The organism is Pseudomonas sp. ANT_H4, assembly GCF_008369295.1.
Lineage (GTDB): Bacteria > Pseudomonadota > Gammaproteobacteria > Pseudomonadales > Pseudomonadaceae > Aquipseudomonas.
This window is the reverse complement of record NZ_VOBG01000013.1, coordinates 111,884-156,427: the sequence shown is the minus strand read 5'-3', so window position 1 is coordinate 156,427 and position 44,544 is coordinate 111,884. Positions and strand designations below refer to the sequence as shown.

39 protein-coding genes and 1 pseudogene (1 of these 40 running past the window's edge) are annotated in these 44,544 nt (G+C 55.9%); 11 read left to right on the top strand and 29 right to left on the bottom strand.

Going from position 1 to position 44,544, the window contains the following annotated elements; genetic code table 11:
* The 4 genes and pseudogenes from FQ182_RS18105 to FQ182_RS18090 all read left to right on the top strand — a co-directional run.
* A pseudogene (locus FQ182_RS18105) lies at positions 1–306 on the top strand (efflux RND transporter periplasmic adaptor subunit); the annotation flags it as partial.
* Between the two features lie 26 nt (positions 307–332).
* The gene (locus tag FQ182_RS18100) at positions 333–3,506 is read left to right on the top strand and encodes a CusA/CzcA family heavy metal efflux RND transporter (protein ID WP_149415260.1); all 3,174 of its coding nucleotides are present in this window, start codon (positions 333–335) and stop codon (positions 3,504–3,506) included.
* A 143-nt stretch (positions 3,507–3,649) separates the two neighbouring features.
* Positions 3,650–3,847, top strand: a complete 198-nt coding sequence (locus FQ182_RS18095; RefSeq protein WP_017341679.1) for a co-regulatory protein PtrA N-terminal domain-containing protein — start codon at positions 3,650–3,652, stop codon at positions 3,845–3,847.
* A 142-nt stretch (positions 3,848–3,989) separates the two neighbouring features.
* A complete protein-coding gene (locus FQ182_RS18090; protein ID WP_149494037.1) occupies positions 3,990–4,322 on the top strand; it encodes a DUF2790 domain-containing protein in 333 nt (110 codons plus the stop codon).
* Between the two features lie 377 nt (positions 4,323–4,699).
* On the opposite strand, the gene FQ182_RS18085 is transcribed toward FQ182_RS18090, so the two are convergent.
* From FQ182_RS18085 to rpmH, 24 genes are all read right to left on the bottom strand, one after another.
* On the bottom strand, positions 4,700–6,025 hold the full coding sequence (locus FQ182_RS18085) for an OprD family porin (RefSeq protein ID WP_149418969.1): 1,326 nt from the start codon (positions 6,023–6,025) through the stop codon (positions 4,700–4,702).
* Between the two features lie 712 nt (positions 6,026–6,737).
* Entirely contained in the window at positions 6,738–7,040 is a 303-nt protein-coding gene (locus FQ182_RS18080) for a hypothetical protein (protein ID WP_149415336.1), read from the bottom strand.
* A 375-nt stretch (positions 7,041–7,415) separates the two neighbouring features.
* Positions 7,416–8,195 carry a hypothetical protein gene (locus tag FQ182_RS29835; protein WP_232392672.1) on the bottom strand — a complete coding sequence of 260 codons (780 nt, stop codon included), beginning with the start codon at positions 8,193–8,195 and terminating at the stop codon, positions 7,416–7,418.
* Between the two features lie 327 nt (positions 8,196–8,522).
* Positions 8,523–10,370, bottom strand: a complete 1,848-nt coding sequence (glmS, locus tag FQ182_RS18070; RefSeq protein ID WP_149412839.1) for a glutamine--fructose-6-phosphate transaminase (isomerizing) — start codon at positions 10,368–10,370, stop codon at positions 8,523–8,525.
* A gap of 10 nt (positions 10,371–10,380) precedes the next feature.
* On the bottom strand, positions 10,381–11,148 hold the full coding sequence (locus FQ182_RS18065; RefSeq protein WP_133100651.1) for a DeoR/GlpR family DNA-binding transcription regulator: 768 nt from the start codon (positions 11,146–11,148) through the stop codon (positions 10,381–10,383).
* A gap of 135 nt (positions 11,149–11,283) precedes the next feature.
* Positions 11,284–12,651, bottom strand: a complete 1,368-nt coding sequence (gene glmU / locus FQ182_RS18060; protein ID WP_149412838.1) for a bifunctional UDP-N-acetylglucosamine diphosphorylase/glucosamine-1-phosphate N-acetyltransferase GlmU — start codon at positions 12,649–12,651, stop codon at positions 11,284–11,286.
* Positions 12,652–12,766: 115 nt separating this feature from the next.
* Positions 12,767–13,192 carry a F0F1 ATP synthase subunit epsilon gene (locus FQ182_RS18055; RefSeq protein WP_149412837.1) on the bottom strand — a complete coding sequence of 142 codons (426 nt, stop codon included), beginning with the start codon at positions 13,190–13,192 and terminating at the stop codon, positions 12,767–12,769.
* Between the two features lie 44 nt (positions 13,193–13,236).
* Positions 13,237–14,616, bottom strand: a complete 1,380-nt coding sequence (gene atpD / locus FQ182_RS18050) for a F0F1 ATP synthase subunit beta (RefSeq protein ID WP_149412836.1) — start codon at positions 14,614–14,616, stop codon at positions 13,237–13,239.
* A gap of 27 nt (positions 14,617–14,643) precedes the next feature.
* The gene (gene atpG / locus FQ182_RS18045) at positions 14,644–15,504 is read right to left on the bottom strand and encodes a F0F1 ATP synthase subunit gamma (protein ID WP_149412835.1); all 861 of its coding nucleotides are present in this window, start codon (positions 15,502–15,504) and stop codon (positions 14,644–14,646) included.
* 50 nt (positions 15,505–15,554) lie between these two features.
* Positions 15,555–17,099: a F0F1 ATP synthase subunit alpha gene (atpA, locus tag FQ182_RS18040; protein ID WP_133100646.1), complete on the bottom strand. Its 1,545-nt coding sequence runs from the start codon at positions 17,097–17,099 to the stop codon at positions 15,555–15,557.
* A gap of 21 nt (positions 17,100–17,120) precedes the next feature.
* The gene (locus FQ182_RS18035) at positions 17,121–17,657 is read right to left on the bottom strand and encodes a F0F1 ATP synthase subunit delta (protein WP_149412834.1); all 537 of its coding nucleotides are present in this window, start codon (positions 17,655–17,657) and stop codon (positions 17,121–17,123) included.
* A gap of 12 nt (positions 17,658–17,669) precedes the next feature.
* Complete coding sequence (locus FQ182_RS18030) at positions 17,670–18,140, bottom strand: F0F1 ATP synthase subunit B (RefSeq protein WP_149412833.1); 471 nt, start codon at positions 18,138–18,140, stop codon at positions 17,670–17,672.
* Positions 18,141–18,197: 57 nt separating this feature from the next.
* On the bottom strand, positions 18,198–18,455 hold the full coding sequence (gene atpE / locus FQ182_RS18025) for a F0F1 ATP synthase subunit C (RefSeq protein WP_002555987.1): 258 nt from the start codon (positions 18,453–18,455) through the stop codon (positions 18,198–18,200).
* Between the two features lie 133 nt (positions 18,456–18,588).
* Complete coding sequence (gene atpB / locus FQ182_RS18020; protein WP_149412832.1) at positions 18,589–19,458, bottom strand: F0F1 ATP synthase subunit A; 870 nt, start codon at positions 19,456–19,458, stop codon at positions 18,589–18,591.
* Between the two features lie 16 nt (positions 19,459–19,474).
* Positions 19,475–19,882, bottom strand: coding sequence for a F0F1 ATP synthase subunit I (locus tag FQ182_RS18015; protein WP_149412831.1), 408 nt, complete (start codon positions 19,880–19,882; stop codon positions 19,475–19,477).
* 147 nt (positions 19,883–20,029) lie between these two features.
* On the bottom strand, positions 20,030–20,902 hold the full coding sequence (locus tag FQ182_RS18010) for a ParB/RepB/Spo0J family partition protein (RefSeq protein WP_149412830.1): 873 nt from the start codon (positions 20,900–20,902) through the stop codon (positions 20,030–20,032).
* A gap of 9 nt (positions 20,903–20,911) precedes the next feature.
* On the bottom strand, positions 20,912–21,709 hold the full coding sequence (locus FQ182_RS18005) for a ParA family protein (RefSeq protein WP_133100640.1): 798 nt from the start codon (positions 21,707–21,709) through the stop codon (positions 20,912–20,914).
* An 18-nt stretch (positions 21,710–21,727) separates the two neighbouring features.
* Positions 21,728–22,372 carry a 16S rRNA (guanine(527)-N(7))-methyltransferase RsmG gene (gene rsmG, locus FQ182_RS18000; protein ID WP_149412829.1) on the bottom strand — a complete coding sequence of 215 codons (645 nt, stop codon included), beginning with the start codon at positions 22,370–22,372 and terminating at the stop codon, positions 21,728–21,730.
* Complete coding sequence (gene mnmG, locus FQ182_RS17995; RefSeq protein ID WP_149412828.1) at positions 22,369–24,261, bottom strand: tRNA uridine-5-carboxymethylaminomethyl(34) synthesis enzyme MnmG; 1,893 nt, start codon at positions 24,259–24,261, stop codon at positions 22,369–22,371. The genes rsmG and mnmG overlap by 4 nt, the downstream gene beginning before the upstream one ends.
* Positions 24,262–24,812: 551 nt before the next feature.
* Entirely contained in the window at positions 24,813–26,183 is a 1,371-nt protein-coding gene (gene mnmE / locus FQ182_RS17985) for a tRNA uridine-5-carboxymethylaminomethyl(34) synthesis GTPase MnmE (protein WP_149412827.1), read from the bottom strand.
* 79 nt (positions 26,184–26,262) lie between these two features.
* On the bottom strand, positions 26,263–27,945 hold the full coding sequence (gene yidC, locus FQ182_RS17980) for a membrane protein insertase YidC (protein WP_149412826.1): 1,683 nt from the start codon (positions 27,943–27,945) through the stop codon (positions 26,263–26,265).
* Between the two features lie 2 nt (positions 27,946–27,947).
* A complete protein-coding gene (yidD, locus tag FQ182_RS17975) occupies positions 27,948–28,193 on the bottom strand; it encodes a membrane protein insertion efficiency factor YidD (RefSeq protein ID WP_010465488.1) in 246 nt (81 codons plus the stop codon).
* A complete protein-coding gene (gene rnpA, locus FQ182_RS17970; RefSeq protein WP_371923895.1) occupies positions 28,186–28,593 on the bottom strand; it encodes a ribonuclease P protein component in 408 nt (135 codons plus the stop codon). The genes yidD and rnpA overlap by 8 nt, the downstream gene beginning before the upstream one ends.
* A gap of 13 nt (positions 28,594–28,606) precedes the next feature.
* The gene (gene rpmH / locus FQ182_RS17965) at positions 28,607–28,741 is read right to left on the bottom strand and encodes a 50S ribosomal protein L34 (protein ID WP_003213577.1); all 135 of its coding nucleotides are present in this window, start codon (positions 28,739–28,741) and stop codon (positions 28,607–28,609) included.
* A 585-nt stretch (positions 28,742–29,326) separates the two neighbouring features.
* Here rpmH and dnaA point away from each other — a divergent pair.
* The 4 genes from dnaA to gyrB are packed head-to-tail and all read left to right on the top strand — an operon-like array spanning position 29,327 to position 35,535.
* The gene (dnaA, locus tag FQ182_RS17960; RefSeq protein ID WP_149412824.1) at positions 29,327–30,847 is read left to right on the top strand and encodes a chromosomal replication initiator protein DnaA; all 1,521 of its coding nucleotides are present in this window, start codon (positions 29,327–29,329) and stop codon (positions 30,845–30,847) included.
* A gap of 39 nt (positions 30,848–30,886) precedes the next feature.
* Entirely contained in the window at positions 30,887–31,990 is a 1,104-nt protein-coding gene (dnaN, locus tag FQ182_RS17955) for a DNA polymerase III subunit beta (RefSeq protein ID WP_149412823.1), read from the top strand.
* Positions 31,991–32,010: 20 nt separating this feature from the next.
* Complete coding sequence (gene recF, locus FQ182_RS17950) at positions 32,011–33,114, top strand: DNA replication/repair protein RecF (RefSeq protein ID WP_133100632.1); 1,104 nt, start codon at positions 32,011–32,013, stop codon at positions 33,112–33,114.
* Positions 33,115–33,117: 3 nt separating this feature from the next.
* Positions 33,118–35,535 carry a DNA topoisomerase (ATP-hydrolyzing) subunit B gene (gene gyrB / locus FQ182_RS17945; protein WP_149412822.1) on the top strand — a complete coding sequence of 806 codons (2,418 nt, stop codon included), beginning with the start codon at positions 33,118–33,120 and terminating at the stop codon, positions 35,533–35,535.
* Positions 35,536–35,653: 118 nt separating this feature from the next.
* On the opposite strand, the gene FQ182_RS17940 is transcribed toward gyrB, so the two are convergent.
* Entirely contained in the window at positions 35,654–36,373 is a 720-nt protein-coding gene (locus FQ182_RS17940) for a response regulator transcription factor (RefSeq protein ID WP_149412821.1), read from the bottom strand.
* Between the two features lie 264 nt (positions 36,374–36,637).
* On the opposite strand from FQ182_RS17940, the gene FQ182_RS17935 reads away from it, so the two are divergent.
* The 3 genes from FQ182_RS17935 (at position 36,638) to FQ182_RS17925 (ending at position 40,581) form a co-directional block, all read left to right on the top strand.
* Positions 36,638–36,868: a hypothetical protein gene (locus tag FQ182_RS17935; protein ID WP_149412820.1), complete on the top strand. Its 231-nt coding sequence runs from the start codon at positions 36,638–36,640 to the stop codon at positions 36,866–36,868.
* A 404-nt stretch (positions 36,869–37,272) separates the two neighbouring features.
* Positions 37,273–38,259 carry a FecR domain-containing protein gene (locus FQ182_RS17930; protein ID WP_149412842.1) on the top strand — a complete coding sequence of 329 codons (987 nt, stop codon included), beginning with the start codon at positions 37,273–37,275 and terminating at the stop codon, positions 38,257–38,259.
* Between the two features lie 18 nt (positions 38,260–38,277).
* Entirely contained in the window at positions 38,278–40,581 is a 2,304-nt protein-coding gene (locus tag FQ182_RS17925) for a CHASE2 domain-containing protein (protein WP_149412819.1), read from the top strand.
* A 181-nt stretch (positions 40,582–40,762) separates the two neighbouring features.
* On the opposite strand, the gene FQ182_RS17920 is transcribed toward FQ182_RS17925, so the two are convergent.
* From FQ182_RS17920 to glyQ, 4 genes are all read right to left on the bottom strand, one after another.
* Complete coding sequence (locus FQ182_RS17920) at positions 40,763–41,533, bottom strand: 1-acyl-sn-glycerol-3-phosphate acyltransferase (RefSeq protein ID WP_149412818.1); 771 nt, start codon at positions 41,531–41,533, stop codon at positions 40,763–40,765.
* 84 nt (positions 41,534–41,617) lie between these two features.
* The gene (gene gmhB / locus FQ182_RS17915) at positions 41,618–42,157 is read right to left on the bottom strand and encodes a D-glycero-beta-D-manno-heptose 1,7-bisphosphate 7-phosphatase (protein ID WP_178114480.1); all 540 of its coding nucleotides are present in this window, start codon (positions 42,155–42,157) and stop codon (positions 41,618–41,620) included.
* Positions 42,157–44,211, bottom strand: a complete 2,055-nt coding sequence (gene glyS, locus FQ182_RS17910; RefSeq protein WP_149412817.1) for a glycine--tRNA ligase subunit beta — start codon at positions 44,209–44,211, stop codon at positions 42,157–42,159. Before glyS ends, gmhB begins: the two co-directional genes overlap by 1 nt.
* Positions 44,208–44,544, bottom strand: partial view of a glycine--tRNA ligase subunit alpha gene (glyQ, locus tag FQ182_RS17905; RefSeq protein WP_133100625.1) — the end only. Its footprint extends 617 nt past the window's final position; the window shows 337 of its 954 coding nt (coding positions 618–954); its start codon lies beyond the right edge, outside the window; the stop codon is at positions 44,208–44,210. The genes glyS and glyQ overlap by 4 nt, the downstream gene beginning before the upstream one ends.

The window sequence follows — 44,544 nt, the reverse complement described above, 5'->3', positions numbered from 1 at the left end:
GTGACCTTGGCCAATCCACAAGGTGCATGGCGTCCCGGGCTATTCGTGACCGTGCAGGTTGACACTGATACTCGGCAAACAAAGGTCGCAGTACCAGAAGCGGCTATCCAGACGGTCGAGGACAAGCAAACTGTTTTCGTTCGAACGGACGACGGGTTTAAAGCTCAGCCAGTGGAGACAGGTGGCCGTTCGGCGGGTCTGGTCGAGATCACGGAGGGCCTGGAGCCCGGTGTTCAAGTCGCCGCTGCCGGCAGTTTCATTCTGAAATCAGAACTGGGTAAAGCCTCGGCTGAACACGCCCACTGATCCGCCACTTCCACGAGAAGGTTCTCATGTTCGAACGCCTGATCCAATTTGCCATCGAGCAGCGCATCATCGTGCTGCTCGCGGTTCTCCTCATGGCCGGCCTCGGGATAGCCAGCTACCAGAAGCTGCCGATCGACGCCGTTCCCGATATCACCAACGTCCAGGTGCAAATCAACACAGGGGCAGCAGGTTTTTCACCACTGGAAACCGAGCAGCGCATCACGTTTCCCATCGAAACTGCAATGGCTGGTTTGCCGGCTCTAGAACAAACTCGCTCGCTGTCACGCTCGGGTTTGTCGCAAGTCACAGTGATCTTCAAGGAAGGCACTGACCTGTTCTTCGCCCGACAATTGGTCAACGAACGGTTGCAGGTGGCCAAGGAGCAACTACCCGAGGGGGTGGAAGCCGTCATGGGGCCGATCTCAACCGGTCTGGGTGAAATTTTCCTGTGGACGGTCGAGGCTGAAGAAGGTGCCGTCAAGGAGGACGGCAGTCCCTATACGCCGACCGACCTGAGGGTGATCCAAGACTGGATCATCAAGCCTCAGCTGCGCAATGTTCCCGGGGTCGCCGAAATCAATACCATTGGCGGGTTCGCCAAGGAGTACCAGATTGCGCCCGATCCAAAACGCTTGGCGGCTTACAAGCTTACGCTGACTGACCTTGTTACAGCGCTGGAGCGCAACAACGCCAACGTCGGTGCCGGTTACATCGAGCACAGTGGCGAACAGTTACTGATTCGCGCACCTGGCCAAGTAGCGACCACCGAAGATATCGCCAATATCGTCATGGCCAACGTCGACGGTACGCCCATCCGTGTCAAGAACGTCGCAACCGTGGACATCGGCCGTGAATTGCGCACGGGGGCAGCGACCGAAAACGGTCGTGAAGTGGTGCTCGGCACAGTGTTCATGCTGATCGGTGAGAATAGCCGCACCGTGGCCCAAGCCGTTGCTAGCAAGCTTGAGCAAATCAACCGCTCACTGCCAAAAGGGGTGGTGGCAGTCACCGTCTATGACCGTACCAATTTGGTGGACAAGGCAATTGCCACCGTTAAGAAGAACTTGATTGAAGGTGCGATCCTGGTGATCGCGATTCTGTTCCTGTTCCTTGGCAACATTCGCGCGGCTCTGATTACTGCCATGGTGATCCCGCTCGCGATGCTATTCACATTCACTGGCATGTTTACCAACAAGGTCAGCGCCAACCTGATGAGCCTCGGAGCGTTGGACTTTGGCATCATCGTTGATGGCGCGGTGGTCATTGTCGAAAACGCCATCCGTCGTCTGGCCCATGCACAGCAACACCACGGACGCATCCTCACCCGCTCCGAACGCTTTCACGAAGTGTTCGCGGCGGCCAAGGAAGCACGCCGACCGCTGATTTTCGGCCAGTTGATCATCATGGTCGTGTACCTACCGATTTTTGCCCTCACCGGCGTCGAAGGAAAAATGTTTCACCCGATGGCGTTTACTGTGGTGATTGCCTTGCTCGGCGCGATGCTGTTGTCGGTGACCTTTGTCCCGGCGGCGATTGCGATGTTCGTCACCGGTAAGGTCAAGGAAGAAGAGAACATCATCATGCGTGGCGCCCGTCGGGTGTATGCGCCAGCGCTAGAATGGGTCATGGGCCATCGATCAATGGCATTCGCCATAGCACTAGCCGTTATCGCGGTGTGCGGTGTGGTCGCCAGTCGAATGGGCAGCGAGTTTGTGCCGAGCCTCAGTGAAGGGGATTTCGCGTTGCAAGCACTGCGTGTACCAGGAACCAGCCTGACGCAATCGGTAGAAATGCAGCAACGTCTGGAAAGACTTGTGTTAGCAAAGGTACCGGAGGTCAAGCGGATGTTTGCTCGTACTGGTACAGCAGAAATTGCCTCAGACCCAATGCCACCAAACATCTCTGACAGCTACGTGATGCTCAAGCCGAAGAATCAATGGCCTGATCCGAATAAATCCAGAGAGGCGTTGGTAGCTGATATCCAAAAAGCTACAGCCGGAATGCCCGGAAGCAACTATGAGCTTTCTCAGCCTATTCAATTGCGTTTTAACGAGCTGATTTCAGGCGTGCGCAGTGATGTGGCGGTCAAGGTCTTCGGTGATGACATGGCGGTGCTTAACAGCACCGCTGCAAAAATTGCCGCGTCCATGCAGAAGATCAATGGTGCCTCCGAGGTCAAAGTCGAGCAAACGTCGGGACTGCCGGTACTGACCATCAACATCGACCGTGACAAAGCCGCCCGTTACGGACTGAACGTTGGCGACGTACAAGACACCATTGCGGTGGCGGTCGGTGGTCGTCAAGCCGGTACGATGTATGAGGGAGACCGCCGATTCGACATGGTGGTGCGTTTATCCGACGCCATGCGTAAGGATCTCGAGGGATTGTCCACACTGCTAATCCCGGTACCGGCGCTGCTTAACACCAATGCCGATCAGATCGGGTTTATTGCTCTTTCAGAGGTGGCTAGCCTCGATCTAGTGTTGGGACCTAACCAGGTCAGTCGTGAAAACGGCAAACGTCTGGTGATCGTCAGCGCCAACGTGCGTGGGCGTGATATCGGCTCATTTGTACAGGAGGCCAGTAGCGCCATTGATAAAGAAGTGCAGATCCCGGCCGGTTACTGGACCAACTGGGGAGGACAGTTCGAGCAGCTCCAATCCGCTGCCAAGCGACTACAGATTGTAGTCCCAGTGGCCCTGCTCTTGGTGTTCGCACTCTTGTTCATGATGTTCAACAACCTCAAGGATGGCCTATTGGTGTTCACCGGTATTCCATTCGCGTTGACGGGGGGAGTCATGGCTTTATGGCTCCGAGACATACCGCTGTCGATCTCGGCAGGTGTTGGTTTCATCGCGTTGTCGGGCGTGGCGGTGCTGAATGGTCTGGTGATGATTGCGTTCATCCGCAATCTTCGGGAGGAAGGACATTCGTTGAGTTCCGCAATCAATGAAGGGGCTCTTACCCGGTTGCGCCCAGTGTTGATGACAGCTCTGGTGGCCTCTCTTGGCTTTATTCCGATGGCACTGGCCACCGGAACGGGGGCAGAGGTCCAGAGACCCCTGGCTACCGTGGTGATCGGGGGCATCCTATCCTCAACTGCGTTGACCCTGCTGATATTGCCTGCGCTTTATCAATGGGCGCACCGCCGAGACGAGGAAGAAGCCGAAGACGAAGACGATAAAATAGAAGCCGTATAATTCTTTAGTTTTAAAAGCCCACTATCGAGATTCGATAGTGGGCTTTTTTATGTGAGCTACATAACGAATCTGTAATCTTGGCGCCACCGTGTTGATAGGTTCGAATTGATACCCTACTAGCGTTAACTATATGAGGTGTCAGTATGAAAATTGCTCAAATCTGCGCTCTTGCGGGTGCTTTAATCCTTTCTTCAGTTGCTTTAGCCGAAGGTGGGGGGGACAGAACCTTCGAAAAAATGATGGCGGCGCGAGATGTGGCAATGGAGGCATATGTTGCTAGAGAAGGGAAGAGCGTTCCCGTGGTGTCAAGTGATGCTAAAGATGAGACAGGTAAAATGTAGTAGTACTGCGTATAAAAAACCGCTTCCGGCTTCCGGCGGCGGTTTTTTTTACGGCTTTATTACACATTCGTAACCTAGCCGCCACGCCATCGCAATGTTCGAATTGATATCCTTGTAACAGTTAATATATGAGGTACTAAATATGAAGTTCATGAGTATTATTACTTTCGCTGGAGCTCTGACGTTATCCTCTCTCGTACTGGCGGAAGGGGGAGGAGACAAAGCCTTTGAAAAGATGATGGCGGCGAATGCTAAAGCCATGGAGCAGTATGCAATTAGCCAGGGGAAAAGCGCCCCTGTGTCGAAAGAATACGAGTACGGGATGAAGGTGGATGTTGTGAAGGTTATCAGTGTGGTGCGGCCTGCAAAAGTCTGCGCAGTGGTGCCCGCCGCAATGACCTATGAAGATTCAAAAGGACAGCTAAATACAATTAGGTACACTGTGGCTGGAGAGTGTCGTAAACGAGGCGGCTAGCAGCTATGCTGCTGTCAGAGGGATTTATAACGCTCGATTAACCTCAATACTTAGAGGTATCGGGCGTTTTTTATATGCTCGTGTTTTAACGGGCATAAAAAAGACGCCCCGAGGGACGTCTTAAAAATTCACCTTTTTCCAAAGGAGCTTCTAAAGGTGAGCTTGGAGCTTTTAACTGAACAGCGATGAGTTTCAGATTTTCACATACTAGCTACTTGTCTGTAGGACTCCAACCAGATGCGCTAGCTAGATTCCTATTAACTCCCACTCACTATAAGCAATTCAAGTTAACATGAAGATGATTGAAAAATTACATTTTTGAAATCTTTCTAGCGAAAACGGGATATTCGTGAGGAACGAATTATCCCGTTCAGGTATTACAGAATCGCTAGTGGGTACTCAACGATCACACGGACTTCATCCAAATCAGACTCAAACGCGGTTGCACGGGTGTTCATTTGTCGCAAGCGGAAGGACATATCTTTCAAGGAGCCTGTCTGAACGACGTATTTTACTTCGATGTCGCGCTCCCAACGTTTCTGATCGGTCAACGGGTTTCCATCCGCATCGCGCCGCATGTATGTGGCGTTGGCGTTGGAGTAGTCAGCGTCGGTGCCACGACCATAACGTGTCATAAACGACAAGCCAGGTACACCATACGAGCTCATGTCGAGGTCGTAACGCACCATCCATGAACGTTCTTTTGGCGAGTTGAAGTCGCTGTACTGGATTGAGTTGTCGAGAAAGATGGAATCCGACTGACGCAGGTAGTCGAAGTCGTCGTTACCATTATTTCGCTGGTGAGAAAGTGCAAGTGAGTGTGCGCCATACTTCACGCCAACCTTAGCGCTCCAAATATTGTTGTCGAACTCGCCCAGCAGTTTTTTCCCTTCGTCAACGGCCTTGTAGTAATTCACACCGCCGAATACGGAAAGCTCATCAGACAAGGAGTAGTTCAACCCGGTGCCAGCATAGTATTGATTCCAGGCGTCTTTGAGACGACTGGAGTAAAGACTAACGATAATATTCTTATTCACATTGTAGTCGCCACCAAAATAGCCGACCCAAGGTGAGTTAACTGGGCCTGCATAGAAGGTTGCGAAGTTGTCGCGCATATTGCTGGAGACTGGTTGACTCATAGCATGCAGGCGACCACCCTGAACTGTCAGCCCTTCGATGCTGGTATTGGTAGCGGTCACACCACGGAAACTTTCCGGTAAAAGCCTTGAGTCGCCAGAAGCCACGACAGGGTTGGCGGGAAATACATCACCTACTTTCACCACAGTGTCAAAAGCGCGAACTTTTGCCGCGCCACCGACTTTCGTGTATTCATCTCGTGCTTCGCCGTCGCCATTGACAGGTAGCACATCGAATGAACTACGACCGCCGTTACGACCGTCACCCGTATCAAGCTTCAAACCGATCATCGCGAAAGCGTCGACGCCCACGCCTACAGAGCCTTGGGTAAACCCGGATTCGAACTTACTGATAATCGCATGCGACCAAGCTTCGGAGTAGCCATTGCCCGTGGGGCTTGATTGACCGTTACGATGATCACGATTGAAGTAGAAATTTCGATTGAGCACGGTAAGGCTGCTGTCTTCGATAAACCCCCCAGTCTTTTCCTCCGCAAACACTATAGAAGGCCCAGAACTGACAACCAACGCCAAAGCGGCCATCGAAAATTTCGTATTGTTATCCATTAATCACTCCTTAGGTTCGGCAGAACTAGAAAGCTCTTCGGCTGGAATTATTGTTTACGGGAGCAGTTTCTGCTCCCGTATCGCCGCCGACTTGTATCGTTGCAATTTGAAGATAACGGGGAGATTTTTGAAAAATTACAATTCTGTAATGTTCGCCTGTTTTTTCAAAATTAACTTTTGCGGCATGCCCCCAACCGATGGGTGGCTCTACCTTTACTAGGGCTTTTCTCAGGAATTCTCTTAACCAGCAGCACGAATCCACACCTGAAAGTGCGCATGCTCAGGAGCTGAAATCAGTTCTCGATGCATCGTCACAGTGAAGTCGAACCGAGATCGTTTAGATTTTTGGCTCACCTGACCAATCTGACCATCACACAGCTTTATATGATTCAAGCAGTGACCGCGGTCAAGTTGGGATGCGGTAATAGCTGTACCCGGAAGGCGGTCGCCGCTAACCAAAATGGGATAGCGATAGCGGAAATATTCCGGATGTAGTGTTGTGGAGTTCCCCATCCGCTTGTTCAAAAAACCGAGTATTTTTTAATACTGCTGGAGTTGTTGCTTTTGGACTTTATCAGCCAGTCCCTATTACGGCGCATACTGGTCAAGTTACATGCAAACGAATGTCTGCAAGAAAACAACTGGCTGGTCAGTGGTATTGCATAGGGAGCAAGAGCAGTGCAATGAAGCACGCTCTTTAACGACACGATAGTTACTGGATGGGTTTGACCGAGACCACATCGAAATATTTGAATTTCTTTTTTTTAGCTTCTTTTTTAGCCTCTTGTTCCGCGATAAGAGTACTCAGCGTGTTCGCATCATAAATGAACACGCTCACGTCGCCTTCGAAGTCCTTGGTAACGTGCAGTGTCACCCTCAGCTTCGGTGATAGCGGTTTAGAGTTTAGTCGGGGCGTTGGACTCGGCTGCGGCTTTGCGAGTACTACGGGGTCGGATTGTTTTGGGGAGCCGAATAGCGCCAAGCGCATATCCTCCTCATTCAGTTCAACGCTCATCTGGGATTTCTCGTCGCTAATGGAAGACGCGGGACCTTCATTACGTAGACTACGTGGCAAGCTCCTGCTGACCGCCAACTGTGATGGCCTCAGGAGTTTCAAATGGTGGGTTTTCATCTCTTAACGTTTATCACTGAGCGATTGAAAACGACGTGGCCGAGGGATAAGCCAGATTTCCTGCAAAGCGCAGCCTTTATGAAAACCGCCGCACGCTCCAGCTCCGTTGAGGATGCTGCGTGCTCAGCTGCCATCTGTTTGTTGCGAGCATAAATTTTTTCCTCGATCAATTGTAGGCAGCGTGGATCATTATTCAACAGTTTGAACTTACTAATCCTATTTCACCTTAAAATTTGCCATAGAAATGAGGCAAAGCCTTTACGGGCTGAGAAAGTTCGGGGCTACGTTGAGCGCGGAAAACACGATCGACAGGATGGTCATCAATAGCCATACGAAACCATCCCAGTATTTTATCGCGGCCAGCAGCAATGCCCCGACGATTGGCAGCAAGGACAGCCCCTTCAGCAAGCGAAAGGTCCTGGTTAGCGTTCGGCCCTGCTTGTCGACCTGGTCGATGGTGATCCTGAGCAAGCCCTGAAGTTTTGGGGGATAGGTTTTTATCTTGTCCTTAAAATCATCGAAGATGACATTGAAACTGTGTAGCAGGCGCTCTGTTTGCAGCATTTGATTGTGCAGGATCGCAAGCAGAACCACAGAGACCACTGCCAGCCCAAGGACAAGAATAAAACCTTCGAATTTTGAGGTGGTTTTCTCCAGCACGACCAGACCCGCTAACGATATCGGCAGGGCAAGCATCTTGCCCGCAATATCGCCCAGTACCCCGCTAAGCTTAGTGCCATAGTCGATTTCAGCCTGGGCCACCTCGCGCCGGGCCCGCTCAAACGAGAAGCTATAGACGTAGGTTTGCAGATTCGCACGGTACGTGGCGAGGACCTCCCGCCACTCCCGCACGATCACCAAGAACAGATTCGGCTCGCTCTCAAACTTCTCGATGACGCTCGCCACCGCCATCCGAATCATCAATTTTCGTTCGGAGAGGTGCGCCTTGTTTTCGTTTTTTCGATTGAGTATTTCTTCCAACAAGCTCAGGTGGTTGAGCTCATAGTCAAGAACCTTGACGTCAACCTGGGTAGGCAACAGAAAAGTTCTCGGAGGCTTAGCCCCATCAGGAGGCAAGGAAAAAACAGGTTATTGCTTCCTCCTTCGTCCGCCGGGATCGCCTCTCCTCGCCCTGAAAAAATAGTTATAGGAAAAAATCGTTCACCATCTGCCGATGGCATAACGCTTTTTAGCCTACTCCCGGAGCGAAACGAAGCGGAAATTCTAGACCGATGGCTCAGCCCGAAAATGAAAACCCCCGTAGATACGGGGGTTTAGGCTTTGTGTCAATCTATGTTGTATCGTGTCAACCTTTATTGTTTTGTGTCAATCTTTATTGTCAGAAACCAGTAATCCCTGAATGGCTTACTCCACTGTCACCGATTTCGCCAGGTTGCGCGGTTGGTCAACGTCAGTGCCCTTGAGCACGGCGACGTAATACGACAGCAGTTGCAACGGGATGGTGTAGAGGATTGGCGACAGAGTGTCGTGGATGTGCGGCATGTTAATGACGTGGGTGCCTTCGCCATTGGTCATGCCCGCCTTCTCATCAGCAAAGACGATCAGTTGGCCGCCACGGGCGCGGACTTCCTGCAGGTTGGACTTGAGCTTCTCCAGCAGCTCGTTGTTTGGCGCAACGGTGACCACCGGCATATCGTCATCCACCAGTGCCAACGGGCCGTGCTTCAGCTCACCGGCCGGGTAGGCTTCGGCGTGGATATAGGAAATTTCCTTGAGCTTGAGGGCACCTTCCATCGCCACTGGGTATTGCGCGCCACGGCCAAGGAACAGGGTGTGGTTTTTGTCGGCGAATAGTTCAGCGACTTTCTCCACGGTGCTGTCCATGGCCAGGGCTTCACCCAGGCGGGTTGGCAAGCGACGCAACTCTTCCACCAGGGTGGCTTCGACGCCTTCGGCGAGTGTGCCGCGAACCTGGCCAAGGGACAGGGTCAACAGCAACAGACCGACCAGCTGGGTGGTGAAGGCTTTGGTGGACGCCACGCCGATTTCACGACCGGCCTGAGTCAGCAGGGTCAGGTCGGACTCGCGCACCAGGGAGCTGATGCTGACGTTGCAGATCGCCAGGCTGGCGAGGTAGCCCCCTTCTTTTGTAGAGAGCAACTTGGCGTTACGCAGGGCGGCCAGGGTGTCGGCGGTTTCGCCGGACTGGGAGATGGTGACGAACAGGGTGTCCGGTTGCACTACCACTTTGCGATAGCGGAACTCGCTGGCCACTTCCACCTGGCACGGGATGCCGGCCAGTTCTTCCAGCCAGTAACGGGCGACCATACCGGCGTGGTAGCTGGTGCCGCAGGCGACGATCTGCACATTGCGCACTTTGGCGAACAGTTCAGCGGCTTGCGGGCCGAAGGCCTGAACCAGTACCTGATTGTGGCTCAGGCGGCCTTCCAGGGTGCGTTGCACCACGGACGGTTGCTCGTGGATTTCCTTGAGCATGAAGTGGCGGAACTTACCCTTGTCGGCCGCTTCGGCACCGTCGCGGTACTGCACGGCTTCGCGTTCGACCGGCTGACCGTTAACGTCCCAGATCGCCACGCTTTCGCGGCGGATGTCAGCGATATCGCCTTCTTCCAGGTACATGAAGCGGTCAGTGACCTGACGCAGGGCCAATTGGTCAGAGGCCAGGAAGTTTTCGCCCAGGCCCAAGCCGATCACCAGCGGGCTGCCACTGCGGGCGGCGACCAGGCGATCCGGTTGGCTGGCGCTGATCGCGGCCAGGCCATAGGCGCCATGCAGTTCCTTGACGGTAGCCTTGAGGGCGGTGGCCAGGTCGCTGTGGTCCTTGAGTTTGTGGTTTAGCAGGTGGGCGATGACTTCGGTATCGGTGTCCGAAGTGAACACATAGCCCAGGCCTTTGAGCTGTTCGCGCAGCACTTCGTGGTTTTCAATAATGCCGTTGTGAACCACCGCCAGGTCACCGGAGAAGTGCGGGTGGGCGTTGCGTTCGCACGGTGCGCCGTGGGTTGCCCAACGGGTGTGGGCGATACCCAGACGACCTACCAGCGGCTCACCGGCCAGGGCTTGTTCCAGCTCAGCGACCTTGCCCGGGCGACGCATGCGCTCAAGCTTGCCAGCGTTGGAAAAAACCGCCACACCAGCGCTGTCATAGCCACGGTATTCAAGGCGTTTGAGGCCTTCAAGCAAAATGGCGGTGACGTTTCGTTCAGCGACTGCGCCAACAATTCCACACATGGTTTCTCTCCTAGATGACTGCCGCGCAAATCAGCGTAATGCCGCGGGCTTGAATCTGGTCGCGGGCCTCAAGCGGCAGGCGATCATCGGTAATAAGGGTATGGACGCTGCTCCAGGGCAGTTCCAGGTTGGGAATCTTGCGGCCAATCTTGTCGGACTCGACCATAACCACCACTTCGCGGGCGACTTCGGCCATGACCCGGCTCAGCCCCAGCAATTCATTGAACGTGGTGGTGCCGCGCTGTAGATCGATGCCGTCGGCGCCGATGAACAGTTGGTCGAAATCGTAGGAGCGCAATACCTGCTCGGCGACCTGGCCCTGGAACGAGTCCGAATGGGGGTCCCAGGTGCCGCCGGTCATTAATAGCACCGGCTCGTGTTCCAATTCGCTCAGGGCGCTGGCCACGTGCAGCGAGTTGGTCATTACCACCAGGCCGGGTTGATGGCCCAGTTCGGGGATCATGGCGGCGGTGGTGCTGCCACTGTCGATGATGATCCGCGCATGTTCGCGCAGCCGATTCACAGCCGCACGGGCGATGGCGCGTTTGTAGACCGAGATAGGCTGGGCGGGATCACCCACCAACTCCTGGGGCATGGTGATCGCACCGCCGTAGCGTCGCAGCAACAGGCCGTTGCTCTCCAGCGCAGCGAGATCCTTGCGGATGGTCACTTCCGAAGTTTCGAAACGCTTGGCCAGTTCGTCCACGCTGACTTCACCCTGCTCGGTGAGCAAGGCAAGAATGTTGTGACGTCGTTGGGGTGTATTTCGTTTCGACATGGTGATGATAAGTTTCGGTTCGAAAGATAACGAAGGCAATCAAAACCTATTGGCGGGAACTCGTCAAGCACAAGGCATAAAAAAACCTGTTGGACCGACGTACCGGACCAACAGGTTTGCGGGGTTGTGGATAACTCAGGTCTTCTTGGTCTTGACCGGGCGTTTCCAGCCGTCGATGTTGCGTTGACGGGCGCGGGCTACGGCCAGTTGGGACTTATCCACATCCTGATTGATGGTCGAACCCGCAGCGGTGTTGGCACCATCGCCAATGGTCACTGGGGCCACCAGAGAGTTGTTGGAGCCAATAAACACGTCTTCGCCGATGGTGGTCTGATGCTTGTTGGCGCCATCGTAGTTGCAGGTGATGGTGCCAGCGCCGATGTTGGTGCGAGCACCGATCACCGAGTCACCTAGGTAGGTCAGGTGACCTACCTTGGCGCCTTCACCCAGATTGGCGTTTTTCAGTTCGACGAAGTTACCCACATGGGCTTTGGCACCCAGCACGCTGCCTGGACGCAGACGGGCAAATGGGCCGGCATCGCTACCCTCACCCATCACTGCGCCTTCGATATGGCTGTTGGCCTTGATCACCACGCCTTTGCGCAGGGTGCTGTCCTTGATCACGCAGTTCGGGCCGATGACTACGTCATCTTCAATAACCACACGGCCTTCGAGGATCACGTTGATGTCGATGAGCACATCGCGGCCCACAGTGACATCGCCGCGCACATCGAAACGCGCCGGGTCACGCAAGGTGACACCAAGCGCCATCAGGCGCCGGCCTTCACGCTGCTGATAGTGACGCTCCAGTTCGGCCAGTTGCTTGCGGTCGTTGGCGCCCTGCACTTCCATGGGGTCGTGGGGCTGCTCGGTGGCAACCAGCAGACCATCGCTGACAGCCATTTCAATCACGTCGGTCAGGTAGTACTCACCCTGGACGTTGTTATTGGACAGGCGGCTCATCCAGTCCGCCAGGCAATCAGCCGGTACAGCGAGGATACCGGTGTTGCCTTCGGTGATGACGCGCTGGGCTTCGCTTGCGTCTTTATGCTCGACGATCGCGGTGACCTTGCCGTCGGCATTGCGCACGATCCGACCATAGCCAGTTGGGTCATCCAGCTCAACGGTCAGCAGGCCCATTTGACCGGGCGCCACGTGCTTGAGCAGGCGTTGTAGGGTTTCCACCTCGATCAACGGCACGTCGCCGTAAAGGATCAACACCGTGTCAGCCTTAATGAAAGGCACGGCTTGGGCGGTGGCGTGACCGGTACCCAGTTGCTTGTGCTGCAATACGAAATTCAAATCGTCCGCCGCCAGCCGCTCACGCACCACGTCAGCTCCATGGCCAATCACTACATGGATACGTTGGGGGGCCAGTTGCCGGGCGCTATGGATAACATGGCCGAGCATGGAGTCACCGGCGATCGGGTGCAGCACCTTGGGCAGCGCCGAACGCATGCGGGTGCCTTGGCCGGCGGCGAGAATTACGATTTCGAGAGACATGAATGGCTACCAATCCTGGGCGGTCAGACTTCAGACCAAAGAAGTGTTTTGCAAATAAAGAAAAAGGGTAGCCGAGGCTACCCTTTTTAATCAATCACACATGAGGCGTGACGGCTTAGCCGCCAAACTTCTTGCGGATCTGCTGGACGGTGCGCAGCTGAGCTGCGGCCTCGGCCAGACGTGCAGCAGCAGAACCGTAGTCGAAATCTGCGCCTTTTTCATTCAGGGCCTTCTCGGCAGCCTTGACGGCGTCCTGAGCGGAGGCTTCATCCAGGTCGGCAGCACGTTGCACGGTGTCGGCAAGAACCTTGACCATGTTCGGCTGAACCTCAAGGAAACCACCAGAGATGTAAAACACCTCCTTTTCCCCACCCTGCTTGGTCAGAGTAATCGGACCGGGCTTCAAGCTGGTGATCAACGGTGCGTGACCCATGGCAATACCAAGGTCACCCAGTTCGCCGTGCGCTACTACCATCTCAACCAGACCGGAGAAAATTTCCCCTTCCGCGCTGACGATATCGCAATGGACTGTCATAGCCATCTGCTTGCCTCAACCTGAGTAGCGCCCGTTGCCGGGCGCCAGGATTACAGTTTCTTGGCTTTCTCGATCGCTTCTTCGATGCCGCCGACCATGTAGAACGCTTGTTCTGGCAGGTGGTCGTAGTCACCGTTGAGGATGCCTTTGAAGCCAGCAATGGTGTCTTTCAGGGAAACGTATTTACCCGAGGCACCGGTGAAGACTTCAGCCACGAAGAACGGCTGCGACAAGAAGCGCTGGATCTTACGAGCGCGAGATACCAACTGCTTGTCGGTTTCCGACAGCTCGTCCATACCCAGGATCGCAATGATGTCCTTCAGTTCTTTGTAACGCTGCAGCACGTACTGAACGCCGCGAGCGGTGTCGTAGTGTTCCTGGCCGATCACGCTCGGGTCCAGCTGGCGCGAAGTCGAGTCCAGTGGATCGACCGCTGGGTAGATACCCAGGGAGGCGATGTCACGGGACAGTACGACGGTAGCGTCCAAGTGGGCGAAGGTGGTCGCTGGCGACGGGTCAGTCAAGTCATCCGCAGGTACGTATACCGCTTGGATCGAGGTGATCGAACCGTTTTTGGTCGAAGTGATACGCTCTTGCAGAGTACCCATCTCTTCGGCCAGGGTCGGCTGGTAACCTACTGCGGAAGGCATACGGCCCAGCAGTGCGGATACTTCAGTACCGGCCAGGGTGTAACGATAGATGTTGTCGACGAACAGCAGAACGTCGTTACCTTCGTCACGGAATTTCTCGGCCATGGTCAGGCCAGTCAGTGCTACGCGCAGACGGTTACCCGGCGGCTCGTTCATCTGACCGTAAACCAGTGCCACTTTGTCCAGAACGTTGGAGTCCTTCATCTCGTGGTAGAAGTCATTACCCTCACGAGTACGCTCACCCACACCAGCGAACACGGAAAAACCGCTGTGCTCGATGGCGATGTTACGGATCAGTTCCATCATGTTTACGGTTTTGCCTACACCGGCACCACCGAACAGACCGACTTTACCGCCCTTGGCAAACGGGCAAACCAGGTCGATAACCTTGATGCCAGTTTCCAGCAGGTCGTTGCCGCCCGCTTGTTCCGCGAAGGATGGCGCTGGACGGTGAATGCCCCAGCGCTCTTCGGTGTCGATTGGACCGGCTTCGTCGATCGGGTTACCGAGGACGTCCATGATCCGGCCCAGGGTCGCTTTACCGACCGGTACGGAGATGGCAGCGCCAGAGTCAGTGACTTCCAGGCCGCGCTTCAAGCCCTCGGTGGAACCCATTGCAATGGTACGAACCACGCCGTCGCCCAGCTGCTGCTGAACTTCCAGGGTGGTGCCGGCATCGCTTTTGACTTTCAAAGCGTTGTAGATGCTCGGTACGCTGTCGCGTGGGAATTCCACGTCGATAACGGCGCCGATGATTTGAACGATACGTCCGCTACTCATAGCTGGATCCTCTGAATATTTGAACCGTTAAACCGCGGCAGCGCCGCCGACGATTTCCGAGATCTCTTGGGTGATCGCAGCCTGACGCGCCTTGTTGTAGACCAGCTGCAAATCGCTGATCAAATCACCGGCGTTGTCGGTAGCGCTCTTCATCGCGATCATCCGCGCAGCTTGTTCAGCCGCGTTGTTCTCGACCACCGCCTGGTACACCTGCGACTCCACGTAGCGCACCATCAAGCCGTCAAGCAGCTCTTTGGCGTCTGGTTCGTAGAGGTAGTCCCAGTGGTGCTTGAGCTCTTGTTCCGGGGTCGCCACCAATGGAATCAACTGCTCCACGGTAGGCTGTTGCGTCATGGTGTTGATGAACTTGTTGGATACCACGGACAGGCGGTCAATCCGGCCTTCCAGGTAAGCATCCAGCATCACCTTGACGCTGCCGATCAGGTCATTGATCGACGGTTCTTCACCCAGGTGACTGATAGCTGCAACGACGTTACCGCCGAAGTTGCGGAAAAAGGCCGCACCCTTGCTACCGATCACACACAGATCAATCTCGACGCCGTTTTCGCGGTTTACCGCCATGTCCTTGACCAGGGCCTTGAACAGGTTGGTATTCAAACCACCGCACAAACCACGGTCACTGCTCACCACGACATAACCGACACGCTTTACTTCGCGGTCGAGCATGAACGGGTGGCGATACTCCGGGTTGGCGTTGGCCAGATGACCAATAACCTGGCGGATACGCTCCGCGTAGGGACGGCTAGCAGACATGCGCATTTGTGCCTTGCGCATTTTACTGACCGCCACTTTTTCCATGGCGCTGGTGATCTTTTGCGTGCTTTTGATGCTCGCAATCTTACTGCGAATCTCTTTTGCGCCTGCCATGTAACACCTATCAGGTTAGCAAGCGGGAGCCTCGCGGCCCCCGCTGCGGCTTACCAGGTTTGGGTGGCCTTGAACTTCTCGATACCGGCTTTGATGCCAGCGTCGATGTCGTCATTGAAGTCACCTTTCACGTTGATCTTCGCCATCAATTCGGCGTGATCGCGGTTGAAGTAAGCAATCAGCGCTTGTTCAAAGCTGCCGACCTTGGTGATTTCAACGTCGGTCAGGAACCCACGCTCAGCGGCATACAGCGACAGCGCCATGTCAGCGATCGACATTGGTGCGTATTGCTTCTGCTTCATCAGCTCGGTAACGCGCTGACCATGCTCAAGTTGCTTACGGGTCGCTTCGTCCAGGTCAGAAGCGAACTGGGCGAATGCCGCCAGTTCACGGTACTGAGCCAGAGCGGTACGGATACCACCGGAGAGCTTCTTGATGATCTTGGTCTGAGCGGCACCACCCACACGGGATACCGAAACACCGGCGTTCACTGCAGGACGGATCCCGGAGTTGAACATGGCCGATTCCAGGAAGATCTGACCGTCAGTGATGGAAATCACGTTGGTCGGAACGAACGCGGAAACGTCGCCAGCCTGGGTTTCGATGATCGGCAGTGCGGTCAGGGAACCGGTTTTGCCGGTCACTGCGCCGTTGGTGAACTTCTCTACCCATTCTTCCGAAACGCGGGATGCGCGCTCCAGCAGACGGGAGTGGAGATAGAACACGTCGCCTGGGTAAGCTTCACGGCCTGGTGGACGGCGCAGCAACAGGGAAATCTGGCGGTAAGCCACTGCTTGCTTGGACAGATCGTCATAAACGATCAGCGCGTCTTCACCGCGGTCGCGGAAGTACTCGCCCATGGTGCAACCGGAGTACGGTGCCAGGAACTGCAGTGCAGCGGATTCGGAAGCACTGGCGGCCACGACGATGGTGTTAGCCAAGGCGCCGTTTTCTTCCAGCTTGCGAACCACGTTGGCGATGGTCGATTGTTTCTGACCAATGGCTACGTAGACGCAGAAGATCCCGCTGTTTTTCTGGTTGATGATCGCGTCGATCGCCAGAGCGGTTTTACCGATCTGACGGTCACCGATGATCAGCTCACGCTGGCCACGGCCGACAGGAATCATGGCATCGACAGCCTTGTAGCCAGTCTGTACAGGCTGGTCTACCGACTTACGCCAGATCACGCCTGGAGCAACTTTCTCGACCGCATCGGTCTCGGTGTTGTTCAGCGGACCTTTGCCGTCAACTGGGTTACCCAGTGCGTCGACAACGCGACCCAGCAGTTCCTTACCAACCGGAACCTCCAGGATGCGGCCTGTGCACTTGGCGCTCATGCCTTCGGCCAGAGTCTGGTAGGAGCCCAATACAACGGCACCTACAGAGTCTTGCTCCAGGTTGAGAGCCATACCGAAGACGCCGCCCGGAAACTCGATCATCTCGCCGTACATAACGTCGGCCAGACCGTGAATCCGCACGATGCCGTCAGATACGCTGACGACAGTGCCTTCGTTACGGGCTTGGGAGGTCACATCGAGCTTGTCGATGCGGCCCTTGATAATTTCACTTATTTCGGAAGGATTGAGTTGCTGCATTGCTCTGCTGCCCCTTCAAACTCAAGATTTCAATGCTTCGGCAAGATTCGCGAGTTTGCCGCGAATCGAGCCATCGATAACCAGGTCGCCGGCGCGAATGATGACACCACCAATCAGGGTGGCATCCTCCGCAACTTGCAGGCGCACTTCCCGGTCGAGTCGTGCACTGAGAACCTTGGCGAGTTTGTCTTGCTGTTCTTGGTTCAATGCAAAAGCACTGATGACTTCAACATCTACCGATTTCTCTTGTTCGGCCTTGTACAGGTCAAACAGAGCGGCGATCTCCGGCAAAAGCGGGAGACGGTCATTTTCGGCAACGACGTGGATGAAGTTCTGCACTTTCACATCAAACTTGTCGCCGCACACGTCAATAAACGTGGCGGCCTTGTCTGCGCTCGTCAGTCGCGGGGCCTTGAGCACGCGCTGCATGGTGTCGTTTTGCGACACTGCTGCAGCCAGGCCGAGCATGGCTGACCAAGAGGCCAGTTGCTGGTGGGCCTGGGCGTGCTCGAAGGCTGCCTTAGCGTAAGGTCGGGCCAACGTGGTCAATTCTGCCATGATCGCCCTCGCTTAAATTTCAGCAGCCAGTTTGTTAACCAGCTCCGCGTGCGCGTTTTGATCGATTGTGGCACCCAGGATCTTCTCGGCACCGCCGACGGCCAGAGCACCCAGTTGGGCACGCAGCGCATCTTTGACACTATTCAGTTCCTGCTCGATCTCGGCCTGAGCCTGAACCTTCACACGGTCAGCGTCGATACGGGCTTTTTCAACAGCCTCTTCAACGATCTGGTTACCGCGTTTCTTGGCTTGCTCAATGATTTCGGCTGCCTGAGCTTTTGCTTCGCGCAGTTTTTGACCCACTTTATCTTGGGCCAATTCCAGGTCGCGAGCTGCTCGGGCGGCAGCGTCCAGTCCATCCGCGATCTTCTTCTGACGTTCGTGCAAAGCCGCGATGACCGGAGGCCACACGAACTTCATGCAAAACAGTACAAAAATGAAGAACGCAACGGACTGGCCAATCAGGGTTGCATTAATGTTCACGCCAACACCTCGCTCGTTCGTTGTCCATCACTCTAATCAACTCGAAAATTCGAGTGATTAGCCAGCGAGTTGACCAACGAAGGGGTTCGCGAAGGTGAAGAACAGAGCGATACCAACGCCGATCATGGTCACGGCGTCGAGCAGGCCGGCGACGATGAACATTTTAACTTGCAGCATTGGAACCATTTCTGGCTGACGCGCGGCGCCTTCCAGGAACTTGCCGCCCAACAGGCCGAAACCAATGGCAGTACCCAGGGCGCCCAGGCCGATCAACAGTGCAACAGCGATAGCGGTTAGACCAACTACAGTTTCCATCTTTCCTCCCGACTTTTACGTCGTATGGTTTAGGTTTTTTAGATTTTAAAGCGGTAAAACAAATCGTTTCATAGCCCTGAAGGGCCACCTTCCCGTTTCACCGGGAAGGACATCAGACTAGTCGAGACTGGTCTTAATGGTTCTCTTCGTGCGCCATCGACAGGTAAACGATGGTCAACATCATGAAGATAAACGCCTGCAGGGTGATGATCAGGATGTGGAACACCGCCCACGCCCACTGCAGAACAATGCCCAGGCCGCTAAGCCAGAGCAGACCGCTGCCGAACATCACAGCAATCAGAATGAAGACCAGTTCGCCGGCGTACATGTTACCGAACAGTCGCAGTGCCAGTGAGATTGGCTTGGCGATCAGGGTGACGAATTCCAGCAGGAAGTTCACCGGGATCAGCAGCGCTTGCAGGAAAATGTTCTTGCTGCCAAACGGGTGCAGGGTCAGTTCGCCGATGAAGCCGCCGATGCCCTTGACCTTGATGCTGTAGAAAATGATCAACGCAAACACCGACAGGGCCATACCCAGGGTGGCGTTAGGATCAGTGGTCGATACGGCACGGAATGGAATGTGCGCATCGCCGGTGATCAGGATGGCCAACTGAGGAATCCAATCGACCGGTATCAGGTCGACGGCGTTCATCAGGAACACCCAGACGAAGATGGTCAGTGCCAGCGGTGCAATCACCGGGCTACGGCCATGGAAGCTGTCTCTCACGCTGCCATCGACGAATTCGACCAATACTTCAACGAAGTTCTGCAAAGCACCTGGCTGACCGGAAGTCGCCTTCTTTGCCGCCATGCGGAAAATCAGGACGAAAATCAGACCCAATGCGACCGACCAGCCGAGGGTATCGACGTGGAAAGCCCAAAAGCCCATTTCTTTGGCTTCTGCTGCGGTGTGAGCAAAGCCCCAGCCGCTATTGGGTAGCTGACCGAAGGTCAGGTTCTGCAAGTGGTGCTGGATATAGCCCGAAGCGGTTGTCTCTGCCATGGTTGCCTCAAACGCCCTAAGGTCTCGAAAATCTTGTTCTCATCAGCAGGGGCGAAAACCAGCTGACCAGTTGGGTCAACACGAAGACGCCGAATACAGCCAGCGGCGCCAATGGCTTTACACCTGCAAACGTCAGCGCAAAGAGCACTGCTGTCAAAATCAGTTTGCCCGCCTCACCGGCATAAAAAGACCGGACGATGGCTTGAGCTGCTCGGGCACCGGAAAACCGAAAGGCCCTGTGAGCAAAATACATATTGGGCAGCAAGGCTATCAGGCCTCCGCAGAGTCCTGAGTATCCGGCTACGACTCCATGCCAATACCAAAGCGCCAATGCGGCGATCAGTAAAATGACAAATTGGGCCAATAACACCGGAAAAACGGCCAAGCGATGGAACGGCAACGTGTGTGGCGTGCGGGTTTCCATCACTCTTGCTCCCCAATAGTCGGCTGCCAGAATCAATAACTTGGCATCATTTGTGCCGACAAAATGCGCGCAGAGTATAGGGGCGGTTCTGCCCCTATTCAACAGCCAGGTAGTGATTTCCGACTGTGCGCTACATAAGCAAATGTTTCAGCGAATGTGGGCAAGTACGCCCTGAAGCTCATCAAGAGAGTTATATCCGATGACCAATTGTCCTTTGCCTTTCTTGCCGTGGCGAATTTGTACCGCAGAGCCTAGGCGTTCCGCCAGGCGCTGCTCCAGGCGAGCGATATCCGGATCAGGTTTGGCGGCTTCGACAGGTTCTGGTTTACCACTGAGCCACTGGCGAACCAGGGCCTCGGTCTGACGAACGGTGAGCCCTCGTGCGACAACGTGTCGCGCCCCTTCAACCTGCTGATTTTCCGGCAAACCGAGCAAAGCACGAGCGTGACCCATTTCCAGGTCGCCGTGGGAAAGCATGGTTTTGATCACTTCCGGAAGCGCGATCAGGCGCAACAAATTGGAGACGGTAACGCGAGATTTACCCACCGCGTCGGCGACCTGTTGCTGAGTCAGCTGGAATTCCTGCTGCAAACGCTGCAAGGCCACCGCCTCTTCGATGGGATTGAGGTCTTCGCGCTGGATGTTTTCGATCAACGCCATGGCAATGGCGGTTTCATCCGACACATCGCGAACCATCGCCGGGATGGTTTCTTGGCCGGCCTGTTGGCTGGCGCGCCAACGGCGTTCCCCTGCGATGATTTCAAAGCGGCCGCCGCCAATTGGGCGCACCACGATCGGCTGCATCACGCCCTGGGCCTTGATCGACTGGGCCAGTTCTTCCAGTGCCTGGGGGTCCATGTCCCGGCGTGGCTGGTATTTGCCGCGCTGGATCAGGTCCAGCGGCAGGTGCTGCAGTTCACGCTGGTCAGCCTGCACCGCTTGTTCTTCAAGCGAAGTAACAGTCGGACCACTCAGCAGTGCATCCAGTCCACGTCCGAGACCTCGTTTCTTGACGGCCATGAGGATTCCTTAAGTTGGCTGGGCTGCAGCGGTACGTGAGTTGCGGCGTTGACGACGAACCATCTCACCCGCCAAGGCGAGGTAAGCAAGAGCACCACGAGATGACTTGTCGTACGCCAGCGCGGGCATGCCATAGCTTGGCGCTTCGGCCAGGCGAATATTGCGTGGAATCACCGTGTCGTAAAGCTGGTCGCCAAAGTGCTCCTTGAGCTGCGCTGACACGTCGTTCATCAGGCTCAGGCGTGGGTCATACATGGTCCGCAGCAAACCTTCGACTTTCAGGTTCGGGTTGAGCAATTCAGCGATGCGCTTGATGTTATCCACAAGATCGCTCAAGCCTTCGAGGGCGAAGTACTCGCACTGCATGGGGATAATTACCCCATCGGCTGCGACCAATGCGTTAATCGTCAGCATCGACAGCGACGGCGGGCAATCGATCAAAATGTAGTCGTAATTTTCGCGAATCGGCGCCAAGGCGCTGCGCAGACGGCTTTCTTTCATCTGCATTTCCAGCAGCACCACTTCCGCCGCCGTCAAATCGCGGTTGGCCGGCAGCAGTTGGTAACCGCCGTGCTCGGAATAGTGCATGGCCTGGGCCAGGTCGCACTCGCCAATCAGCAAGTCGTAGACCGAGTTTTCCAGGCCGTGTTTATCCACACCGCTACCCATGGTGGCGTTGCCTTGTGGATCGAGATCGATCAACAGCACCCGACGCTTGGTAGCGACCAGGGATGCTGCGAGGTTGATACAGGTGGTGGTTTTGCCCACGCCACCTTTCTGGTTCGCTATCGCGAATACCTTAGCCATTCTTGCTTGTGTTCCCAATCATGCCGTGCGGCGCAGTATCAGCAGATGGCGTTGGCCTTGGCAACCGGGTACGGCCAAGGCGTGTTCGCTATCGAGGTGGAAGTCTGCCGGCAATGCTAACAGCTCGTCGCTTGGATGAACGCCCTTCATTGCCAGCCAACGGGTATCGTGGTCGCCAAGATGGCGGGTCCAGTTACTGAAGTTCTCCATGCTGCTGAACGCCCGCGAAACGATTCCGTTGAATGGCTGTTCAGGCGTGAAGGTTTCGACGCGGCTGTGGATAACTTGCAGGTTGTCGAGTTTGAGTTCGAGTTTGACCTGGGTCAGGAAGCGGGTTTTCTTGCCGTTGCTGTCCAGGCAGGTCACTTGCGACTCGGGAAACAGGATCGCCAAAGGGATGCCGGGCATACCGCCGCCACTGCCGACATCGAGCCAGCGGCCGTTTTCGATAAACGGCATGACGCTGAGGCTGTCGAGCAAATGCCGGGAAACCATTTCGTCGGGATCGCGCACCGCCGTCAGGTTGTAAGCCTTGTTCCATTTGATCAACAGGGCCAGATAACCCAACAGCAATTCGTGCTGGGCCTCTGTAAGGTCAACGCCCAATTGGCGAGCACCTGTGGATAACTCTTCGGCGTGTTGCAGGGTGACCAACGAACTCAAGCGCTTTGCTCCAACTGACGGCCCGCGCCGCGTTTTTTCAAATGAATCATCAACAGCGAAATAGCTGCCGGGGTGACGCCCGGTATACGGGACGCCTGGCCCAGGGTCTCCGGCCGAGTTATCCCCAGCTTGCCCTGGATCTCCTTGGAGAGACCCGAGATGTTCGTGTAATCGATATCCATAGGCAGCTTGGTGTCTTCACTAGCTCGCAGACGCGCAATCTCGTCTTGCTGGCGATCAATGTAACCGGCGTATTTGGTCTTGATTTCGACCTGCTCGGCGACCTGTGGATCTTCTGCACCACCGCCAGTCACCGAGATCAGACCAGCGTAGTCGATTTCCGGACGGGACAGCAGGTTCAGCAAGTTGTATTCGTGTGTCAGCGGCGTACCGAATTTCTCGGCAATGGCATCGCCTTGTTCGGTGCCTGGGCGAACCCAGGTGCTTTTCAGGCGCTGCTCTTCCAGTTCGACACTTTCGCGTTTTTTGCAGAACGCAGCCCAACGCGCGTCATCCACCAGACCCAGCTCGCGACCTTTTTCGGTCAGGCGCAGGTCGGCGTTGTCTTCGCGCAGGATCAGGCGATATTCGGCCCGGGACGTGAACATTCGGTACGGTTCCTGGGTACCCAGGGTGATCAGATCATCGACCAACACCCCGATATATGCTTCATCGCGACGCGGGCACCAGCTGTCTTTGCCCTGTGCACGCAGGGCCGCGTTGGCTCCGGCCAGCAAACCCTGGGCACCGGCCTCTTCGTAACCAGTGGTGCCGTTGATTTGCCCGGCGAAGAACAGACCGCCGATGACCTTGGTTTCCAGGCTGTATTTCAGGTCGCGCGGATCAAAGTAGTCGTACTCGATGGCGTAGCCCGGACGCACGATATGGGCGTTTTCCATGCCGCGAATCGATTGCACGATCTGTATTTGCACGTCAAACGGCAGGGAAGTAGAAATCCCGTTCGGGTACAGCTCGTGAGTGGTCAGACCTTCCGGCTCGATAAAGACCTGATGGCTTTCCTTGTCGGCAAAGCGGTGGATCTTGTCTTCAATCGACGGGCAGTAGCGCGGGCCAACGCCTTCGATCACCCCGGAATACATCGGCGAACGATCGAGGTTCGCGGCAATGATTTCGTGGGTCCGGGCGTTGGTATGGGTAATCCAGCAACTGACCTGTTTTGGATGCTGTTCCTTGGAACCCATGAACGACATCACCGGGATCGGCGTGTCGCCGGCTTGCTCGGTCATCACCGAGAAGTCCACGGAACGGCCGTCGATACGCGGTGGTGTACCGGTTTTCAAACGTCCGACCCGCAATGGCAACTCACGAAGACGCTGCGCAAGGGCGATTGAAGGCGGATCACCGGCGCGGCCGCCTGAATAGTTTTGCAACCCGATGTGGATAAGTCCGCCGAGGAAGGTACCGGTGGTCAATACAACGGATTCTGCGAAGAAACGCAGGCCCATCTGGGTAACAACTCCACGTACCTGGTCCTGTTCAACGATCAGATCATCAGCGGCTTGCTGAAATATCCACAGGTTGGGCTGGTTTTCCAGGGTTTCGCGGACAGCGGCCTTGTACAAAATCCGGTCAGCTTGAGCCCTAGTGGCTCGCACGGCCGGGCCTTTGCGGCTGTTCAACACGCGAAATTGAATACCACCCTTATCGGTGGCCATGGCCATCGCGCCGCCTAGGGCATCGATTTCCTTGACCAGATGGCTTTTGCCAATCCCACCAATGGCGGGGTTGCAGCTCATGGCACCGAGGGTTTCCACGTTATGCGTCAGCAACAGGGTTTTTGCCCCCATACGTGCTGACGCCAGTGCTGCCTCGGTACCGGCATGACCGCCGCCGATGACGATCACTTCAAAACGGGAAGGGAAATCCACCACGCACCTCGTGCCTGCTTCAATTGGGTAATTAGGAAAGGGTTGAGCTCAGGTTTTCTAACCCTGGCGGCAAGTATAGGGACTTAGCCCTTCCTAAAGAACCCTTTGCACAAAATTTAACCAGCTGTGGATGAATCACAGACAATAGAAATTAAAAGAGAGAAATATATTAAATCTTTGTTTTTATGTTTATTTATACTGAGGCACTTTTCTGTGGATAGATCTCTACAGGCCTTTATTTACTTTGTGTACAAGCATTCAAAAGTCTGTGGTTAGGTGCCGATAAGGCACTTGGATAAGTGCTTTAAGCCTGTGGATTAAACAGCTACTTATCCACAGTCGTGGTTTTCCTCAGTTTTCAGGCCTGGTTATCAACCGAGTACAGGGGCGGTTATTCACAGGGCTTAATCCACAGAAAAATGCTTGGTGCAGCAAATCGCGCCCACGAAAAAGCCGTCGCAACCGATAGCGCTTGTCAGAAGTTGGAATTGAATGCCCTGAAGCGGGCAGAACAGGCAGGCACGAATGGCCTGTCTGTGAGTAACGAGGGTCTATTTACCGATGCAGAAGCTGGAAAATATCCTTCCGAGCAAGTCGTCGGAACTGAATGCCCCGGTAATTTCGCCCAATAGCTGCTGTGCCTGACGCAAATCTTCGGCCAGCAGTTCTCCAGCCCCTGCCAGGGTCAACTGCGCCCGACCATGCTCAAGGGCCGTGCTGGCATGGCGCAACGCCTCCAGGTGCCTGCGGCGAGCACTGAAGCTGCTCTCCGAGGTCTGCTCGTAGCCCATGCACGCTTTGAGATGGTCGCGCAGCAGTTCCAGGCCATCACCTGCAGACTTGGCGCTAAGGCTGATGGTCACGTGGCCATCTTCGCTAACTTCCAGCGCTATGGGCTCACCGGTGAGGTCCGCTTTGTTACGAATCAGTGTGACCTTCGCCGGATCCGGCCGTTGTTCAAGAAATTCTGGCCACAGGGCAAAAGGATCCACAGCCTCTGGAGCCGTCGCATCCACTACCAGCAATATCCGATCAGCCTCGCTGATAGCCTTGAGTGCCCGCTCCACGCCGATTTTTTCCACTTGGTCGTCGGTATCACGCAAGCCAGCGGTATCAACAACGTGCAGCGGCATGCCATCGATGTGGATATGTTCACGCAAAATATCTCGGGTGGTACCGGCGATTTCAGTAACGATCGCTGCTTCCCGACCCGCTAGGGCATTAAGCAGGCTGGATTTACCGGCATTTGGGCGACCGGCAATCACTACCGTCATCCCGTCGCGCAGCAAGGCACCCTGTCCCGCTTCACGCTGGACTGTGGATAACTCATAGCGAACTTTGTCCAGCATCGCCAGGACATGACCATCGGCAAGAAAGTCTATTTCCTCTTCCGGAAAGTCAATCGCCGCCTCGACGTAGATCCGCAAACTGATCAACTGCTCGGTGAGATTATGCACACGCAGGGAAAATGCCCCCTGCAACGAGCGCAAGGCATTGCGCGCGGCCTGGGCAGAACTGGCTTCGATCAGGTCGGCAATCGCTTCGGCTTGTGCAAGGTCAAGCTTGTCATTGAGAAACGCCCGCTCGCTGAACTCACCCGGCCGGGCCAGGCGACAGCCCAGTTGCAGGCAGCGTTGCAGCAGCATATCCAACACGATCGGGCCGCCGTGACCTTGCAGTTCCAGGACGTCCTCACCGGTAAAGGAGTTGGGGCCCGGAAAATATAAGGCGATACCCTCGTCCAGCACTTCTTCATTGTCATTGAAGAACGGCCCGTAATGGGCGTACCGAGGCTTCAGTTCGCGACCAATGATGGCTTGAGCCGCGATGCCGGCGAGCGGCCCAGAGATACGAACGATACCGACACCGCCACGACCTTGAGCGGTGGCGACGGCGGCTATGGTTTCACGAGGAGCGCTCATCAACGGGTACCCGAACAAAAGTGACAAAATGCAAAACGCCCCACTAGGGGGCGTCTTGAGTGGTTATCCACAGAGTAAGTTACACCTCGGCTTTTTTGGTAGCCGCTTCGACCTTACGCGTGATGTACCACTGTTGAGAGATCGACAACACGTTGTTGACCACCCAGTACAGAACCAGACCAGCCGGGAACCACAGGAAGAAGAAGGTGAAGATGATTGGCATCATTTTCATCACTTTAGCCTGCATCGGATCCGGAGGTGTAGGGTTCAAACGCTGCTGGATGAACATGGTCGCGCCCATGATGATCGGCAGGATAAAGAACGGGTCTTTGATCGACAGGTCAGTTATCCACAGCATGAACGGTGCCTGGCGCATTTCCACGCTTTCCAGGAGAACCCAGTACAGCGAGAGGAACACCGGCATCTGCACCAGAATCGGCAAGCATCCACCCAGCGGGTTGATCTTCTCTTTCTTGTACAGCTCCATCATGGCTTGCGACATTTTCTGCCGGTCATCGCCATGTTGTTCTTTCAGAGCGGCCAGTTTCGGGGCCACGGCACGCATACGCGCCATCGACTTGTAGCTGGCGGCCGACAGAGGGAAGAAAATCCCCTTGATCAGCATGGTCAGGAAGATGATCGACCAGCCCCAGTTACCAACGATGCTGTGGATATGTTGCAGCAGCCAGAATATCGGCTGGGCAATGAACCACAAAATGCCGTAATCCACAGTCAGTTCCAGACCTGGGGATAACTCTTTGAGCACAGCCTGGCTTTTCGGACCGGCGTACAGCGTAGCGCTAGTTTCAGCCTTGGCACCTGGAGCGACGGTCACCGCCGGGCCAGTGAAACCAATGATGTAGTTGCCTTGGCTGTCCTTGCGGGTTTGAACCAGGTTGGCTTCACCCTTGCTCGGGATCCAGGCGGTCACGAAGTAGTGTTGCAACCAGGCGACCCAGCCACCTTGTACGGTTTCTTTCAGCGCAGCCTTGTCGATATCTTTCATCGACACTTTTTTGTACGGCTCGTTACTTGTCCACAGGGCGGCGCCCAGGTAAGTCGCGGTGCCGGTGGCGGTGCTGGAAGAAGGATCGGAGCTGCCATCACGCTTGAGCTGGGCAAACAAATTGCCGGTCCAGGCTTTGGCGCTGGTGTTGTCGATCAGGTAGGTGACTTTCAGATCGTACAAACCACGGGTGAAACTGAAACGCTTGATGTAGTTGACGCCATCGAGACTGAATTTCAGGTCGACGTTCAACTGGTTCTGGCCATCAGCCAGTTGATAACTCTTTTGTTCGGTCGAATAAACCGGACGACCGGTAGCTCGAGCATCAGGACCGTCAGTGCCGGTCAAGCCGCTTTGCGCCAAATAAGTACGTTCGCCGCCATTATCGAACAGCTGGAACGGAACATCTGGATGGTCTTGACGACGTGGATACAGCGGCAGCTTCAGCTGGGCGATGTCACCACCCTGTGGATCGATAGCCAGGTCCAGCACATCCGTTTTGACGTGGATGAGGTCTTTACTGGTGATCACCTGCGTTTCTACAGGGGTGCTGCTATCGGCATTTGCGCTGGGTACATCGGCACTGGCGGAAGCATTGTTACCCAACGGAGTGTCCGGTATAGCCGGCGCAGCCTGATTGGTAGCAACATTCTGAGTCGGCAGGGCAGCCTGACCATAGTCCTGGTTCCACTTAAGAACCATAACGTAGGTCACGATTGCCAGGGCGACGATCAGGATCGTGCGTTTAATATCCATGATTACTCGGCCATCGAAGAAGAACGGGAGGTAGGGATAGGTGGAACCGGGTCATAACCACCGGGATTCCACGGATGACAACGACCTAAACGACGAAAGGTCAGCCAGCCACCGCGCAGAAGGCCATGATTTTCTATGGCTTCATACGCGTAGCAGGAACAGCTGGGGTAGAAACGACAGTGGCTGGCCATCAGCGGACTAATGGCATAGCGGTAAAACTGGATCGGAACGAGTGCCAGTTTACGCATCAGTACTGTCTACCCCTACAGTTTCGGTGCCGACTGCTGGTGCTGGCTTGTTAGTACGAGCCAGACGTTTCCAGAGCTTGCCGAAATGCTGAATCAATTCGGGGTTTTCTATGTCCCCCAAGCCTTTGCGCGCGACGATAACAATATCCCAACCAACCAGAGTGTCCTGGTGGAGGCGAAACGATTCGCGCATCAGACGCTTGAGGCGATTGCGCTCAACGGAGAGCTTTACGCTCTTCTTGCCAATCACCAACCCGAGACGGGGGTGATCCAGATCGTTGTTACGCGCAAGGAGCAGGAGATTTTTCCCCGGAACCTTGCCGGTGGGGGAGTCAAAGACTGCCTTGAAATGCCGGGGGGTTAGCAGACGCTTTTCCCGACTGAAGTCCTGACTCACCACCAGTACCGGATTATCAAACTGCCAGACGCGCACGACCTTTGGCGCGGCGACGCGACAGGACAGCACGGCCGTTCTTGGTAGCCATGCGAGCACGGAAGCCGTGAGTACGGGCGCGTTTGATGGTGCTTGGTTGGAAAGTACGTTTCATGGCGTGTTACCTGGTTCGTCCACAACGGGCCGGAATGGCCCCCGTTTTAAGAGACCGGCGATTCTAGAGAAAGCAAGCCTCTAGGTCAATTTCCAACCCGCTTTTCCTTCAATTAGATATCTGGACACATCTGGACCTATTCCGAGTCGTTCGGCTTTCGTGAGCAATGCCATAGATATAAAAATAAAGAAGGAAGTTATTTAAAGCTTTTCTGTAAAGCTTATAAAAGCTAGGGACGCCATCTTCTGTGGATAACAACCTTAAGGCCACGTTTTACTTGATGTACAGAGGATGACAACACGGGGGAGAAACGGTGCTCTACCTGTGCTGCACTGTCGGATAAGCTGTGTGTGGAATGGCTAGTTATCCACAGGCCAGTTACCCACAGACTTTCCCCCCCACTTGTACAACGGGCTTAGGGGCGCTTATCCACAGAGTTTATGCACAGACCATTGGTCGTATTTTTTACGGTTAAGGCATTGATTCTTGGCGTCCTGTGAGCAACCTACATGTGGATAAGTAGACGGCTGGCCGCTACAATGGCGGCTGTTTTTGCCTCACCGGCTTTCAACTTAGGGGATCTCCGTGTCAGTGGAACTTTGGCAGCAGTGCGTGGAGCTTTTGCGCGATGAGCTGCCTGCCCAGCAATTCAACACCTGGATCCGTCCGCTACAGGTCGAAGCCGAAGGCGACGAGTTGCGCGTCTACGCACCCAATCGTTTTGTTCTCGACTGGGTCAACGAGAAGTACCTGAGCCGCGTTCTCGAATTGCTCGATGAACATGGCAACGGGCAAGCCCCGGTTCTCTCCTTATTAATAGGCAGCAAACGCAGCTCGGTGCCTCGTGCCGCGCCGAATGCGCCGTTGGCTGCGGCTGCGTCGCAAGCTCAGGCTGCCGCTTCACCGGTCAACCACACGGCGGTAGCTCCTGCTGCTGGCCCATCAAAGTCGTTTTCGCAAAAAAACGCGCCTAGGAACGAAGAGCCGTCCCGTGACAGCTTCGATCCGATGGCAGGTGCCAGTTCGCAACAGGCACCGATTCGCGCAGAACAGCGCACGGTGCAGGTTGAAGGTGCGCTCAAGCACACCAGCTATCTAAACCGGACGTTTACCTTTGAGAATTTCGTAGAGGGTAAATCCAACCAGTTGGCCCGTGCAGCCGCCTGGCAGGTGGCCGACAACCCCAAGCATGGTTACAACCCACTCTTCCTTTATGGCGGCGTTGGCTTGGGTAAGACGCACTTGATGCATGCTGTGGGTAACCATCTATTAAAGAAGAACCCGAATGCCAAGGTCGTGTACCTGCACTCGGAGCGCTTCGTTGCCGACATGGTCAAGGCGTTACAGCTCAACGCTATCAACGAGTTCAAACGGTTCTACCGTTCCGTCGACGCCTTGTTGATCGATGACATTCAATTCTTCGCTCGCAAGGAACGTTCCCAGGAAGAGTTTTTCCACACGTTCAACGCCTTGCTCGAAGGTGGTCAGCAGGTCATCTTGACCAGCGACCGTTATCCGAAAGAAATCGAAGGCCTGGAAGAGCGCTTGAAGTCGCGCTTTGGCTGGGGCCTGACCGTTGCAGTAGAACCGCCGGAACTGGAAACCCGAGTCGCGATTCTGATGAAGAAAGCCGACCAGGCGAAAGTCGATCTTCCCCACGACGCCGCGTTCTTCATCGCCCAGCGTATTCGTTCCAACGTGCGTGAACTGGAAGGCGCGCTCAAGCGTGTCATCGCTCACTCGCACTTCATGGGCCGCGATATCACCATTGAGCTGATTCGGGAATCGCTAAAAGACCTGCTGGCCTTGCAAGACAAACTGGTCAGTGTGGATAACATCCAACGCACAGTGGCCGAGTACTACAAGATCAAGATTTCCGACCTGCTGTCCAAGCGCCGTTCGCGCTCGGTAGCACGTCCACGTCAGGTGGCGATGGCGCTCTCCAAGGAGTTGACTAACCATAGCCTGCCAGAAATTGGTGATGTGTTTGGCGGTCGCGACCACACCACGGTCTTGCATGCGTGCCGCAAGATCAATGAACTTAAGGAATCCGACGCGGATATTCGCGAGGACTACAAGAACCTGCTGCGTACACTGACAACTTGATGAACACCAGCGCAGCTTATTAAGGCAAGGGACTAGACCATGCATTTCACCATTCAACGCGAAGCCCTGTTGAAACCCCTGCAACTGGTCGCAGGCGTCGTCGAGCGCCGACAGACCTTGCCGGTGCTCTCCAATGTATTGCTGGTTGTCGAAGGCCAGCAACTGTCGTTGACCGGTACCGACCTGGAAGTCGAACTGGTTGGTCGCGTTCAGCTGGAAGAACCCGCCGAACCCGGCGAGATCACCGTGCCAGCGCGCAAGCTGATGGACATCTGCAAGAGCCTGCCTAACGACGCGCTGATCGACATCAAGGTCGATGAGCAGAAGTTGGTAGTCAAGGCCGGCCGCAGCCGTTTCACCCTGTCCACCCTGCCGGCGAACGATTTCCCAACTGTGGAGGAAGGTCCTGGTTCGCTGACTTGTAGCCTGGGGCAAAGCAAGCTGCGCCGTCTGATCGAGCGCACCAGCTTCGCCATGGCCCAGCAGGATGTACGTTACTACCTCAACGGCATGCTGCTGGAAGTCTCGGAAGGCATTATCCGCGCTGTGGCCACTGACGGTCACCGTCTGGCCATGTGCTCTATGAAGGCCGATATTGGTCAGCCGGATCGCCACCAGGTGATCGTGCCGCGTAAGGGTATCCTTGAGCTGGCGCGTCTGCTGACTGAGCCGGATGGTAATGTCAGCATCGTGCTGGGCCAGCACCACATCCGCGCAACCACCGGCGAGTTCACCTTCACTTCCAAACTGGTCGACGGCAAGTTTCCGGATTACGAGCGTGTGCTGCCTAAAGGCGGCGACAAGCTGGTGATCGGCGATCGCCAGGCCCTGCGTGAAGCGTTCAGCCGTACGGCGATTCTGTCCAACGAGAAATACCGAGGTATTCGTCTGCAACTGGCCAACGGTCAGCTGAAGATCCAGGCCAACAACCCGGAGCAGGAAGAAGCGGAAGAAGAAGTAGGCGTCGACTACAACGGCGGTTCGTTGGAAATCGGCTTCAACGTCAGCTACCTGCTGGACGTGCTGGGCGTGATGACTACCGAACAAGTTCGCCTGATTCTGTCCGACTCCAACAGCAGCGCACTGGTACAAGAATCCGACAACGACGACTCGGCTTACGTTGTTATGCCGATGCGTCTGTAATCATGTTCAGCAGAAGTTAGATGTCCCTCAGTCGCGTCTCGGTCACCGCGGTGCGCAATTTGCACCCGGTGACCCTCTCCCCCTCTCCCCGCATCAATATTCTCCATGGCGCCAACGGCAGTGGCAAAACCAGCGTTCTGGAAGCCATTCACTTGCTGGGGCTTGCCCGTTCCTTTCGCAGTGCGCGTCTGTTGCCGGTGATTCAGTACGAGCAGTTGGCGTGTACCGTATTCGGCCAGGTCGAATTGGCGGAAGGCGGTCACAGCAGCCTGGGGATATCCCGCGACCGTCAGGGGGAATTTCAGATCCGCATTGATGGGCAAAATGCTCGCAGTGCGGCGCAACTGGCGGAAATACTGCCCCTACAATTGATCAACCCCGACAGTTTCCGGTTGCTGGAAGGTGCACCAAAAATTCGCAGGCAGTTCCTCGACTGGGGAGTGTTCCACGTGGAACCGCGCTTCATGGCCACTTGGCAGCGCCTGCAGAAGGCCTTGCGGCAGCGGAACTCGTGGCTGCGGCATGGTACACTTGACGCCGCTTCGCAAGCGGCCTGGGACCGGGAGCTGTGCCTGGCCAGCGCTGAAATAGATGAATACCGCCGCGCCTATATCAAAGCCTTGAAACCAGTCTTTGAACAGACCTTGAGCGAGTTGCTAGAGCTCGAAGGTTTAACGTTGAGCTATTACCGTGGTTGGGATAAAGAGCGGGAACTGAGTGCAGTGCTCGCCACTTCTCTACAACGGGATCAGCAAATTGGTCACACCCAGGCCGGACCACAACGGGCTGATTTGCGCCTTAGATTAGGTGCACATAACGCCGCAGACATTTTGTCTCGCGGTCAGCAGAAGTTGGTGGTCTGTGCGTTGCGTATCGCCCAAGGGCATCTGGTCAGCCAGGCTCGGCGAGGCCAGTGCATTTATCTGGTGGATGACTTGCCGTCCGAACTGGACGAGCAGCACCGCCGCGCGCTATGCCGCTTGTTGGAAGACTTACGCTGCCAGGTGTTTATCACCTGTGTAGACCATGAATTATTGAGGGAAGGCTGGCAGACGGAAACGCCAGTTGCTTTGTTCCACGTGGAACAAGGCCGTATCACCCAGACCCACGACCATCGGGAGTAAGGCATGAGCGAAGAACATACGTACGACTCGACCAGCATTAAAGTGCTTAAAGGTTTGGATGCCGTACGCAAACGTCCCGGTATGTACATCGGTGACACCGATGATGGCAGCGGTCTGCACCACATGGTGTTCGAGGTGGTCGACAACTCGATCGACGAAGCTTTGGCCGGTCACTGCGACGACATCAGCATCATCATCCACCCGGACGAATCCATCACCGTGCGCGACAACGGTCGCGGCATTCCGGTAGATGTGCATAAAGAAGAAGGTGTTTCGGCAGCAGAGGTCATCATGACCGTGCTCCACGCCGGCGGTAAGTTCGACGACAACTCCTACAAAGTATCTGGCGGTTTGCACGGTGTAGGTGTTTCCGTGGTGAACGCCCTCTCCGAACTGCTGGTGCTGACCGTGCGTCGCAGCGGCAAGATCTGGGAACAGACCTACGTTCACGGCGTTCCGCAGGAGCCGATGAAGATCGTTGGCGAAAGCGAAACCACCGGTACCCAGATCCACTTCCGTCCTTCTGACCTAACCTTCAAGAACATCCACTTCAGCTGGGACATCCTGGCCAAGCGGATTCGTGAACTGTCCTTCCTCAACTCCGGTGTCGGCATCGTCCTCAAGGACGAGCGCAGCGGCAAGGAAGAGCTGTTCAAGTACGAAGGTGGTTTGCGTGCGTTCGTTGAATACCTGAATACCAACAAGACTCCGGTCAACGAAGTGTTCCACTTCAACGTACAGCGTGAAGACGGCATCGGCGTGGAAATCGCTCTGCAGTGGAACGACAGCTTCAACGAGAACCTGTTGTGCTTCACCAACAACATTCCACAGCGCGATGGCGGTACTCACCTAGTGGGTTTCCGTTCCGCACTGACGCGTAACCTGAACACCTACATCGAAGCGGAAGGTCTGGCGAAGAAACACAAAGTTGCCACCACCGGCGACGATGCCCGTGAAGGCCTGACCGCGATTATCTCGGTCAAGGTTCCTGATCCTAAGTTCAGCTCGCAGACCAAAGACAAGCTGGTGTCCTCAGAAGTGAAGACGGCAGTGGAACAGGAAATGGGCAAGTACTTCTCCGACTTCCTGTTGGAAAACCCGAACGAAGCCAGGCTGGTTGTCGGCAAGATGATTGACGCGGCGCGGGCTCGTGAAGCGGCGCGTAAAGCCCGTGAAATGACCCGTCGTAAAGGCGCGCTGGATATTGCTGGCCTGCCGGGCAAACTGGCGGACTGCCAAGAGAAGGACCCTGCCCTCTCCGAACTGTACCTAGTGGAAGGTGACTCTGCTGGCGGCTCTGCCAAGCAAGGTCGTAACCGTCGCACCCAGGCCATCCTGCCGTTGAAGGGCAAGATCCTCAACGTCGAGAAAGCCCGCTTCGACAAGATGATTTCCTCTCAGGAAGTCGGCACCTTGATCACCGCTCTGGGCTGTGGCATTGGTCGTGATGAGTACAACATCGCGAAGTTGCGTTATCACAACATCATCATCATGACCGATGCTGACGTCGACGGTTCGCACATCCGTACCCTACTGCTGACCTTCTTCTTCCGTCAGTTGCCGGAGCTGATCGAGCGTGGCTACATCTACATCGCCCAGCCGCCGTTGTACAAAGTGAAAAAAGGCAAGCAAGAGCAATACATCAAAGACGACGACGCCATGGAAGAGTACATGACGCAGTCGGCCCTGGAAGATGCCAGCTTGCACTTGAACGACGAAGCTCCGGGAATCTCCGGGCCGGCGCTGGAGCGTCTGGTAAACGACTTCCGCATGGTGATGAAGACCCTCAAGCGTTTGTCGCGCCTGTACCCTCAGGAGCTGACCGAGCACTTCATCTACCTGCCAGCAGTCAGCCTCGAACAACTGGGCGATCATGCAGCGATGCAGGACTGGTTGGCCCAGTACGAAGTTCGTCTGCGCACCGTGGAAAAATCCGGCCTGGTTTACAAAGCCAGCCTGCGTGAAGACCGTGAACGTAACGTCTGGCTGCCAGAGGTCGAGCTGATCTCCCATGGGCTGTCGAACTACGTCACCTTCAACCGCGACTTCTTCGGCAGCAATGACTACAAGACTGTTGTCACACTCGGCGCGCAACTGAGCACCTTACTGGACGACGGCGCTTATATTCAGCGTGGCGAACGCAAGAAAGCGGTCAAGGAGTTCAAGGAAGCCCTGGACTGGTTGATGGCTGAAAGTACCAAGCGTCACACCATTCAGCGTTATAAAGGTTTGGGCGAAATGAACCCGGATCAGCTATGGGAAACCACCATGGACCCTAGCCAGCGCCGGATGCTACGCGTGACCATCGAAGATGCCATTGGTGCGGACCAGATCTTCAACACCCTGATGGGTGATGCGGTTGAACCTCGTCGTGACTTCATCGAGAGCAATGCCTTGGCGGTGTCTAACCTGGACTTCTAATCAGGCTGCGAAGCAAAACAAAAAAAGGCCAGCGCTTAGCGTTGGCCTTTTTTATTGAGTAAAGAATCGCAAATTTTCTAAATGCTCCACGTGGAACATCTGAGAAGGTGCCTTTTTATTAAGCGCTAGCGGCAGCCACACTCTCCAGCCGATAGCCATACCCGTAGATAGTCAGCAACTGCCATCCCCGGTCAGTCGTCAATCCCAGCTTGTTACGCAGCCGATAGATATGGGTATCAAGCGGCCGTGAAGACACCATTTCCTCATGGGTCCAAAACCGCTCATAGAGGTATTCACGAGACAGTGGCCGCGCCAGGTTAGCGAATAAGCAGCGTGCTAGTCGGTATTCACGCTCGGTCAAGTTGATAGGGTTTCCCCCCCGCGTAACTGTCAACTCGGCGTCATCAAACGTCAGGTCATTGAAGGTTAATACTTCGCTTGCTGCGGATTTCTGTAAACCGTGGCGCCGCAGGACCGCTGTGACCCGTGCCTTGAGTTCATTGGGACGAAAGGGTTTGCTGACGTAATCATCCGCTCCACTGTTCAACGCTTGGACGATGTCGCTCTCGGCATCGCGGCTGGTGAGCATGATGGCTGGCGGTGGTGCGTCCAGGTGTTCGCGGGTCCAGCGCAGGATCGCCAGGCCGCTGAGATCAGGTAGCTGCCAATCGAGCACCAGCAAGTCAAAGGTTTCTCGGCGCAGTTGGCGTAGCAAGTCTTCACCGCGCTCGAAGCAATGCAGCGTCCATGGCTGCTCCGAAGCGCTTGGGATTTGTCGCAGTGTCTGTTCCACCCGCCGTAATTCGGCAGGTTCGTCATCCAGTATCGCGACACGCATGGGAGGGTCCTTTCTTCTTGAAGAATACAGCAGAGGCGTCGGCTCGATTTCATGAGGGAGCACTACTGCGCAGATGCCGACCATTGAATCTGAACAATTATGGCCAAATTCTCAGATCCCTGGATCTCTCGGTACGCTGATATCAAATAGCCGTTTGGCAGTTGAACATCGCGAATACCCAGCTGGAAAGATACCGGCTCAAGACCTTCAGGAAAAGGATCAATGGCAATCAGGTTTTATGCTATGTCGGGACGAGAGGTCGTCATGCAGAAGGTCAGTGTGTGGGGGACGATGTTGATGATGGCCACCGCGGCAAGCCTAGGCACGGAAACGGTTGATGCCTGCAATCCGGTGCAACCCATTCCGGTCGATGAGTTGCACATGCCCAGTGAGTCGGGCGACTCTCTGGGATACGCAGGGCTTCGCAACGTAGAGGCGCCTGCGCAGTTTCAACAAGCCAGCGTACGTCTGCAAAACCAACGGTGGATATTCTAAATCTGAACAAATGTTGCAAATCCCTCTATGCGTCGTCGCTGTAGGTAAATTCTCTATTGCTGTGTGACACAAGCAGGCGTGCGGGATGCACCTGCGACACTTGGATGTGTCAACCGCAGTGCATGGTTCGCCGTGAACTGCCGTCGCAGGGATATGAGGGACAGTATCTCTTCGATGTACACCCCGGATTCGACACTGTTGATCCGGTCGACACATGGACGTGTCATCCATTTTCAATGGATCACCGGCCAGCCGACGATCACTTCCAATGCGCCAGACATTACGGCTATCGAGTGCGATGCGTCATCGGGTATCGTAGGCAGCATTCAAGGTCCTGCCGCCGCAAGACGCTTTCTGAACGTGCTTTCTGATGAACCATTAGAACTAGAATCTTGATGAGCACCATGACCTTCTTTCCCTGCCGATACCGCTCTGCCCTCTTCCTGTTGTTGGGCTCAGGCCTGATTTTTACGCTCGGTGTCAGTAGCCCGTCCGTCATGGCGCGGCCCGCTCCTGTCCGTGCGCCTTACATTGATGACAATCATTTATGTCGTGCACAGCCCTTGCCTGCGGTTGTCCAGCACCTTACAGGCGAAGCCTGGAAGCTGGATGCCAAAGGACGGTCAAGCGTGCTGGAGGAAGGCATGCAGATTGATGAGCAGGAAAGCGTGAAAACTTCCCCATCGGCGTTTGTCAGTCTGCTGCTGGGGGATGGTTCGCGAATCGTGTTGCCATCCAGCTCTCAAGTTCGATTGCACCTAGTGCAAGAGCAGGCAATTCCCCAGGTGATCCTGGAGCAGGGTCAGGTTGAGGCGTATGTGCTCAAGCGCGCCAGCGACTATGATCGTTTTCAGATCGTGACTCCGGTGGGTGTGCTTGGGGTGCGTGGCACCCACTTTCGCGTGCGTAACGATGACGAGCAATCAGTTGTCGAGGTGCTCAATGGTCAAGTGGCGGTTAATCGTACGGAACCGCCGACTGCCGGGCGAACAGCGAAAAAGCAGCTGCCGGTAGGTCCTGTGGAAGGCGAAGTGAAGGTTGGTGCCCGCCAAGGTGTACTGCTCAAAAAACAGGGCGAGCTCAAGACTGTAGAGTTGCTGGACGCGCCCAGGCTGATCGGCCAGGACGGCCAGAAGGGCAATGCGCCGGTCTGGACCCTGTACCTGCGCCCGCAACCGGGTGCCCAGCGTTATCGTGCCCAAGTGGCCACTGATAAAGCGTTTATGAACATCAAGCAGGAAAACTTTTCCAGCGAGCCGCACTTGAACTTCACTGGATTAAAAGCATCGTTTTATCACGTTCGCGTATCTGCTTTTGATGAACAGGGACTGGAGGGGGAAGCCGGGGTCTATGACATTTTCTATTACCCGCCCGCTACCCGTGTGCAGTAGCGTTGTGGCGACAGGCTGGTGAGGTTTTGGCGCAGGGCTGAAAAGCGCCAGCCGACTCAAGCTCAGCGGCTGTTTTACGGCCTGGTCCGGGAGTGGCTGTGTATCAGCCTGCTGCTGCTGCCAATGACAGCATTCCTGTCTCTGAGCCCTGGCCTTGCGCTCAATAATCTGTTGTATGACAGCCTGCGCCGTTTGGCTCCCTTACCGGTTGATCCGCGCATTCTGCTAGTGACCATCGATGACCTCAGTCTTAAGCAGCTGGGTCAGTGGCCTTGGTCGCGCCGCCTGCATGCCGACCTGATTGACCAACTGAGCGCCGCCAAACCCGCCGGTATTTTGTTCGATGTGATTTTCAGCGAACCGGCTCGTGATCTCGCCAACGATCAACGGCTGGCCCAGGCGCTCTGCGATGCTGGCAATGTGTTACTGCCGCTGATCCGCGAAGGAATGCCTCGCTACGGTCAACCGGTGGCGCAAATCCTGCCCGTGCTGCCCCTTCGCGATTGCGCAAGAGGCGTCGGCCATATCAATGTCGAAGCGGACAGCGACGGCATTGTCCGCAGCCTTTATCTGAGTGAAGGCCCGCCGGGACGAATGACACCCCAATTGGCATGGCTGGCGTTCGAACTGACCGGGCGGCAGGCGGTAATGCCCGGGTTGCCTGCCCCGTCAGACAGCGCCGATTGGCAGCGGGAAAATGCCATTCGGATTCCTTACATCGACACCGACGATGGCTTTCCCAGTGTGCCCTACGTCAGCGTCTTGCGCGGTGAAGTCCCGCCTGAGTTGTTGCGTGATCGCCTGATTCTGGTGGGTGCCACCGCCCCTGGCATGGGGGATCGATACGTCACGCCATTGTCGGCCAGCGTGGGCACCACATCAGGTGTCGAGATCCAGGCCAATATCCTCAATGGCCTGTTGCAAGGGCGCAGCATCACCGTCTTGCCCGTTTGGCTGGCTACGTTGATGGGCACCTCGATGGTTGCGCTGCTATTGGGCCTGCTGCTGTTTCGCCCGCGTTATGCATTGTGGTTGACCCTAGGGTGCATGAGCGCCGCGCTCCTTGGTTCCTGGGGGCTGTTGCGCCTGGGTGGCTGGTGGTCGCCGGGGGCATGCCTGATCGGTTTGCTGCTTGGCTACCTGATCTGGAATTGGCGTCGCCTGAGCGTAATCCTGGCCTATTTCGGCTGGGAGCTGGCACGCCTGGACAGCGAGCCCAATGTGTTGCCGGAACGTCGTCGTGCGCCCGCCAGTAACGGCGATGTGTTGCAGGGCCGAATCTTCGCTCTGGAGCAAGCTGTCAGCCGCACTCGCGACACCCGACGTTTTATGGCCGATGGCCTGGAGTGTTTGCCGGTGGCCACGCTGATTACAGACCCGAGGGGCGGCATCCTGCTGGCCAATCGCATCGCCCGTGATGTGTTTGGTAGTGAACTGGTTACCGAGAACCTGCTGGAACAGCTCGCGGCGCTGGGCTATCCGCCTTTACTGGATGGCACTCGCCCGCCCCTGTCTGCCCTGGAAATTCTCGAATTTCGTGACACCCAGCAACGCAGCCTGCGCCTGGACCTTGCCCCGCTTCTGCCGGCGGATGGCGATGTGGCTCTGGGCTGGCTGCTGAGCCTGACAGACTTGAGCATTGAGCGTGATGCCCAGCAGCAGCGGGAAACCCTGTTGCGCTTCCTGTCTCACGACCTGCGGGCGCCTCATTCGGCGATTCTTGCGTTGCTGGATGTCCAACGCCATGAATCCCCAGAGGTCGCACCTGTATTTGTGCAAATAGAACAACAAGTGCGTCGCGCCTTGAACCTGACCGAGTCGTTTGTCCAACTGGCCAAAGCCGAATCCGACGGCTATCAGTTCCAGCCCAGCTTGTTCGCCATGCTGGTGCTCGATGCGTTTGACCAGGTTGCGCTACTGGCCCAGTTGAAAGGCATCCAGTTGGTTAATGACCTGGATGAGGCTGGCGAGGAAATGGTCTGGGCTGATCAATCGCTGCTGACTCGCGCCTTGTTCAATCTGTTGGAGAACGCGATTAAATACAGCCCGTTCGGTACGACCGTCACCTTGAGCCTCGAAAGCACAGGAGAATGCTTGGAGTGTCGTATCAAGGATCAAGGCCCAGGCATCGCCGCTGAGAATTTACCTGATCTGTTCAGCCAATACCGACGCTTCGCCTCTGCCCAGGGCAGCGAAGGATTGGGGCTGGGCCTGACCATGGTCAAGGCGGTAGTGGATCGTCATGCTGGCCGTATCGGGTGTGAGAGCGTAGTGGGCGAAGGCACTGTGTTCAGGCTGCAACTGCCCCTCTGGAAAGACTAAATAGCAGGCTTTTTACCTGTGCATAAAAAACCGGCCTCAAGGGCCGGTTTTTTACTGCTGAAAAAACTTATGCACTATTTCAGTTGTTTTATGAGTTTGAGAAATATGTAGGTAAATCATCAGCCTACAATAAAAAAACTACAATTCGCCAACAAACCGTACACAGCTTATCCACAGAAACTCAAATCACCGTCTGATCTTCTGCAACCGGCAAAGGCGGCAGCGAACCCATGGCCCTTTGTTGTGCTTCATTCCAGGCCGCAGCACGGTCATTGAGCGCGGCAATGGCACGCGGGCCGCTGCCTTCGGCGTACATCGGTTCGCCGATCACCACGGTAATGGTGCCCGCGCGTTTAGCCCAACCCGTCTTCGGCCAGAACTTGCCGGCATTGTGGGCTATCGGCAGGACCGGCAGGTCAGCGTTGACCGCCAACGCCGTACCACCGCGTGAAAATTTGCCGACCGTACCGAACGGCACGCGAGTACCTTCGGGGAAGATCAGTACCCAAACCCCGTCCTTGAGCAGCTCGTTACCCTTCTTCGCCACGTGTTTGAGCGCGGCCTTGGGGTTGTCGCGGTCGATGGCGATCGGCCGCAGCATAGCCATGGCCCAGCCAAAGAATGGCACGTACAACAGTTCACGCTTGAGCACCTGGCTCAATGGCGAAAAATACGCCGACAGAAAGAAGGTTTCCCAGGTGCTTTGGTGGTTCGACAGAATCACGCAGGGTGTGTCCGGGACATTTTCGGCGCCCTTGATCTCGAAACGAATGTTCAGGAACACCTTGGTCAGCCACAACGCGCAGCGGCACCAAAAAACATTAATGAAACGATAGCGCGCCTTGAATGGCAAAAAAGGCGCGATAAAAAAGCTCAGGGTGCACCAGAGGAAGGAACTGGTGCCCAGCAGCAGGTAAAAGAAGAAGGTTCTGATGGCCTGCAAGATCGACATGGCGGCATTTACCGTTGCGGGCCGAGGCCCGCCTGTTAAAAGCGCGCTCCCGAACAGTCCTTGATCAGGAAGTCAGAAGTGCTGCTAGTTGTTGATAAGTTCTGTGGCAACCGCCGCCAGATCGTCAAAAATCAAGGTGCCTACCGGCAGGGTTTTACCCTGGGTCTTTTCGCCTTTTCCGGTTTTTACCAAAACTGGTTGTGAGTCGACGGCTTTGGCCGCCTCCAAGTCACCGAGACTGTCCCCGACGAACCATAGGCCCGTCAACGGCACATTGTAATACTCTGCAATAGTTTTCAGCATGCCCGGTTTTGGCTTGCGACAAGCGCAGCCCTCATCCGGCCCGTGGGGGCAGTAAACCACCAGCCCCACTTCACCGCCCTGCTCTGCTACCAATGTGCGCAAACGCGCGTGCATGGCATCGAGGGTGGCAACATCGTAGTAGCCACGGGCGATGCCGGACTGGTTGGTAGCGATTGCCACCGTCCAGCCCGCCTTGCTCAACTGCGCGATGGCCTCGATCGAGCCGGGCAATGGAATCCACTCCTCCACCGACTTGATGTAAGCGTCGGAGTCGTAGTTGATCACCCCGTCCCGATCGAGAATCAGCAGTTTCAACATGATCAGCCCAGTACGGAAATGTCAGCGATATTGATAAACAACCCACGCAGACGCGCCAGCATGGCGTAGCGGTTTTTCCGCACGCCCGCATCTTCGGCATTGATCATCACCGCTTCAAAGAACGCATCGACCGGCTCACGCAAGGTGGCCAGGCGCGCCAATGCTTCGGCGTAGTTGCGTTCAGCGATCAGCGGCTTCACCGCGTTTTCCGCCTTGGCGATGGCCGAGTTCAGCGAGAACTCCTTGGCGTCGGCAAACAGGCCGGGATCGACTTCAGCAGAGCCGAGGTTTTCGGCCTTGCTCAGCAGGTTCGACACACGTTTGTTTACGGCGGCCAACGCATCAGCTTCTGGCAACTTGCAAAAGGCCTGAACGGCTTGCACGCGCTGATCGAAGTCCAGCGCCGAACCCGGTTGCAGGGCACGAACCGACAGGTAGACCGAAACGTCCACACCTTCGTCTTCGTAACGAGCACGCAGACGATCGAAGACGAACTCCAGCACTTGCTCGGCCAGGCCGGCTTGCTTGACCTTGGCGCCGAACTGGCCGACGGCAAACACCACGGCCTGGGTCAGGTCGAGGTCGAGCTTCTTGTCGATCAGAATCCGCAGCACGCCCAGGGCTGCACGGCGCAGGGCGTACGGGTCTTTGCTGCCGGTAGGCAACATGCCGATGCCAAAGATACCCACCAGGGTATCGAGCTTGTCGGCGATGGCCACGGCTGCGCCGGTGACGGTAGTCGGTAGTTCAGCACCCGCACCGCGCGGCATGTATTGCTCGTTCAGGGCCAGGGCGACATCTTGCGGCTCGCCGTCATTGAGGGCGTAGTAGTAACCGGCAACACCTTGCATCTCCGGGAACTCGCCGACCATTTCCGTGGCCAGGTCGCACTTGGACAGCAGGCCGGCTCGGGCGGCGAGAGTGGCATCGCCGCCAATGCGTGGGGCGATGTAGGCCGCCAGCTTGGAAACCCGCACAGCCTTGTCGTAGACGCTGCCCAGTTTTTCCTGGAACACCACGTTTTGCAGGCGCAGGTTGAAGTCTTCCAGCTTCTGCTTCTTGTCTTGCTTGAAGAAGAACTCGGCATCGGTCAGGCGCGGGCGAACGACTTTCTCGTTACCTTCGATGATCTGCTGCGGGTCCTTGCTCTCGATATTGGCCACGGTGATGAAACGCGGCAGCAATTTGCCGTCGACGTCCAGCAGGCAGAAATACTTCTGGTTGTCCTGCATGGTGGTGATCAGCGCTTCTTGCGGCACGTCGAGGAAACGCTCTTCGAACGAGCACACCAGCGGCACTGGCCACTCAACCAGGGCGGTCACTTCGTCCAGCAGGCTTGGCGGCACGATGGCGGTGCCTTCCTGCGAACGGGCCAGCTCTTCGGTGCGCTTGCTGATCAGCTCGCGGCGCTCATTGGCATCCGCCAGCACATAGGCTGCACGAAGGTCATTGAGGTAGTTGGCCGGCGCGGTGATGCGCACGCTTTCTGGGTGATGGAAGCGGTGACCACGCGAATCCCGGCCAGCCCTCTGGGCGAGGATGGTGCAATCGACGACCTGGTCACCGAGCAGCATTACCAGCCATTGGGTCGGACGCACGAACTCTTCCTTGCGGGCACCCCAGCGCATGCGCTTGGGAATCGGCAGGTCGTTCAGGGAGTCTTCAACGATGGTCGGCAAGAGGCTTGCGGTTGGCTTGCCCTTGATGATCTGGCTGAAGCGCAGTTTCGGACCGCTCTGGTCGATTTCGCTTAGCTCGACGCCGCACTTCTTGGCAAAACCCAAGGCTGCTTGCGTCGGGTTGCCTTCAGCATCGAAGGCGGCCTGGCGTGGCGGGCCGTCGAGGTTGATGCTGCGATCAGGTTGCTGAGTGGCCAAAGCGGTGATCAGGACGGCCAGGCGGCGTGGTGCGGCGTAGACCTTCTTGGCTTCATAACCCAGGCCAGCGGCTTGCAGGCCCTTGTCGATACCGGCCAGAAACGCGTCGGCCAGGGTATTGAGTGCCTTGGGCGGCAGCTCTTCGGTGCCCAGTTCAACCAGGAAATCTTGAGCACTCATTGTGCAGCCTCCAGCTTAGCCAACACTTCATCACGCAGGTCTGGGTGCGCCATCGGGAAGCCGAGCTTGGCGCGAGCCAGCAGGTAGGCTTGGGCGACGGAACGCGCCAGGGCGCGTACACGCAGAATGTATTGCTGGCGCGCAGTAACCGAGATGGCTCGGCGGGCATCCAGCAGGTTGAAGGTGTGGGATGCCTTCAGGACCATCTCATAGCTTGGCAACGGCAGCGGCTGATCCAGTTCGATCAGGCGCTTGGCTTCGCTTTCGTAGAAGTCGAACAGCTCGAACAGTTTCTCGACGTTGGCGTGTTCGAAGTTGTAGGTCGACTGCTCC

Excerpts from the sequence above, each read along its gene's own strand:
- glyS (WP_149412817.1), bottom strand. The coding sequence starts at position 44,211 with ATGAGTGCTCAAGATTTCCTGGTTGAACTGGGCACCGAAGAGCTGCCG.
- recF (WP_133100632.1), top strand. The coding sequence starts at position 32,011 with ATGTCCCTCAGTCGCGTCTCGGTCACCGCGGTGCGCAATTTGCACCCG.
- FQ182_RS17920 (WP_149412818.1), bottom strand. The coding sequence starts at position 41,533 with ATGTCGATCTTGCAGGCCATCAGAACCTTCTTCTTTTACCTGCTGCTG.
- glmS (WP_149412839.1), bottom strand. The coding sequence starts at position 10,370 with ATGTGTGGAATTGTTGGCGCAGTCGCTGAACGAAACGTCACCGCCATT.
- yidC (WP_149412826.1), bottom strand. The coding sequence starts at position 27,945 with ATGGATATTAAACGCACGATCCTGATCGTCGCCCTGGCAATCGTGACC.
- FQ182_RS17940 (WP_149412821.1), bottom strand. The coding sequence starts at position 36,373 with ATGCGTGTCGCGATACTGGATGACGAACCTGCCGAATTACGGCGGGTG.
- FQ182_RS18065 (WP_133100651.1), bottom strand. The coding sequence starts at position 11,148 with ATGTCGAAACGAAATACACCCCAACGACGTCACAACATTCTTGCCTTG.
- dnaN (WP_149412823.1), top strand. The coding sequence starts at position 30,887 with ATGCATTTCACCATTCAACGCGAAGCCCTGTTGAAACCCCTGCAACTG.
- gyrB (WP_149412822.1), top strand. The coding sequence starts at position 33,118 with ATGAGCGAAGAACATACGTACGACTCGACCAGCATTAAAGTGCTTAAA.
- atpB (WP_149412832.1), bottom strand. The coding sequence starts at position 19,458 with ATGGCAGAGACAACCGCTTCGGGCTATATCCAGCACCACTTGCAGAAC.
- atpG (WP_149412835.1), bottom strand. The coding sequence starts at position 15,504 with ATGGCAGGCGCAAAAGAGATTCGCAGTAAGATTGCGAGCATCAAAAGC.
- FQ182_RS18095 (WP_017341679.1), top strand. The coding sequence starts at position 3,650 with ATGAAAATTGCTCAAATCTGCGCTCTTGCGGGTGCTTTAATCCTTTCT.
- FQ182_RS18085 (WP_149418969.1), bottom strand. The coding sequence starts at position 6,025 with ATGGATAACAATACGAAATTTTCGATGGCCGCTTTGGCGTTGGTTGTC.
- FQ182_RS18015 (WP_149412831.1), bottom strand. The coding sequence starts at position 19,882 with ATGGAAACCCGCACGCCACACACGTTGCCGTTCCATCGCTTGGCCGTT.
- FQ182_RS18005 (WP_133100640.1), bottom strand. The coding sequence starts at position 21,709 with ATGGCTAAGGTATTCGCGATAGCGAACCAGAAAGGTGGCGTGGGCAAA.
- FQ182_RS18035 (WP_149412834.1), bottom strand. The coding sequence starts at position 17,657 with ATGGCAGAATTGACCACGTTGGCCCGACCTTACGCTAAGGCAGCCTTC.
- FQ182_RS18090 (WP_149494037.1), top strand. The coding sequence starts at position 3,990 with ATGAAGTTCATGAGTATTATTACTTTCGCTGGAGCTCTGACGTTATCC.
- mnmE (WP_149412827.1), bottom strand. The coding sequence starts at position 26,183 with ATGAGCGCTCCTCGTGAAACCATAGCCGCCGTCGCCACCGCTCAAGGT.
- glmU (WP_149412838.1), bottom strand. The coding sequence starts at position 12,651 with ATGTCTCTCGAAATCGTAATTCTCGCCGCCGGCCAAGGCACCCGCATG.
- atpE (WP_002555987.1), bottom strand. The coding sequence starts at position 18,455 with ATGGAAACTGTAGTTGGTCTAACCGCTATCGCTGTTGCACTGTTGATC.
- yidD (WP_010465488.1), bottom strand. The coding sequence starts at position 28,193 with ATGCGTAAACTGGCACTCGTTCCGATCCAGTTTTACCGCTATGCCATT.
- FQ182_RS18010 (WP_149412830.1), bottom strand. The coding sequence starts at position 20,902 with ATGGCCGTCAAGAAACGAGGTCTCGGACGTGGACTGGATGCACTGCTG.
- FQ182_RS18055 (WP_149412837.1), bottom strand. The coding sequence starts at position 13,192 with ATGGCTATGACAGTCCATTGCGATATCGTCAGCGCGGAAGGGGAAATT.
- rpmH (WP_003213577.1), bottom strand. The coding sequence starts at position 28,741 with ATGAAACGTACTTTCCAACCAAGCACCATCAAACGCGCCCGTACTCAC.
- FQ182_RS17930 (WP_149412842.1), top strand. The coding sequence starts at position 37,273 with ATGACCTTCTTTCCCTGCCGATACCGCTCTGCCCTCTTCCTGTTGTTG.
- atpD (WP_149412836.1), bottom strand. The coding sequence starts at position 14,616 with ATGAGTAGCGGACGTATCGTTCAAATCATCGGCGCCGTTATCGACGTG.
- FQ182_RS18080 (WP_149415336.1), bottom strand. The coding sequence starts at position 7,040 with ATGAGCGTTGAACTGAATGAGGAGGATATGCGCTTGGCGCTATTCGGC.
- FQ182_RS17935 (WP_149412820.1), top strand. The coding sequence starts at position 36,638 with ATGCAGAAGGTCAGTGTGTGGGGGACGATGTTGATGATGGCCACCGCG.
- atpA (WP_133100646.1), bottom strand. The coding sequence starts at position 17,099 with ATGCAGCAACTCAATCCTTCCGAAATAAGTGAAATTATCAAGGGCCGC.
- FQ182_RS18100 (WP_149415260.1), top strand. The coding sequence starts at position 333 with ATGTTCGAACGCCTGATCCAATTTGCCATCGAGCAGCGCATCATCGTG.